The following is a 57,361-nucleotide window of genomic DNA, read 5'->3' as shown; positions in this document are numbered from 1 at the left end:
CCAACGGATAAATCGAGGCAGTTCGGGCAGACGCATGCGGGCCAAGGTCACGGCTACCACTGGTTCACCAAGTTCTAGGTGTTCCGCCCCATCTGGTTCAAGGAGTAGTTCGTGCACTTCACCCCAACGGCGTACAAACTCGAGCCTGACATGCCACCCCTCGTTCAACGTCCGACCAAACGGATGATGGGCCAGAAAGTCTTCGAGCGCTGCCTCGTCCTCCCATTGCGCGAACACTGCGATACGCCGTAGCTGCATCCTGCGTGGGGAGATCACCGCCGCCCCCAACTGCATTCCGGCAAGCACTTCGATGTGGCGTAGGCCAGGAGCTTTCGGCGGACGTAGGAGCCCACCGGCTGCCTTGAGCAGTGGAATATGGGCGAGATGAAACGAGTAGATGCTCATGAAGCAGCCACGCGTGTCCGATTATTCATCTCCTGATCCTCACAGCGGTGAGGTGGATAGGTCAAATGGCACCAGAACATACCAAACACAATGAGACTGGTGTCTCGAAAGTGGGGCTAAATCGAGGGGCAGGGTGGATTTTTGAGGCCAGGGAACACGAGCCATCTCTGACGCGAGCACCAAGAGGTCAATGTACTAGGCGTCCACAGCGGGTCGCGGCAAGCGAGAACACGGCGGTCACGAGCAGCGAAAAGATCACCGGAATGCCAACCTTCGTTTCGTAAGTCCACACCTAAAGATGCTCCTCAGCGAGGTCGTAGGCCTTTCAGCACCATGTCGAGCACGCCGTCAGCGAAGGTTTGGTCAAGTTCGCCCGTTCGCAAGAGCCAACGATGGAAAATCGGCCCGAACAGGAGCTCAACAGCCAGCCCTGCATCCACGGATCCGTCGACTTGACCGGCGCGAATGCCGATCTTGATGCGCTCTGCGCACGCATCGAGTTGCGGGCGGAGCAGTCGACGCACGAGTTCCTCGGCGACCACAGTGTCGGTCTGGATCTCTGCGGTCACTGCACGCTGTAGCCGGTCATTAGCGGGTTCAATCAGCGTCGCTACAGTTCCCCGGAGAACCAGCCGAAGATCGGATTCAAGATCGCCGGTGTCTGGCAGGGCGACCCTACCCTCTTCCTGGGAGTTGACCTCCAGAATCGCATCGAAAAGCACGGCAGCCTTCGAATGCCACCATCGATAGATGGTCTGCTTGCCAACGCCTGCTGCGGAAGCGATTCCTTCGATGGTCAACCGGGTGTAACCCACCTCGGCAACGAGGTCACGTGTGGCAGAAAGGATGGCCCTGCGGGCACGATCACTGCGCCGGGAAGCATCAGGCCCCAGCGCGGCGGAGGGCGCATGGCCCGAATCCAAATAGTTCACGAAAACACTGTACGGGATAGCAAGACGAGACGTACCGTCTTGACCGACCTAAAATGTTCGACTAGCCTGACGAGACGCACCGTATCGCCGAAGGGGAAACTCATCATGATTCATGCATCACGCTCCGCTCGCACCTGGCTCATCACCGGAGCCGGCCGCGGGCTCGGACAGGCATTTGCGCGGGCCGCTCTGGATCAGGGCGATCGCGTCGTCGGAACGGTTCGCCGTCCAGGAGCACTGGCAGATTTACAGGCAAGTCACCCCACCGCGGTACGGGAGATCCTGCTCGATGTCCGTGATGCCTCGGCGGTCACTGCTGCAGTAGATGAAGCGGCGACGGCCTTCGGTGGCATCAACATCGTCGTCAACAACGCGGGCAGCGGGCTCGTTGGAGCCGTCGAAGAGCTCGATGAGCAGCAGGCCCGCGATCTTCTCGATCTCAATCTATTTGGTGCCATGTGGGTTTGTAGGGCAGCAATCCCACATCTTCGTTCCGGTGGTGGTGGCGATATCGTGCAAATTTCGACAGTCGGTGCCATCGGCTCCATGCCGACGTTCGGCCTATACAACGCGAGCAAGTGGGCGCTCGAAGGTTTCAGCGAGGCACTGGCTGCCGAGATTGCACCATTCGACATCCGAGTGACCATCGCGCAACTTGGTGGATTTGCCACCGATTGGGCGGGATCGAGCATGTCGTTTGCAAATCCAAAACCGGAATACGATGATCTCCGCAATACCCTGTTCGGAACCACGGAGATCCCATGGCCGGTAGCCGATCCTCAGGCGCAGTCAACAGATGCCGACCCGCGCACTGCGGCCGAAGCATTGGTTGTACACCTGGCACAGCCCGACCGTCCCCTTCGGATACTGATCGGTGATGACGCGAGGGGGCAGGCAGCTCTGGCCTACACCGCCCGCCGAGATTCCTACGGCGAAGACCGGGACTTCAATTGGCCGTCGTGAACGTCGAGGTTCCGGCACAGGATCTAACGCACGTACGCCCCAGACGGGAAGGCTGCTATCCCGACGAACCAACTTGGAACCTTTTCGCCCCTGCTCACCGAGCCGAGCTGCCTCGGGCAAGACACAACATACGCTGTTCACCGCGCGGATCGTCAAGTATCGGCGCCCAGCTCGGCTCGGAATTCTCGAGCGGATTAAGCCGCAAGTGCATAATGTGGTGTACGAACTTAACCAGATAGGAGATGGGCACCGTCCGATGAAAAAGTACCGAATCAACGGTGCTGAGGTAAACGGCATCTCAGACCTCTACGAGCAGTTCAATCGAGAACTGATGGCAGACCAGCACTGGAGCCTCGGGTCAAGTCTGGATGGGTTTAATGACATTCTCTACCGAGTAGATAGCGAGATCCGCGCGGGGAATCCGGCAACGTTTGTTTGGATTGACCACGCTCACAGCCGTGATGCGCTCGGATTCTATGAGACTCAGCGGTGGCTTCAGAGCAAGTTGTCCCAGCCGAGTTCCTTCAACCAGCAACGAATCCAGGCCGATCTCGACGAGCTGCGGAACGGACTCGGGAAAACGTACTTCGAAATCATTCTCGAGATCTTCGCGGATCACCCGCTCATCGACCTTGAACTGCGATAAACCGCCAACGTCCTCTCTTCGATTCAGTCGATCAGGGCGAAGTCGAGGTATAAACCAGCGAAAAGACTGAGCCTCGAAAATGGCAAAAGTACGAGACCTGTTCGCTGAAGAAAAGAAGAACCGTGCAGTCTTAGAGTGCGCATGATTCTTCGCGCATAACTGGGCGATAGCGCGGATCGCAGAAGAACATGACCGGGACGATGTCGCTGGTAACTCACTCAGCGCCCTCGTTCGCCGATGGTTTAGCATTCCTCTTCAGTCCACGCCTAGGAGTACACGACGCGGGCTAGGGCTCGAATGGGTCCACGGATCGCACGCTATCCAGACGCAGGACGCGCGTGAATGCATGATGCGATCAAGTGGCTACACCCGAACCGATGAGCAGTCATGGGTCATCAGCTCGGTGACACTTGGCTTCTGGACTGGGTTCCTCGTGGTCGGGTGGTTAGGCTGAGTGGATGGCAACAGTTATTCTCGTACGGCACGGACGCACCACAGCCAACGCAACCGGACTACTGGCAGGACGGGCCCTCGGCGTCAGCCTGGATGCGACCGGGCGAGACCAGGCTGCGTTGACCGGACAACGGCTCGCGCGTGTGCCTCTAGTCGCAGTGGTCTCGAGTCCTTTAGAGCGTTGCCGGCAGACCGCCCAGTTCCTCCTCGATCGCCAGAGCGGCTCGCCGGATGCCCCAGTTGACCTCGATCTCACCGAGTGTGATTACGGCCAATGGCAGGGCCGTCTGCTCAGCGATCTCGCGACCGAGGATTTGTGGCCGGTAGTCCAGTCGCAACCGTCCGCCGTCGTTTTTCCCGGAGGCGAATCCATGGCCGCGATGCAGGCTCGGTCGGTGGCCGCCATTCGACGCCACGATGCCGCATTTGAAGCCGAGCACGGTCCCGGGGCTGTGTGGGCGGCAGTGAGTCACGGAGACGTCATTAAGTCGATCCTCGCTGACGCGCTCGGCATGCACCTTGACCTGTTCCAACGTATTAATGTGGGCCCGGCCTCGGTATCAATCGTGCGCTACGGCCCGAGTCGTCCGAGCGTCTACGCGACCAACACCGATGCGGGTGATCTATCGTGGTTGTCGGCCAACATCCCCTCTGGCGATGCGCCGGTGGGCGGCGGTGCGGGTCACCAGACACCGTGATGCTGATGCGCCTAGAATATTGATATGACTACACTTGTTCACGAGTTTTCTTGGCCCGATCGTGTCGTCGTCGGCACCATTGGCCTTCCCGGGGCGCGCACGTTCTACCTTCAGGTGCGCGCCGGGAAGCAAATCGTGAGTATTGCGCTGGAAAAGCAGCAGTCGGCTCTGCTCGCGGAGAAGATCGACGAAATTCTCGACGAGCTCATCACCGTCGACAGCAATCCCTTCAGCATTCCCACGGGCACTCCCCCCGAGCTTGTTGACAATGATCCGCTCGAGGCCGTCGCGGAGCAGTTCCGCACCGGGGCCATGAGTCTGGGGTGGGACCCCGCCATGGCCCAGATCATCCTTGAGGCTCATCCCATCGCCGATGACGATGCCGACGCTGCTGACAACGACGAATCGCTTCATGAGGGCAGGGCTAATGAGCCCGAAATGTTGCGCGTGCGCATGCCGGTCGGCAGCGCCCGAGCATTCGCCAAGCGCACCCGCGAGATCGTGGATGCGGGACGTCCCATGTGCCCACTCTGCGGTTACCCCAAAGACGCGGACGGACACATCTGCAACGTTCCCGAACTCTGATGCCAACCCCAGATCTGGTGGCCGATGAACTGGTGCTCACCGGCCGCATCACAACGGCGTCAAACGCTACTTTTTTGGGCAGCATCGGAGAGGTCACCGTCGTCTATAAGCCAATAGCGGGCGAAAGTCCGCTGTGGGATTTTCCTCAGGGAACGCTGGCCCACCGAGAGGTGGCCGCATACCTTGTCTCGCAGGCCTTCGCCTGGGGCGTCGTGCCCCACACCTGGCTGCGCGATGGTCCACTGGGTCAAGGAATGGTGCAGCTTTGGCAGGAGCAGGATCCCGCCCAAGACGCAGTAACCCTGATCGCGGCCGATAATGTTCCGGCGACGGGGTGGAAAGACGTGCTCCAAGGACAAGATGAGAACGGACGGCTGGTCGCCCTCGTCCACGAAGACACACCAGAGCTGCGACGCATGGCGGTGTTCGACGTCATCGTCAACAACGCGGACCGCAAAGGCGACCATATCCTTGCCTTGACCGACGGACACCGGCACGGCGTGGACCATGGGCTCACCTTTCACCGTGACCACAAGCTGCGCACGGTGCTGTGGGGATGGCGGGGAGAGGCTCTCACCGCCGATGAAGAAGACGGCATAGATCGTGTCAGCGAGGCACTGCATGGTGAGCTCGGCCGAAAGTTGGCGGACTTGCTCAGCGTCGAAGAGATCGCATCGCTTGCCGCACGCTGCGCCCAATTGCGCTTGGCAGGGCGGTTTCCGGCTCCGAGCGGTGATATGCCGGCGGTTCCCTGGCCATTGTTCTAAGGGAATGACGGCCACGTGCTTCGCCGTCGGTGCCACGTTGAATCGTCCTCTGGGGCGCGTCCGCGGTGCGGATACCACGCCAGAAACGAATGGTGCCTCTAAGTTCTGACCGACTTTGATTGCGGCCGCGGTCTGCGTCGCGCCTTCAGTATGCAGCAGAATGTTGGCTGCATCGAGATGGCGGCCGCTGGATAAAAGCGCATGGACTTCACGAGCACCTGTCCTTGGCGGCCATCGCATGAGGTTTCATGCGGGGACGGATCCACACCTTGAAGCGGAACTTCACCACTTTCCCACGTGGCGACATCTCCGGTGACTGAACGGCGCACCCGTCCGCACCTCTGACGATCACCTCAGCGGTGCCGCGTAAATCCTCGTGGCAGGCAATTCGTGCCAAGTGAGCGAGATCGCGCCGGGTGTTGATCTAAGCGCTCCGACAAGCGCATCGGCACCATCTTCTACCGAGTCAAACCCGTCCTCGCCTGCAGATGCCACAACGATGTGCCAAGCTCCGTCGTCAGCTGGCGCAGTGACTGCGACCGCGAAACCACCCCGGTAGTACCGGCTTACGCCGTCCGGGGCATCACCGTTTAGATCATGTTTGAGGGATTTTAAGAATTCCTGCACCGCATTTGCCGCGTCCGGGCCACTGATAGCTGCATGAACCTGAACGGAGGTATCCACACCGTGCGGCCAGTCTCTATACCAGCTATCAGACGGCTGGAATGAAGCAACTACAAAATCATCGCTCATTGCGTATCCTTCCCGAACACCACAGGGATGTGAACGTAGCCCCGCGATCATGGCTAAATACTAGCGCTGCGTTGGTATTCCGTACGTAGTCCGTCCATTCGCGGTGGCCGAAATTTCAGGGCAGAGTGCCAGAACTCCCAACCGCCTTCCCCTAAACACCGTCAGCAAGGTCGGATCGTGGTGAAAGATCCACCTCAGTTACGTGTGTGGTCACGCGCTTTGCTTGCTGATGCACAGATCCCACGCATGTCCGCCGCAGGCAAACTTAATTGGGAAGAACCTAGACGTTCAATCGGAACTCCGCCATATTCCGGCACACAACAACTTCTTGCTGATCATCACTAGCGACCTGCTAGATCAACATCACTCTGGTACTTAGTCAGTTGTTCCACGGGAAGATGACAGGAATCCTCGGGGAAACGTGCCAGCCGATCCTGATGTTCCTCGGCGCTTCGCACATAGTTAGCCAGTGGCAGCACCTCAACGGCGATTCGGTGAGCGTCGTCTCTCTCCGCGATGAAAGCACGCGCCTCTTCGAGGTGGGTCTGCTTGTTGGAGTAAAGACCAGTCCGATACTTCTGACCGAGGTCTGGTCCCTGTTTGTTGAGGCTGTACGGATCAATAATCTCGAAAAGATAGGCCATCAGCTGCTCGACACTCACAACCGACGGATCGAATCGTGTTCGCACGCATTCCGCGTACCCGTCGTAGGCGCTGTCGAGACGCTGGCTGGTTCCGTTGGCTCTTCCGGCCTCGGTGCTCGTCACCCCGGGCAGCGTAGCGATGAAAGCCTGCACGCCCCAGAGACAGCCGCCTGCCAAATAAAGTTCCTCAACCACTCGCTCGGCATCCATCTACCGATCATACTGCCGCCTAAGCGACGATCGTTCCGGAGCGAAGGGAACTCGAGTACAACGGCTGCCTCAAGTTCAGGCAGGATATCCGCGGGCTACTCGATACACGCAAGCGCAGATATGGCCCCGATTGCCAAGCAAACGGGGCCATACCTGAAACGCGCGCGGAGAGGCAAAGCCCAGTAAAGCTAGACGTTGAAGCGGAACTCCACGACGTCGCCGTGGATGAATAACCTCTGCTACACCGGACTATTTCTCTACTATTACCTCGCTGCCGGTCTCCGGCACGCCTTCCGTCTTTGCTTCTCGATTCTTCCGCTTGAACAGCCCTGCGACGTTCCCACCGACCGAGCCCGCCGTACCGGCAATGGTGCCGCCGATGCCCTTGACCTTGGTAAGCGCTGCCGGCTCATCCGGGATCCCGTCCCCGTCGATGTCTACGCTCCGAAACTGGCGAGTCACCGTGCTGGCTGCGTTTGCCATGCCGGCACCCGCTGCGACAGCCCCCGTCGCGACGCCGCCACCAACGGTGCTGGCAGTATCGGAGATCCAGTTTCCCGTCGCCTTTGCTGCGTCTTCCAAGGCAGCGAGAGCTCTGTTCGATTCGTCTTCCCGGTCATCGGTGTCAGGATTCGTCTTGGCCGTGACGGCCAAATGTGCGGGGAACATGTCTGGGGCGTCGGCAAACGCGGCCCGGGCCGCGAGGATGACTTCTCGACCGAATACGAAGCGCGTGACGCCTCCTGCCAAGGCTCCAACTCCGTACTCGATCGTTGCCTGCTGCTTTTGACTCAAGTTCTCGCGCACGGTGTCCAGCTGCCCCGTTTGCATGGTCCGAACCAAGCTCTGAGCTGCTCCCCCAGGGAGCGTGTCCGCGAGCGTGCTCGCCCAATGGGACCAGTCCGTGCGGCCAGCTGCGATCCTGTTGCCGACGCCGACAACACCTCCGGATGAGGCATTCGAGAGGTCCGCAGCCATCGTCGCGATCTGCTGCTGGCTAACGCGTTCGTTCGACAATCCGTAGACAAGGGCATGAGCCTGGTCCTGGTCGAGGTCCATTCCGTGAATGTCGGCTATTGCGAGTCCGAAGATCGCGGTTAGTTCGAACTGCAGCTGCTCATCGCCCGCAGGGAGGAGCGCCGCCGCTCGCAGTGCGCCGTTCTTTGCGGTGCCCAGCGCCACATTCTTAGCAGCTTGCTTGGCGGCTTGTTTCGCAGCAATTTTCACAGCTTCCTTGCCGGTCTTCTTCGCAGCCTGCTGGCCCGCGCTTTTTACGCCGGCTGCTGCGGCCCCGACACCTGGAATCATCGCTATGCCGATATCGGCCGCGATCACGCCTGCGGTGATGAAGGCACCGGCAGTTGTGATAGACGTACCGTAGTGACGCTCGAGCATTTGGATCACTTCAGCAGGGGTGGCTTCCGGATTCCGGCGGCGGATCCTCATGATGTACTTGCGAGCGATCGAATGACGAGCACTGACCGCCTTCGCGATGTCACGTGCTGCGTCCTCGTCGACCAGCTCCGCTTCCATCGTGATGGTCTCGATTGCAGCCATCGTTTGCTCCTCGCTAGTTGAATCTCTCCGGGACATTACGAACCCGGATGTTGAGCTGAGAGTCCGCCAATGCCCGGCGAACCCAACTGCGATTGTATTCGGGGATAAAGCATTGCCAGGCCGGGACACGTTCAGGATCCAGCGACAAAATGGTTGCATCTCAATACGACGACAAAGCCCCCGACTCCATGAAATGGAGCCGGGGGCCGAATGATGCCGCGTCCCTTGCGGGAATGGACCTAGACGTTGAAGCGGAACTCCACGACGTCGCCGTCCTTCATGATGTATTCCTTGCCTTCGATGCGCGCCTTGCCAGCGGACTTAGCCGCCGCGACAGATCCGGCTTCGACCAGTTCATCAAAACCGAAGACCTCGGCCTTGATGAAGCCGCGCTGGAAGTCGGTGTGAATGACGCCGGCGGCCTGCGGGGCGGTGGCGCCCTTCGGGATGGTCCAGGCGCGAGTTTCCTTCGGGCCTGCGGTGAGGTAGGTCTGCAAGCCCAGAGTGTAGAAGCCAACACGAGCCAGCTTGTCCAAGCCCGACTCGTTGTAGCCTGCATCCTCAAGCATCTCGGCTGCGTCTTCTTCGCTCAGCTCGGAGAGTTCGGATTCGAACTGGGCATCCAGGAAGATGGCCTCGGCCGGGGCGACGAGAGCGGAAAGCTCTGCCTGCATCTCCGTGTTGGCCAGACCTTCTTCGTCGGTATTAAAGACGTAGATGAACGGCTTGGTCGTCATCAGCTGCAGCGGAGCCAGCTCGTTGATGTCGATGCCTGCGGCCTTGCCTGCTGCATAAAGCGTCTCGCCCTTTTCCAGCACCTTCTGCGCGGCCTTGATGGTCTCGATGTACGACGCATCAATCTTCTTGGCACGCAGCTCTTTATCAAGGCGCGGCAGCTGGTTTTCGATGGTCTGCAGGTCAGCGAGGATCAGCTCGGTAGCGATCGTCTCGATGTCCGAGGCGGGATCGACCTTGCCGTCGACGTGAATCACGTCGGGGTCCGAGAAGGCACGCGTCACCTGGCAGATGGCCTCGGCTTCGCGGATGTTGGCCAGGAACTTATTGCCCAGACCTTCACCCTCGGAGGCACCCTTAACGATGCCGGCGATGTCCACGAAGGACACCGTTGCCGGAAGGATGCGCTCGGATCCGAAAATCTCGGCCAGCACCTTCAGGCGAGCATCGGGCAACGGCACGACACCCACATTGGGTTCGATGGTTGCGAACGGGTAGTTGGCCGCGAGAACCTGCGCGCGGGTAAGAGCATTGAACATTGTTGACTTGCCGACATTGGGCAGTCCGACGATTCCGATTGTAAGAGCCACGGGAATAGAGTCTACCGTTCAAAACTGTCGGTGGGTGCTGTCATGGTGCTCACATGGATGCTCTTTACTGGGTCACGGCCCTTTGTGCGCTAATTGTTGGGTTTGTTCTAGGCGTGTTCACGTGGTGGTTTATTAACCGTGTGCCGCTATCAGCCGCGCGCGCCGGGGCTTCGCTGGTGAGCAACGAGTTGGCGCTCACTGCACAGCTACTCTCCGGCGCGCAGGCCCAGGTGGCCGAGCTACGCGATCGAATCACGGACGATCGGACGCGTGATGGCCAGGAGCAGTCGGTACTGCTGGCTTTGGCGCCCGTGACAGATCAGCTGCGCCGGGTGGGTGCGCAGGTTGCGACGCTGGAACGTGACCGGGTGCAGCAATTCGGCGCGCTGCGTGAGCAATTGGCGCAGGCTGCACTGAATGATTCCGAACTGTTGCGCACCACCAGTTCCTTGGCTGCGGCGATGGTGAACAATGCGGCTCGCGGTACCTGGGGCGAGCTGCAATTGCGACGTGTGGTTGAGTCCGCAGGCATGCTGGCTCACGTGGACTTTATTGAACAGCTTGGCACGGCCACCGGGCTTCGCCCCGATATGGTGATCAAGTTGCCGGGCAACAAGCTGATCATTGTGGATTCAAAGGTGCCGTTGAGCTCCTATCTAAAGGCGCAGCAGCTCTCCGGCTCAACCCAGAGCGAGTCCATAATCCGGGCCAAGTTGCTCATGAAGGAGCACGCCAAGGCTCTGCGTCACCACGTTGATGCGCTGGCGGCTAAGTCCTATTGGAACTCGGTGGAGGGAACCCCGGAACTGGTGGTGTGCTTCCTGCCCGCCGAGTCCTTCCTGGCGGACGCACTGGAGGCGGACCCCGAGTTGCTGGATCACGCCTTTGGGAAGAACGTCGCACTGGCGTCACCGGCCACCTTGCTGGCCATGCTCAAGGGACTGGGTTTTGCCTGGCGGCAGGAATTGCTCACGGCCAACGCGCGGGACCTTTTCGTTGCCTCTCGGGAGCTGTATGACCGGCTCGGGACCATGGGCGGGCATGTGGCCAAGCTGGGGTCGTCCTTGCGCGGCAGCGTGGAGAAATACAACGCCTTCATCGGCACCCTTGAATCCCGGGTGCTACCCAGTGCCCGGCGCATCCGCGATCTTGATCCGGGGCTTGGCACCGAGCAAGACCCCGCCGCGGCGCTCCACTCTTTACCGCCCATCGAAGCCACCCCCCGAGCACTGAGTGCCGCTGAGATTCTGGGCACGGAATCTCTGGAGTCCCGGAGATAGCGGGGATAGCGGGGGTAACGGGGTTAGCGGGAGGGCGCCGGTCGATCAACTAAGCCGGTCATTAAACGGCAGTGCCGTGATGCCACGCTGGGGCATCACGGCACTGTCTCACCTGGCGGCAGCCGGTGATCGATCGAAATTAGCTGCTGATATCCGAAACGGTGATGCGGCCGCCCGGGCCGCGGGAATCATCGCCGGCCTCCTTGAGCTTGGCGCGGATCTCCTTGGGCAGCGAGAAGAGGATGTCTTCCTGCGCGGTGGTGACTTCCTCAACGGTTCCGTAGCCGTAATCGGCCAGCAGTGCGAGCACTTCGCGCACCAGCACCTCCGGCACCGAAGCTCCGGAGGTCACCCCAACGGTGCCGACGCCAACCAGCCAGGACTCATCAACTTCCGAAGCGTAATCAACGCGGTGAGCGGCCTTGGCACCATGTTCCAGGGCCACCTCAACCAGGCGCACCGAGTTCGACGAGTTCGAGGAACCGACCACGATGACCAGGTCACTCTGCGGGGCGATGGCCTTGATGGCTGCCTGCCGGTTGGTGGTCGCGTAGCAAATGTCATCACTCGGCGGATCCTGCAGGTTGGGGAATCGGGCGCGCAAGCGGCGCACCGTCTCCATGGTCTCGTCCACCGACAGGGTGGTCTGGGAGAGCCAGATGAGCTTGTCCGGGTTGGACACCTCAATGGTGTCGGCTTCGGCCGGATTGTTCACGATCTGGGTGTGTTCCGGTGCCTCGCCGTAGGTTCCCTCGACCTCTTCGTGTCCTTCGTGCCCGATGAGCAGGATCTCGTAGTCGTCCTTGGCGAAGCGCACCGCTTCCTTGTGCACCTTGGTCACCAGCGGGCAGGTCGCATCGATGGTGCGCAGTCCGCGATCAGCGGCCGAGGCAACCACAGCGGGGGAAACGCCGTGGGCTGAGAAGACGACCAGAGCGCCCTCGGGCACCTCGTCGTTTTCTTCAACAAAAATGGCGCCGCGGGCCTCAAGAGTTGAGACCACATGCAGGTTGTGGACGATCTGCTTACGAACGTAGACCGGTGCGCCGTAGTGCTCCAATGCTTTTTCCACGGCAATCACTGCACGGTCAACGCCGGCGCAGTAACCACGCGGGGCGGCCAGCAGCACGCTGCGCTCCCCCGGGACCGGAGCAGCTGCGGCAATTTCTGCCGGCGTTTTGCGCGATCGAGGGATTCTGGGCATCGGAAGGGAGACCTGGACGGTGGAACTGGTAGCCATAAAACTAGTCTACTTCGCCGGTGGAATCGCTGCCGTGACTTTCCGCCGTGGGCCTAGCCCGCCCGCGGTGCGTCAACCACCTTCGAACGCGCCCAGAGCCAGCCGATGGACCCGAGAACCACGACAACACCGCCACCGATCAAGATGGTGGTGATAGATCCTAGTTCAGAGCGCAGCCCGGTGATCAAGGCCGTGGTGACCAAGCTCTCCACGCTTGTGCCCTGCGCGCTAGCATCCTGCGTGCCGGTGCTCAGGCGTGACGTGAAGCTCGCGCGGACGATACCGCCGAGCACCACGGCCGCGGCCCCGGCAATCAACAACGCCGTACGGCGTCCGGCACCAATACCGCTTCGCAACCCCAGGACCGCGGCGAGCACGGCGCCGGCGGCAAACCAACCCCAGCCGCGGGCCAGAGCAAGCCAGGAGTTCAGGGTCTCGGTAGGCAGGTGCGAGGCCTGCGGCCAACCGGTATCCAGCACCGCCGGTGGCACATTCAGCGTGTTGGGCAGAAGTGCTCCCAATCGTGAACCAGCCAGCGAGCTATGCAAGGCCTCATAACCCGACCCAACCAGTGGTGCCACGTCCAGGCGCAGTGACACTTGTTCGGTACCCTCTGGTGCCGCGGCAGCGGCATCAAGCCGACTCACAAAGTCGGCACGCGACGTTTCAACGGTTTGTTCCCACGAGGCAGCAAAACTTGGGGTATCCAACAAGGCACCGGCAGCGATGGTGGTGGCCTTCTCCAACGGGATCAAAAAGATCGAGGGCAGCGAAATCTCCTCGGTGATCTGCGCCGAGAGTGGGGCACTGAGCTCTTGTGGCAGTGCCTGACGCAGCGCCGGGTCCACGGCCAACGGCGCCAGAATGCGTTGGAGCGGCTCGGGGGTGTCGATCAATTCGACGGCCTTGGAACCGACCATCGCTATGGTGCCCAGCAGCACGGATAGCAGCAGGAAAACGCAGGCGACCACGTTGCGGGCCGTACGAGAAATATTCACGATGCTCCTAGACTGGTGCGGACACCGGATGGGCCGGGCGCGCCCGGAAACGGCGTTTTGTCCTACGTTACTGGTATCAATGATGATGGTGGAGGTTCAACACCGCCCACTGCCAGTACCCCAAGGAAGGCGCGCACCCCCACGTGGAGCAAACACCAGACACCCAAGGATCGTTGCCGCGTACCGCCGCGGCCACCACGCCGGAGAATCCCTGGCCGCTGCGGGTGTTGAGCGAAAAGCTCAAGGCGCACATCGAGAATTCCCCCGAGTCCTGGGTGGAGGGGCAGCTGCTGGAGGCGAATATTCGCAACGGGCATGCCTACCTGACACTGCGCGACGTGGATGTTGACTATTCCTTCTCCGTGACGGTGTGGGCATCGGTCATGCGCACCCTTGATATCGCCCCCGAGGTCGGCGCCCGAGTGGTGGCGCGGGTGAAGCCCAGTTTCTACACCAAGACCGGACGACTCTCGCTGAACGCCTTTGATCTGCGCCCCGTTGGCCTCGGTGATCTCTTGGCGCGGCTAGAACGGTTGCGTCGTGCGCTGTTCGACGAGGGCCTTTTTGATCCGGCTCGGAAGCTGCGCCTGCCACTACTGCCCGGTCGCATCGGGCTGATTACCGGACGTAACTCCGATGCCGAGAAGGACGTGATTCGCAACGCCACCCTGCGCTGGCCCGCTGTCGCCTTCGATATCCGCAACACCGCCGTCCAAGGCGTTAATGCGGTCCCCGAGGTCATCGCCGCGCTGCGCGAACTCGATGCGAACCCGCAGATCGAGGTGATCATCATCGCCCGCGGTGGCGGCGCATTGGAGGATCTGTTGCCCTTCAGTTCCGAAGATCTGGTGCGTGCCGTGGCCGCCTGTGGCACCCCGGTGATCTCCGCCATTGGGCACGAGGCCGATCGCCCGATCCTCGATGACGTGGCGGATCTGCGGGCTTCAACACCCACCGATGCTGCCAAGCGGGTGGTGCCAGATCTGGTGGAGGAACTGGCCAACCTGGCACATGCCCGGGCGCGGCTTGACCGCGCGGTACGAACGAATGTTCAACGTGAGGCCCAACGCATCGCCTCACTACGTGCTCGTCCGGTGTTGGCCAATCCACAATCGATCATCCAGGGACGCGGCGAGGACATCGAGCGCCTCTCCCGGCGTGGCACCCTGGCCATGCGCTCCTCGCTCGCTCGCGGGCATGACTCCATCGCTCACCTCCGCGCTCAGGTGCGCGCGTTGTCCCCACAGCAGACCTTGGACCGTGGTTATGCCGTGGTGACGGCCGATGGCGGAGGGATCGTGCGTTCGGCCGGTGATGCTCCGGTGCACAGCCTGATCGGTGTGCGACTGGCGCATGGCCAGCTCAACGCCACCGTGACCTCCAGCAACGTCCCCGCACCTAGTACCAACAGCCCACAGCACACACAGACACTCACCAACAAAGGACAATCCGCATGAGCACGCAAGCAGCTAACACCGACATCGCCGCACTGAGCTACGAGCAGGCGCGCGAGGAACTGGTGGCAGTGGTGGCCCAGCTTGAGGCCGGGGCAGCCACGCTGGAACAATCCCTGGGATTGTGGGAGCGCGGCGAGGCCCTGGCTGCACGCTGCGAGGCCTGGCTGCAGGGTGCCACCGCGCGCTTGGATGCTGCGCGCGCTCCCGAATCCGAATAGTTAGTTCTCCCCCGGGCTCCCCCGGTCTAACCGAGACCGATTATCCGGCCACCCACCGGGTTAGGAAGCGGCTAGCCGACGCTTCTGCTCCTTGACGTCGAAGTCTGCGGCTGGCCACTGCGGATTGATCCCCTTCAGTGCCTGCTGCAGCAAGGTGGCCACGGCCAGGCGGGCGTACCATTTGCGGTCCGCCGGAATGACAAACCACGGGGCAGCGTCGGTGTGAGTGCGTTCGATGGCGCTCTCGTAGGCGCCCATGTATGCCTCCCACAACTCGCGCTCGTCGATATCCCCGGGGTTGAATTTCCAGAACTTGTCTTCACGCTCCAGTCTTTCGGCCAGCCGCGCGCCCTGCTCGTCCTTGGAGATGTGGAGCATCACTTTGATGATGGTGGTGCCCTGCTGAACCAGCTCGGCCTCAAAATCGTTGATGGCGCCGTAACGGCGTTCGATCTCCTCGGCCGGAGAAAGACCCCTGACCTTGTGGATCAGCACGTCCTCATAGTGCGACCGATCAAAAACACCAATCTGGCCGGCACCGGGAAGCTGCTTGTTCACGCGCCACAGGAAGTCGTGGCGCTTTTCGGCCGGCGTGGGTGCCTTAAACGCGTAGTGTTTCACGCCCTGCGGATCAACCGCCCCCACCACATGGCGCACGATGCCGCCCTTGCCGGAGGTGTCCATGCCCTGGAGAATCAGCAGCACCTTCTGCTGCGCACCCGCGCGCGAAGCGGCAAAAAAGCGTTCCTGCAATTCACTGAGTTCGCCCGCTACCACGGCAAGATCCTTGGTGCCACTGGCCTTATCCCCGGTGTAACCGGGAGTGGAGGACGGATCAATTTCTGCCAGCGACACGTCGGAAGTTACCGACAGGGCGGAGCGGGCAACATCGCCAAAGCTTGCCGGTTTTTTCTTCGCTTTTTGCTTCGTGCTCATGTGAGGGCCGACTTTCCGGTTCGAGAATGTTGGACCTAGCGTACGGCATGGGCATTAACGTTTGGGGTGTGCGCCGGCCCCTCCTCGAGTTGCGGAGGGCTGGCGCAGCGCTCCTGTTCGTTTCGCACGGTGGCCAGCAGGGCACAAAAAAGCGCGCTGGTCCCCTGACCGGTGCGCCGATACCTCGGTGCACGGGGAAACCAGCGCGCCTTGACGACGCTGAGTACCGTCAGAACCTGCTAGACGCTGAGCTTGCCCTCACGCAGGTCCTCGAGGAACTCGGCGATGCGGCCGATGGCCTCACGCAAATCGCGTACTGCCGGCAGGGTGACCAAGCGGAAGTGATCCGGTGCTACCCAGTTGAAGGCGGTGCCCTGGGTGATGAGCATCTTCTGCGCCTTGAGCAGTTCCAGGGCGAAGGCCTCGTCGTCGTGGATCGGGTAGACCTCGGGGTCAAGCTTCGGGAAGAGGTACATCGCACCCTTGGCCTGCTGCACCGAGACCCCGGGGATGTCATTGAGCATCGCGAAGGCGATATCGCGCTGTTCCTTCAGCCTTCCGCCGGGCAGGATCAGGTCGTTGATCGACTGGTAGCCGCCCAGCGCCGTCTGGATCGCGTGCTGTCCGGGAACGTTGGCGCACAGGCGCATGTTGGTGAGCAGATTAATGCCCTCGATGTAGTCCTTCGCCAGGTGCTTGGGACCAGAGATGGCCATCCATCCGGAGCGGAAGCCGCAGACCCGGTAGGCCTTGGAGAGTCCGGAGAAGGTCAGCACCAGCACGTCGTCGGCCAACGCGGCGGTGTTGATGTGCACGGCATCGTCGTAGAGGATCTTCTCGTAGATCTCATCGGAAAACACGATCAGCTTGTGTTTGCGTGCCAGCTCCAGGATGCCCTCGAGCGTGTCCTTCGGGTACACGGCGCCGGTGGGGTTATTCGGGTTAATCAGGACGATGCCCTTGGTGCGCGGGGTGATCTTCGCTGCCATGTCTTCGAGGTCCGGCAGCCAGCCTTCTTCCTCGGTGTTCAGGTAGTGCACCGGGGTGCCACCGGCCAGCGATACCGATGCCGTCCATAGCGGGTAGTCCGGGGCAGGGATCAGGACCTCGTCGCCATTGTTCAGCAGCGCATTCAGGGACAAGGTGATCAGTTCGGAGACACCGTTGCCGAGGTACACGTCATCAACACCGATGGTCTGGATACCGCGGGTCTGGTAGTACTGCGAAACGGCGGTGCGCGCGGAGAAGATGCCCCGGGAGTCCGAGTAGCCCTGCGCGTTGGGAAGATTGCGCATCATGTCCACGAGGATCGCGTCCGGCGCCTCGAAGCCGAAGGGTGCCGGGTTACCGATGTTCAGCTTCAGAATGCGCTGGCCTTCGGCCTCCATCCTTTGGGCGTGTTCCAGCAGCGGCCCGCGAATATCGTAGAGAACGTTGTGGAGTTTCGTGGACTGCTTGAATTCTGGCATGCTCTTACTTTCTCATTTTGGGCCGGGTGCACGCTGGCACTGTGAGCAAAACTACAGCGTGTGACGCCGGATGCTACGTGCCGACGCGGTCGCTGGCCCGCTGTCGGGTTACTTCTTCGGGGGCCTCATCCACGTGTTAGCCGCGGGAAGCGAGCTAAGGCGCCACTAACAGCGACCTGTCGGTGAGCCAATCGTGAGCGGCGCTGCGCGCGTCGACCGCGTCGCCTCCGGTGACCATCCGGTTGAGGTCCTGCAGGTCTTCTTGTTTGAGCGCGGCACTGAGCTTATTGATGGCCTTGATCGCGTCCTGGCCCACTCCCTCGGTGGTAATCACCGGGGTCAGAGACTGCGGGGCGAATAGTGCAGCGGTGTCCTCAAGCTGAACCAAGGCGTTGTCGATGATCCCGGCGTTATCCACCGTGGTGGCCTGGATCTGCACCTCGTCACCGATCACCGGCAGCACATCGCTCGCCGCCTCATCATCTAGTTCAGTGACCGACTTGGGTGAACAGGAAACACTCTGGCGCAACAACGCCAGCAGCTCGGCTGAATCCTTGGTGGCGATGCCAAAATCCAGCCGGTGGCAAAGCGCCCCGAGTTCGGTGAGGTTCACCAAGGGACCCGCAGCACTGGTGGCCTGGGTGAGCACTAGGGTTCCGGTGCGTTCGGCGGCGGCGGAATCGAGTACCGCAAAACCCTTCGGTGCCAGGGCGTGCAGTGCCTTGATGGTTGCGCCGGTGTCCAGTACTCCCGGGGCACCGGGCAACACGGGCGATGAGTTCGCAGCTGTGCCGCTTGTTGTAGTTTCGGCCGTCGCATTGGCCTGGGGCACCGCACTGAGCGCACCGAGCATCGCGCTGGAGCCGCCGATCGCGACGTCGGCCTTGCCCGCGAGCACCGCGGCGATCGGATCTGCGGTGGGATCGGCGAGCTTCGTCTGGACCCCGGCGTCGGAAAGCATCTGCTGGTAGGCGGCGCTCAGCGCCTGCGCCGTGGCGTCTGGACCTTGGGCCAGGATAAGCTCTCGCTCCGTGGTGGCCTGAGCCGTGTGCACCGGCGAGTCGGACGTACAGGCACCCAGCACGAGCCCCAGCACCATCAGGCCAGCGGCACCGATGATCGTGCGGCCGCGCGGCAACGAGTGCCGAGGTTGGGCACGCTGTGACTCACCGTTTCCGGTGTAGCGCCTCACGAGGCACTGACCTGGTGACGGTGTGCGAGCAAAGATTCGATGGCCGTATCGACGCGGGCCACGCGCGGCAGTGCGGCTACCTCGGTGAGCGGGAACCAGGCCGCCTGGCTGGTGGTGCCGGCTTCTTCATGGCGCAGTTCGCCCCCGGTCACGGTGGCCGAGTAGATGACAGCAACCGTCTGCATGGGGCGATCCTTGCCGCTGTAACGCTGGTGTGCGGGGATGATCCCGGATTCCACGCTGAGCAGGTCATCAATTTGCACGCTGTAGCCCGTTTCCTCGGTGACCTCACGCGCCGCTCCGGCATCAATGGCCTCACCGAGCTCAACACCCCCGCCGGGCAGGGTCCAGCGCGGCACAAAGCTGGGTTCCTGCGCGCGCATGTCCCAGAAGGCCAGCAGGATCGATCCGTCGCGGATCACCACACAATAGGCTGCGAGGCGGGTGTCGAAGCCCGTGGGGGCAGAGGGTTGTGGGTTGGTCATGATTCCATTTTAGGCCGTGCCGAGGCTTTCCCTCGGCTCCAAAGCACCACAAGACGCGACAACTGTGATGGAATATCAGCATGGCACCTTCAACTTTTCCGCAACAACCGGTTGATCTTGACGCTGTTGACCGTCGAATTATTCAGGAATTGGTCGCCGATGCGCGCTTAAGCAACGCTTCGCTGGCGCAGCGCACCGGCATCGCTCCATCCACCGCACTGCTGCGTACCCGCGCGCTGATTGAGCGCGGTGTACTCACCGGCTATCACGCCGAGGTGAGCCTGCCGACCGTGGGGCGCAGCGTTCAGGCGTTGATTTCGGTTCGGCTGCGCGTGCATGACCGAGTGCAGATCGATCGCTTCACTCAGAAAATGCCGACGTTGCCCGAGGTCCTCTCGATGTTCCACATCTCCGGGGCCAATGACTACCTGCTGCACATCGCTGTCAGTTCCACCGAGGCCCTGCGCGATTGGGTGCTTGATAATCTGGCGACCGATGAATCCGTCGGGCATACCGAGACGACCCTGGTCTTCGGCCACCACAAGGGCCTTGGCGGACCGATCCCCGAGGACCTTCCAGAACTTTAGGTTCCGGCTTGTCACGGGGCCGTTGATAGTTCACGTGGATCTGCTGGGCGGTGCCACCTTAGGCGCAAGCGTCGGCGCGCCAGAGTAATTTGCGCACCGTTTTCAGTCGTTCTTCGGCCACGTCTTCCCAGATATCCGCACCGAGGTTCCGGGATCCGGCGATCAGCGTTAACGCCACCGCCGCCGCCCGTGCCCAGAGGCTGCGGGGATCAACGGCCGTTTCAAACACGGAGCCAAAGCGTTCCATGGTCCCCGTTGCCGCCCGGTTTTTCTCGCCCAGCGACGGCAGAATGGCCAGATGACCCAGGAGGCATCCGAGGTCATCAACGCGGTAGCCCGGTCCCAACGAATCCAGATCGAGCAGACTAGTGATTCTTCCGTTGCGCAGCAAGATGTTTGCATCGTAAAAATCGCCATGAGTCGGGACCAACTCACCGCGCTCCGAGCGCTGAAGATGCACCTCGATCTTGCTTACCAACAACTCAATCTCCCGCTCACGATGCGGCAGCGTCAGTGTTGCTGCCCCCTGATAACGGCGCAGTGAATCGCTCCAGGCAGGTCGCCGAGGCAGTTCCATGACGGTTTCGGGCAACGCATCAAGGCAGGAGATGAAGTCCTGCGGATCCAGATCCGTGCCCGCATGTTGCCGGATGGATTCACTCAGAGAAACACCGCTTCCGGCTTCCAGCGCGATGATACCCCGATGGCTTGGCTCGATGAGCGCGGGCGAGGGAATATCGCTGGCCTCCATGAGCCGATGCCGGCGCGCCAGTGCGGCAATCGCTGTGGGGTGCCCGACCTTGAGGAAGATCTTGCGCACGATCTTCAGCGGCCCCAGCGTGGTGAACGTCGCTTCGATCACGGCACGGCGCAGGGGCCTGTAGGCCATCATCCGCAGCCCGGTCAGCAGCTCCGCATGCCCCCACACTTCGAGCACACGTGTCCTATCGGTGGCCATGGCCAGCGCCGGTAGCTTCGGGTCGTGCGGGTGAATCCAGCCGCTGACCCGCACCACCGAGCCGGAGGGATCCTGCTCGTCGCCCGGAATCTGCACATCAATTCCGGCAAGCCCGCTGGAGATAGAGGTACTTTTCATCCCGGCACTAGGCAACACTCGGGTTGCGGCAGGTTGAGCGGCGGGGAGTTTTTCGGTGCTCAGACCCAGTTCGTTGAACCCCGTGCCGGCGGGCATCCGATAGATGGCACTGATGCCGGCGCCGGGGCGATGCCCGAAGCGGAGCCGGTTAGCCTCGTAGTCCCATGTTCCGGTGGGCGGATGACCGCCCAGCTGGGCAATCATCGCGGGGATCGCCGAGCTCAGGGCGCTGAGCTGTGCTTGCCCGGAACGCGCGACGGCGGCGGAGAACCTCGGCGCGGAAGGATCAATCATGCCGAGCTCTGCGGAAACGTCTAGGCGCGGCGACGCTGCATGACGTCGTCAAGGTTGATCCGGTCCGCTGCCGAGTCAGTGCGTGGTGCCCGAGCGGTGTTGGCTGCCTCGGTTTCCGGGCTCTGCTCAACGGCTGCGCTGGCGGCGGGGGAAGTCGTAGTCGCTGCAGTTATCGCGGCAGGGGCGGCCGGTTCGCCGTCGATGGAACCGGCGGTAGCTGGCACCGCTGCGGGAGCATCGGGGGCCGGGGTAATCTTCGGCAATGCTGTCTCAACCTCGGTGGTGCCCAGTGCCTCGGCAAGACGAGCAGCGGCTTCCTGGGAGCGCAGGCTGGCGTTGCTTGATGCCTTGGGTGCCTCGGCGGGCTGCAGCGGGGCGGGACTCGGGCGCTTGGTGACTGCGGCGGCATTGGCAACGACGTACTGCGGCAGCGGAACCTCAATGAGTTCCCAGCCCTCGGGGCGCTGTAGTGCCGCACCATTGTTTGCGATGCGCAGGGCCTCGGCCCGCAGTTCCTGAACCGTGAGGCGGGGAGCCTGCTTATTCGAGTTCGGCTGAGCGTCGAAGACCACTGCCTGCTTTTTGCGCGGTTCCACGTGTTCGGTGGTACGTACTTCCAACGCCAGTTCACGGGTTTTTGCCATCCGGGCCAGCAGCTTGGCACGTCGGTCACGTACCGCCAGGGCACGCAGGGTGGAGAAGCTGGCAAGGCTAAGCAGCAGCCCGATCAGCGGAATAACACCGGAGAACACACCGGCCATGGCCAACGGTCCGCCAATGAGAAAGGCCAGCACTGCCAGGCATCCGAGCACGGCAACGGCCAGGCGGTCATAGAAGATCCGCAGGGGTGCCTGCGGGATCTCATCGGACGCGGCTGAAGCGTGGGGTGCTAGCTGTGCCATGTTGCTCCTTCGTCGGCTGGCGACTACGTTCATCTGCGGATCTGCCCGGCGCTGCAAGTCTGTTGCCGGTGTGCTCCGCTATTGGTGCTTGTTGTGCCGCGACTCCGACGGGCCTCTTCCAAGGCAACAGCCGGAAAATAGCGTCATTGTGAAACGTCCACGTCAACCACATTAAGCATGCTTGCACGTTGGACGCGGCATTCGGCCCGGTGTGTCCGGTAATACTGCGGACAAAGTTGATTATTTCCGTGTATTGGACGATAGCCGGCCAGATCTTGCGCCGGTGCTACCGCGCCAGCCAGCGCGCCAGAAGTCCCTGCGGGATTTCTGGCGCGGTCAGGGCGAAGCTCTGGTGATCTGCCCAGGCCCCGTTGATGTGCAGAAAATCCTTGCGCAGGCCCTCATCGCGGAAGCCAAGTTTTTCCACCAACCGCAGGCTTGGCGCATTCTGCGGCCGGATGTTGATTTCGATGCGGTGCAGCCCCATGGTCAAAAAACAGTGGTCCACCGCCACGGCCACAGCCTCCGGGGTCAAACCCGCCCCGGCGTGCCGCGCATCAATCCAGTAGCCGATCGATCCGCTGCGTGCTGCTCCCCACGCGATGGTGGAAACGGTGAGCTGCCCAATGATCGGCGCCGAGCGCACGTGTAGCGACGGCAGGGTGATGGCCCAGGGCAAACACTGTCCCAGCCGTGCAGCCCGGTTCTGCGTTGAGACCATCGCCGAGAAGTTGGCCGGGTAGCCGTCGCCATCGGGAAGCGTCGCGTCCCAGGGGGTGAGCCAATCTGCGTTAGCTCGGCGCAAGGCCGTCCATTCGGCCTTGTCACGACGGCGCATGGGGCGCAGGAGCACTCGTGGTCCCTGCAGACTCACGGGCCACTGGCGATCAAATTCGGACATGCACCAATCCTATCGAGGCGTGGGCTCAGCTCCGTGCATAGACTGTGGTGCGTGAGTGAGCCGAACAAGGAAACCATCCGCCAACAGTTTCGTGCCAAACGGCGCGCCCTGGGTGCGGCGGGTCGTGAAGAGCAGATGTCCCGGATCACCGAGGAGCTGTTGGCGTGGCTTGAAGATCACGCGCCGCGGCGCTCCGTGACGTGTTTTCTGTCCTACGGCGCCGAGCCACCCACCGCCGCACTGCTGGAGCGACTGGATGAGGCCGGGTATCTGGTTCATGTTCCGATTTGTGAACCGGCCCGGCGCTTGTCATGGACACGCTGGTATCCGGGAGTCGCGATGAACCGCAGCGCCGTGGGGCCGATAGATGAACCGGTGGGTGAGCGCCGGGGTGCGGAGATGATGGCGGACGTCGATGTCATCATGGTGCCGGCACAAGCGGTTGATGAACATGGCGATCGGCTGGGTCAAGGCGGAGGCTACTACGACCGGTTTATCGCCGAATTGCCGGGCCCGCCTCTGCGTCCACAGCTGATCAGCATCGTCTTTGACCACGAGTTCCTGGCACCCGGGAGCTTCCCCGTCGAACTCTTTGATCAGCGGGTTGATGCGGTGGTGACACCCGCCGGGGTGCGGAACCTCACCACGTAGCGCGGGCTCGGTACGTTAGAATTGGTGTAAGCGGTCGCCCTCGGGTGCCCGCATCCCCATATTATTCATCGCTTGCCCGGGGTCCCGAGCGCGGCACATTACCGCCGCCAAGGATCCCGCGGACCGGCACGCACCTCGTGCGAAAGGATCGTAATGCCTACCTATGTTTACGCCTGCAAGGATTGTGGCCACGCCATGGAGGTTGTCCAGTCGTTCTCCGACGAGGCACTGACCATCTGCCCCGAGTGCCAGGGTGCACTGCGCAAAAAGTTCAACAGCGTCGGTGTGGTCTTTAAGGGATCCGGCTTCTACAGCAACGATTCTCGATCAACCACCAGCTCCAGCACCCCGGCCTCCGCCAGCGTCAGCTAGGTAGCAGCCAACCGCTGCTAGGCGGTAGGGCGGGCATTGCCCGTCCCCTCCCCGCCCTTGAACTCAGCATCATGATTCGGCACACTCCTGCCCGGATCGGCCGTGACTCTGCACTTGCCCGCACAATGGCGGCAGGGGCAGAACGCGGCTTGTTAGCTCCTCGTCATGGGTCCACACCTTCCGGTGGTGGGCCCATGACTTGCTTAACGCATGCTACTTTTTCGCTCCACCCCCAAATCCCCACCGCATCTTCGCCGCCCGGAGCCACGCCGGTCGGCTGGCGAACTCTTCGCCAAATACCGCAGACACCTCACCGCGGCACTGGCCATGGTGGCTCTGGCACTCTCCCTGACGGTGCTGGCTCCCGCCACGGAGGAACACGTTAGCGTACTGGTGGCCGCCCGCGATCTACCCGTGGGCAGTGAACTGCACACCGAGGACCTGCGTACTGCCTCGATCCCCCGGGCCCTGATCCCTAGTGGCGGCTACGGACTAGGTCCACCTGCCGCAGGTTCCCGTCTAGCCATTCCGGTGCTGGCCGGGTCGCCAGTGTTACAGACCATGGTGATCGGTCCCGGGCTGCTTGCGGGTCTGGCTCCGGGCAGCGTCGCGGTACCGCTTCGATTAGATGATGAACAGACGGCGTCGTTGGTGCGTGCCGGGCAACGGGTGGACGTGGTCCTCACGGAGGGCAACGGGTTTGAAACGAAGCTGAATTCGCGAGTGCTGGCCCGCGCCGTGCCGATCCTCTGGACCGGAGCACAATTAGCCACCGATGGGCAAAGCCCGTGGGGAGTCTCTTCATCCACCGCGGAAGGCGGTTTGATCGTTGTGGGTGCGGGAGCCGAAGGTGCCGAAGAGCTCTCCACCGCGGCGCAGCGCGGAAGGGTTTCGGTGGTTCTGGTCAATCCCGCAGTTGGTGATTAGAGCCGGTTGGCCCGGCGAGGGTGGGAACTGCCGGCTAGCGAGCGGCTAAACCCACGTTATGGATGCGCGGCTCACGCTGTGCGTGGGATGCAAAAAGTGAGGCGTCGCTCGCTTAGGACCAGTGAGGCGGACGCTGCGACTTCATCCAGTCACCCAGATCGTCCTCCGCATCACCCCAGCGCCGGGGGTCATCTTCCGCCGCCGTCTGCTCAAACACCGGATCAGCTGTGGGAACGGGGGTACGGGGGTGCGTTGCTGCGCCGGGTCCCACGTCGGTCCCGGCTTCGGTTCCGGAATCGGTCCCCGATGGGGCCTTGGCCGTGCCGAGGGGCTCTGCTTCCGGACGCCCGGCGCCGTGGGGCAACACAAAGGTGCCCACCAGCTTTGATTCACTGACGCGCTGCGGTTCGGCGGTGTAGCGCCGCGACTTCTTTTCTCGCGGCGCTACGGCGTCATCGTCCATCATGTTCTTCACCAGATCCGGCTATACATCTGCCAGATCGGAGTGGGTCGAACCCGGCGCGGAGTTCTCCTCGGATTGCGCACCCGAGGAATTCGTCGCGGAGTCAGCATCGCTGTGCCCCAGGCCCAGGAAGCCGGCCAGATCCTCGGCAACACGATCGGGATCGGCGAACACATCGATGGTCCACAGTGGCACATAGCGCCAGCCCAGGGACTCAAAGAGCTGCGGTCGCAGGCGGCTGCGCTCACGTACCGTCAACTCGCGATAGCCCTGGGTTCCGTCGTACACCACGGCCAACGGCACCGCGGCACCGGTTCCGCTGACATCCAGGGCATGTGCGGCAATATCCAAGACACCGCGGTAATGCTGGGTGACGATGGCACCACGTTCGGCCAAGCGCGACATCAGATCGGTGACCAGCGCGTCCTTCAAAGGCGTGGTGGTGGCCAACATGCCCGAATCCCCGCCCAGCACCCGGCCGAGCAACTCCAGGAAGCGGTGGGCCCCAAAGCGCAGGCGGGAGAGGTCCATGTCCTGGGGCCGCAGGGCAGCAACCAGAGTCATCGACTCGCGAGCACGGGTGACGGCGTTGACGTAGAGCTCATCTCCCCCGGGCTGCGAGAGGGCACCGAAGTCGTGAACGATTTTTCCGTGTGTGGTGCGTCCATAACCCAGCGACAGGATGATGGCATCACGCTGCAATCCGGCTAGGCGATCCACGCTGGTGACCAGGAAGCGTTCCTTCTTCGCCCTGAAGTGCTTGGCAGCCCAGGGGTGGTTGGGCAACTGGACTCGGATGGCCTCGGCGATCGCCGCGGCGTGCTGACGGTTGCCGGCGATGACGGCCAGGGACTTCTCCCCGTCGCGTGCCAGTTTGGTGAAGACCAGATCCACCACACGGCGGACCTCGGCCACGTTGCTCTGCACCGATTCTCCGTCGGCACCCAGCGGGCCGGTGCCATCGGGGACATACTCGGCCATCAGTGCCGGGCTTCCGGCACCGAGGGAACGAGCCGCCGGCAAGCGAGAGAGCGAATCAGCGTAGAAGTCGTGGGAAAGCGACTCGGTCAGACCCTCGTCAATCCCCCGGTACACGGTGGAGAGTCGACGCATCGGCAACACCTGCGAGAGTGCCTCCATCGCGGAGATCGGGGCCACCACCGGACGGGTGTGTGCCGTGGGATCCACGGAAACCTCAAACGGGCGAGGTGCGCCCATCATGACGTCACCGAAGGCGATCACCTGGCTCGAACGGGAGATGGAGCCGAGCACCGAACGCAGCGACAGTGAGTCGGCATCCAGCAGGATCAGCGCGTCAAAGTCCATCGAGGCCGGAACCGCGGCGGGCACCAGCAGCGGTGAACCCACCCAGATGGGGCACAGCGAGTTGATCAGCGAGTCACCCATGGTGACGAGGTCAGCCGCGGTAGGGTCCCCCTCCTTGAGCATGGCCCGCAGTTCGCGCGAAGCGGCGCGATGATCGGCCAACGCACCCTTCCACGCCTTGGCGAGAGCCCAGCGCAACCGCGAAGCACCCGAGGCTACGTGCGCGGAGTCGGCCAAGCGGTACTCGGCCTCGAGCCGGCGCAGTTTTTCCCCATCGTTCATCGCCAGGAAGTCATCCCCGGAGATCATCGCCTCCAACGCCGACTGCCACCACGCCAAATCCAGTTCCGCCGACACCGCGTCGGGCGTGACGTTGCGTGATCGGAAATCATCCATCAGCTCACCCAGGCCGTGCTCGGCCAATTGCTCGGTGATCAGGGTGCGTTCGGGCAGCTGCTCCAGCTCGCTCTTGAATTCCAGGAGCTGGTCCATGCGCCGCAGCAACGAGCCGATGGACTCATCTCGCAGGTGACTTGCTGCGGGTTCCGGCAACATCGTTGCCAGCTTGTCCAGGCGCGCACCGGCATCCTGATAACCGGCGTTGACGTCCAACAAACCGGCCGGCACCATCGGGTGGCGTTGGCTGGTGGCGTGGTGGTGCCAAGCCATGTGCTGTTCCTGGACAGCTTCCAAGGCCGTCTGCAGATCAGCGACGTGAACACCGGGGCGCACGTAGTCCTTGGCGACCTTACGCAGGCGTGAGCGCGTCATCGAGCTCATCTCGATGCCACGTTCCCGCCGCCATGAGGAGGAAGCGGTGGCGGAGATCAAGTCTTCGACCGACTTGTCGAAAATGTCGGATTCGAACTTATCCAGCGACGAACGCACCGCGACCAGCAGATCCAGCTGTTCGCCCCACTTGTTGTAGGAGTCGGCGAGCCGGATCTCCGAGTGTGCTGCCACCTTGAGCATGTGATCGCGCAGGATCGGGAGGTCGCGGTGCAGACCGGTAACCAGATCCAGGGCGGTGTCGGTGTCGCGCTTGTTCCGCAACCGAGCCCCATACCAGGGACTGTCGGCGGAGGCGCTGATGAATGAGCCCAATTCGGCGGCGCGCTTGAGCTGTTCTGCGGTGGAGGCACGGTTGGGGATGGAGTCCAGCACCGAACGCTTGAGCCGCACCGTGGTGGCGGGCGCCGGGCTCAGCGAACTGAGTCGGGCGAGTTCCTGCATCGCCTTATAGGGCGAGCATCCCCAGCGGGCTCGGGTTGAATGCAACGAGCGCACGTGGTCAAGGAGCGTGTGGCGGTGCTCGCGCAGCGTGGTGTGCAACGAGCTCAGTGCGGGCTCGGTGGCCCGTTCATTGCGCAGGATGGCCCGGGTGAGCAACTCGCGCAGCGGCTCCGGGTCTTCCTCGGGTGAGAGCAGCAGGGCCGTGCCCGCGAGGTCCAGTGCGGCGAAACGCTCAACAAATTCTTCGGCGCTGGCGCGGCGTTCGGCGATGACCAGCACTCGTTTGCCGGCTGCTGCCAAAACTGCGGCGGCGTTCAGCGCGGTTTGTGTCTGGCCACTTCCGGCCGGTGCGCTGACTGCCACCGACTCGCCGGATTCAACGAGGTCAAGGACCGCCTGCTGAGATTCATCGGCATCCAACAACAGCAATTCTTCGGCCGGGTCACGGTGATCGCTGGTCCGCGTTGAGCCGCCGGAGCTGTGTGCGCCGGCGGTGTTGGTGGACCGCTTCGTCGCAGCTGCAGTGCCGCTGCCCTGAGTAGTGGCCGGGCCCGTGCTGGCGGCAGCTTCGGTGCGCTTGGTTTCGGCTTCAAGGAGCGATGCCAGCACCGGGTGCTTGAGGTTCAGTGTGCCAGGATCCGCCGGGTCCGCGAGATCGGCAAAGGTGGAAATGAGCAGTCGGTGGGCAATGACCATGCCCGATACGTCGGCCACCTGCGAACGCAGGGCGTCCATTGCACGGGTCGGGTCAAAGCGTGCGATCGAATAGGCAGCGGCGTTCAGTGCTTCAACGTCGATCTCAACGTGGTGCTGGCGCTTGAAGTAGCGCATGAGGGCCGGCGAGCATTCTGCCCTGCCCATCAGCTGAAGTTCAAAGTCGTCCTGGTCTTCGCGCACCGAGAGCACGATGCGACCAAGCATGATGGGGGCGTTAAACTGCTCGCTGCGCCCCTCGTGGACCGCACGCCAGTTGGCTTGTCCGGCGGAGAGGTATCCAACGTCGATGCCGCGCTCGTCCCAGAGCTCACGGATCTTGCCGCGTAGCGCCTCTGCTGTGCGCCGTGCGGAATCGTATTGGTCCGAGTCGCGCAGCAGCGTTGAGAGCCGAGTGCGTCGTCCGGCCAAGAACTGAGCCAACCCCGAGGGATGTGCGTGGGTGATGTCGATGCTGTTGGACACCGAGGGCGCGAACCGCAACAACGTGTCGGTTCCCACCCCTGGACCCAGGGAGTCAACCCACGTGGAGACCAATTCATCTGCGTGTTGCTGGTGCTCTGCCACCATACCGTCCCTTCGCCTTTGCCTGAATGCTGCCGATCCCGTATCGCGCATTGCCATGCGGGTACATTCAGCCTTTACCAACCTAATGCAAGATCGCACCGTGGCGCCGAACCGAAACACGTTGACGGCACCACTGTTCTGTCTCATGAGTCCGAACCGGCCCCACGACACCCTTGGCTGCCCCACCCGGCGCACTCCACCGAGTGCGTCGAAAGCTGGGCCGCTAATAAAAAGAGCAGGGGAAAGCCCGCTTAGGCTTCCCCCTGCTCCGTGCCGTCGGCGTGATTACGCCGTCGGGCTTACTCCCATTCGATGGTTCCTGGTGGCTTGGACGTTACGTCCAGCACCACGCGGTTGACCCCGTCGACTTCGTTGGTGATTCGGTTGGAGATTTTCGCCAACAAATCGTACGGCAGGCGTGACCAGTCTGCGGTCATGGCGTCCTCGCTGGACACCGGACGCAGGACGATCGGGTGACCGTAGGTACGGTGGTCACCCTGCACGCCCACTGAACGCACGTCGGCCAGAAGAACGACCGGCATCTGCCAGACTTCCTCATCCAGACCTGCTGCGGTCAGTTCGGCGCGAGCAATCGCGTCGGCCTTGCGCAGCAGTGTCAGTCGTTCCTCGTTGACCGCACCGATGATGCGGATACCTAGGCCGGGGCCCGGGAACGGCTGGCGCATGACGATCTCGGCCGGAAGACCAAGCTGCTTACCCACGGCACGGACCTCGTCCTTGAAGAGCGCACGAAGCGGCTCAACAAGTTCGAAGTCCAGGTCCTCGGGCAGGCCACCGACGTTGTGGTGGCTCTTGATGTTGCTGGCCCCCTCGCCGCCGCCGGATTCAACGACGTCCGGGTACAAGGTTCCCTGAACCAGGAACTTCACCGGCTGGCCGGAGTCGGCTGCCTCGGCAAGGATCGCGGTTTCGGCTGCCTCGAAGGCGCGAATGAATTCGCGACCGATGATCTTGCGCTTGGTTTCCGGATCCGTCACGCCGTCCAGGGCGGTTAGGAAGCGTTCGCGCTCGTCGGCGATGTAAAGCTTTGCGCCGGTAGCTGCAACGAAGTCCATTTCGACCTGTTCTGCTTCGCCTTCGCGCAGCAGACCGTGGTTGACGAACACGCAGGTGAGCTGGTTGCCGATGGCTCGCTGCACGAGGGCAGCTGCCACGGCAGAGTCAACTCCGCCGGAAAGACCACAGATGGCCCGGCCGTCGCCGACCTGGGCGCGAATCTTGTCGACCTGCTCATCAAGGATGTTTGCAGGAGTCCAGGTGGGGGTTAGCCCGGCACCGTTGTACAGGAAGTTCTCCAGAACTTGCTGGCCGTGGGCCGAGTGCTTGACCTCCGGGTGCCACTGCACGCCGTAGAGGCGCTTGGCCTCGTTGGCGAATGCGGCAACAGGTGCACCTGCGGTGGTGGCCAGAACTTCGAAGCCCTCGGGGGCCTTCGAAACGGAATCGCCGTGGCTCATCCATACGTTCTGGTTTTCGGGCATGCCGGCCAGGATGGAGCGTGCTGCTCCGGAGGCGGTGGCATCGGTTGCACCGTATTCGCGCAATCCGGTTTCGGCGACGACTCCGCCGAGGGCATTGGCCATGGCTTGGAAGCCATAGCAGATGCCCAGGACCGGTACACCTGCCTCAAACAGGTCGGCACCGACGCTCGGGGCACCGTCGGCGTAAACGCTCGAGGGGCCTCCGGAGAGGATGATTGCCGCCGGGTTCTTGGCGAGAATCTGTTCGGTGGTGAAGGTATGCGGGACGATCTCCGAATACACGTTGGCTTCGCGTACACGCCGAGCAATCAGCTGTGCGTACTGGGCCCCGTAATCGACGACCAGAACCGGCTGTTGCTCTGGGGTGCTGGGAGTGTTAGTCACGCGCCTAAGCTTAGCCGCCCGAAGAGCCCGCTTGCATCCCGAACACCCGCAGGGTGACGCAAACTACTTTGTTGGGCGACTTGGGCGCTTCATCTGCCACACGCTCGCATGAAAAAGTCACTGAGCATTGGGGCGAGTACCGCTCATTGGATGGAACTAAGCCTGCTCCAAAACGGCAGTCGTTCGTTGCCGGTGGAGGTCGCCGGCCCACACACCGCCGGACTGGGCCAGAGGTGCGAGACGGCTAGCAGTGTTGGACGCACGGCCATTGGGAGTCATCGCGTGTTAGTCGGTGAATAGTGGTGGGATAAACCCCACCGTCCGCAACTCCGGATGCCACCACAAATTACGTTCCGGATCACCACGCGGCTGACCCGCCCGAGCAACCACATACGGAATCCCGTCGATCATCCTCAGCGTGATCAACCCCGCATGAATCTGCAAATGATGATAACCACACGTCAAGGCCCCATTATCAACACTTGTCACCCCGCCATCTAGCCAAGACTTCACATGATGAGCCTCGGTGGTGGACGCCGGACGATGACATCCCGGGATGCAACACCCTCGATCACGTATCGCTAGGGCTTTGCGCTGGGCCGGGGAGAAGCCGCGCACCTCACGACCCAAATCCAGAATCTCACCCTTACTGCCCAGCACCGCGGGCAAAATCCCAGCATCACAAGCCAGTCGACGAATATTCTCCGCCGAAATGACCCGGCCGTGCCCGGTGATGCCCGCAGTTTCGCACTGGCCCAGGAGAGATTGATAGTCGATCAGCACCCCGACCCTGACCGGTAGGCCACCGGATTCACTCAGGGCGGTACCGGTGAGCGATCCGTTGATCGAGGCAATGATGCCATCGAGTAAGAGTTGCGGGGTAGTGCGTGTATCCACCAAACCCAGCATCTCACCGGTGCTGGTGTTGGTGTAGTTGGTGTTATCTGTGCCGTTGCTGGTCGGTACCCCATCGACCCACGAACTCAGCGGAACCTGATCCGGGGCCGTCCCCGGGGCAATCGCCCACGCCGGAGCCGGAATCCCGGCAGGTGCCACGGGGCGGGTCACGGGCTTGCGAGCGTCGCGATGCTCAGTACTGTCCGATCCGCCGCGACTGAGACGATCAGTGCTCGGGCCGGCGGTGGAAGCGGAAACCGGTGGGACTTTGTTCGAGCGTGGGTTGGACCAGGCTTCACCAAACGACTCAATCGATTCGGCATCGATCGGGTCACACCTCAGCAGATACTCAGCGAAGCCTTCGCGCACGCCGCGGTAGAACATGCCCCGCTTGGCCCGAATCTCTTCATCGGTCATCGGTGCCCCGTTCGTTTCCAGGTAGGCACCCCAATCGCTCAGGGCCTTGTGCGCGTTTCGAGGTTCGGCGGTGCGCGCCTCGTGGGCCAGGGATTCTTCGATGGCGGTGTTCAGCTGCGAAGCGTCTTCGCGTTGGTGGATGCGCGGCTGCATGCCTTCCAGCCGTCCGGCCAGTTGGGCGAGGTTGCCAACATCCGCGGTTCCATCGGCTGCTGCCTGCGCCAACACCGGAAAGAGCGGAGGAGCCAGGATCGACTCCGTACCCACGGTGCCAAAGGTGGTGGAGGGGGCATTGGCTGGTCCCGAGAGCACGGTAGCAAGTCCCGGTGTTGGGGCGGGGGCGACCAACAGGCGTGCACCGGTGAGTCGGCGGCGGGCCTCGGAGGCGCAGATGTGGAGGTGGGCTTGGAGGTAGGCGGCGGTATTGCGGTGCTGTGCCATGCCCGTGCACATCCGCTCCGCTGGTACGTCGGTGGTGCCATCTACGAGGGCTTGTGGGGTGGCGGCGAGGGCATCAAGATGAGCGGCGGTCTCGGGGTCCAGGCGGTAGATCTGGTTGACCTCGGCGTGGAAGGTGGCGTGGAGTTGGCCGTAGGCGATGGTGCGTTGGGTGTTCTCGAGCAGGCCCAGGATTAGGGCGCTGGAGGCCGCGTCGGGGTTCAGGGTGGTGAGTTCTTCCAGGGTCGAGCGCGCGTGAAGGAGGACCGCGGCCAGGTTCCTGACCGTGGTACTGATGCGTGCTTGCCTCCCTGAGGCGCTGGGTGCGGCGGAAGAATTCATGGACCCAGTCTGCGCCGCGGCTAATGGGTGAACTATGGAGACGCCGGCGGCTGGGGAGAAGGGCCCGGGTAAAGCCGGAGGTCGGGATCAACCGGTGCGGGGAAGTGAATCAGGTGACCCGTGAGCTAGGGTTCGGTTCGGTAGACACCGGGCATGAAAATGGGCGGTCGGCGCCGCAGTTAGCTGCGTCGTCGACCGCCCACAAAAGTGAGGTGCAGGATTAGTACCGCTTGGCGGCCTGCGGGTGCGAGGCCAATTCGCGCTCAACTTCGCCGTGCACCTTCTTCTCCATGAAGAAGGAGAGCAGTGGCACCACGCCGCCCAGGGCGATGGTGATGAAACGGCTGAATGGCCAGCGCATCAGGGACCACAGACGGAAATCGGCTAGCAGGTAAACCACGTACATCCAGCCGTGGACGATCAGGATCATCAACGAGATGTTGACGCCTCCACTGATGTCTCCGCGGTTGACTAGGCCCAAGGCGTTAGAGGTGCCATCAATCATGGTTCCACCAACAAAGAGCTCCAGCTCCCAGATGTACTTCACGATCATTTCTGCGCAGAGCAGCAGCAACATCACACCGGTGGCGTAGGCCAGCACCTTGTAGAAGTTCGAAGCGCTGCGGATCTGGGAAGGAGTTCCGGCAAAGCGGCGCAGTTTGGGAGCGGATTTTTCTTCGGTCACGACTGGTCCTTGGGTGAGGTGTGAGGTGCTTCGGTCAGTGGCATCTGAGTCGGAGATTCCACGGTGTGAGAGTCTTCGGTCTGAGACTCTGCGGTGTGAGGCTTTGCCGTTTCAGGTTCTGCAACCTGCGGCTCTTCGGTTTGTGCTGAGGCAGCATCGGATGAGCCGGCGCGGGTATCCCGCGCCACGGCGCGACCGTAGACCGTGGCGGGATCAATACCCGCCGCAAGTGCTGCGGCATCGGCAATGTCTTCCCGCACACGACGGTAATCATCTGCCACCAACCGGTACCAGAGGAACACCGCGAAGCCGGCGAAGACCACCCACTCGATGCCGTAGAAGATGTTCAGCCAGTTCAGCTGGGTTTCCTGCGGCTGCGGGCCAACATCGACCTGAGTCAGACCCGTCGCGGCGGCCGAAACATCAACACCATTCGCCCCGGTCATGGGCCCGGCCACGATGAATGCGCTGTAGGCCGGCACGTCCCAGATGTTGATGAGTTCGGCGACGGAGAGCGATTCGTAAGAGATCTGCCCGAGATCACGAGCCAGCGGGGCTTCGGTGGGCAATAGTCGACCGGTGAGTTTGATGGTGCCGCTCGGCGCGGGGGCCGGGGCACTTTCATCGGGCTGCCAACCGCGCACCACGGCAATGGTGTTTGAGTCCGGGGCACCATCAACCAAGAAGGAGCCAACAACCCAGTAGCCGGATTTGTCGTCCTGGATTCGAGAGCTGATCAATACCTGTTTGCCCGGCAGGAAGGACCCGGTGGCGGTGACCATTTGGTCGGCGCTGGAGGCCATCATGTCCGTGGCCGGGGTGATGTGGCTGGTGAGCGCCACGACCTGCTCGGTGGTGCTCGCCGGGGGCGGCGGTGCGGTTTCGGAGCGGTTGAACTGCCATTGACTCAGCAGGACAAAGCCCGTGGCAACTACGAGGGCGCCAATCAGGGCAAGGATCCAGCGGGGTTTAAGGGCAGTTTTCAGCACACTACCACCGTACTTCGATTGTGTGTAGAAGAGCCAATGGAACTATTTCCCGCGCAGCTTCGTTCACGGCAGGATCCGGGCCGGCACGCCGGGGCTGCGGCCGCGGGATCTGGCTCCCAAGCAGTGCTGCATCTTGCCCATCATGCTGGGCCGCTCCTGCGCCATCGGTGATGCGGATTACATCTGCGCAGCACTATGGTTGCGCAGGTGGCGCAACAGGGAGGTGAATTAGACCGCTGAGAAGTCGACCGTCGAATTGACCAGTTCGGCGATGACCTCGGGGTCATGCGATCGGCGCAACGACTCCCGGAAGCTGTCCTTGGCCAAGGACCTGGCCAGTGCGGCGAGCATCGTGAGATGCTCGGAATAGCTGGTGGCGGGGGTGGCCAGCAGCAACACCACGTGCGCATCGCCGTCCCGGGCACCGAAGTCCAGCGAGTTGCCGAAGGCCAGAACTCCCACGGCAATGCTGGGCAGCACCACGTGCGAACTTCGGGCGTGAGCGACCCCGACTCCCCCGGGCAGTGCGGTGGCCAGCTGATGCTCATAACTACGCACATCGCTCAGGAACCCGTCCAGATCCAGCACCCGAGAAGTCTCAACCAGGGTCGCGGCCAGCGCGGCGACGGCATCGTTGCGTGAGGGCGCCGCGAATTCGAGCACCACCATCTCGGCGGTGGTGATGGCCTGGGAATCGGCGTCGTCCGCCGGGGACAAAGTGGGGGTCATGGCATCGATTCGGGAGCAGTGGGTGTGGTGGGCGTGGCGGCGCGAGGGTCGCTGGGGCCCGGCACGCCGTTGCTGTGTAGCGTACACGCCGCCGCAGCGCGTACGTGGCACAAAGAGGCCGCGCGTGGGAAGAATCACCGACAGCCAGCTGCCTTGCTTCGTCGAACACAAAGGCCGGGCATCGAGTCGAACGTCCTCGTTATCTGGAGGTTGTTCGGCTGGCTGCCCGGCCGTGGTGGTCTCGAAATGACCCGGAGGTACTAGTCGGCCTCGTAGGGGGAAATGACCACGTCGACGCGCTGGAATTCCTTCAAATCCGAGTAGCCGGTGGTGGCCATCGAACGGCGCAGTGCACCAACGATGTTTGAGGTGCCATTGGTGTGGTTCGAGGGCCCAAAGAGCAGCTGCTCAAGTGGTGCCACGGTACCGACCTTGACCCGGTCCCCACGTGGGTTGTTCTCGTGCGTGGCCTCCATGCCCCAGTGCCAGCCGGCTCCCGGTGCTTCCTCGGCGCGAGCCAGGGCGGTGCCGAGCATCACTGCGTCGGCGCCCATGGCGATGGCCTTGACGATGTCACCGCTGGTGCCCAGACCGCCATCGGCGATCACGTGCACGTAGCGTCCACCGGATTCATCCATGTAGTCACGGCGTGCCGCGGCCACGTTGGAGATGGCGGTGGCCATCGGTGCGTGGATGCCCAACGCGCGGCGAGTGGTGCCCGAGGCTCCGCCACCGAAGCCGACCAAAACGCCGGCCGCGCCGGTACGCATCAGGTGCAGTGCCGGGGTGTAACCGGCGGCGCCGCCCACGATGACCGGGACGTCGAGCTCGTAGATGAACTGCTTGAGGTTCAGCGGTTCGTGGGTCTTGGACACGTGCTCCGCTGAGACGGTGGTGCCGCGGATGACAAAGATGTCAACACCGGCAGCGAGAACGGTCTTGTAATGTTCCTGGGTGCGCTGCGGGGTCAGGGACCCGGCAACCGTCACTCCGGCGTCGCGGATCTGCGCCAAGCGGGCGGTGATCAGCTCCGGAACGATGGGAGCGGAGTACAGCTCCTGCAGGCGCTTGGTGATGGCCGGATCAAAGTGTCCGCCGTTGGCGGACTTCAGTGCGGCAATTTCTTCAAGCACCTTGGTCGGATCCTCGTAGCGGGTCCACAGACCCTCGAGGTTCAGCACCCCCAGTCCGCCGAGCTTGCCCAGGGCGATGGCGGTGTCCGGGGACATGACCGAGTCCATGGGTGCGCCAAGGATCGGGGTCTCGAATTTGTAGGCGTCGATCTGCCAGGCCACCGAGACATCGTGCGGGTCACGGGTGCGGCGGTTGGGAACAATCGCCACATCGTCGAGGGAATACGCCTGGGCAGCGCGCTTGGAGCGGCCGATTTCAATCTCGTAAGTCACCGCACCACCCTATCAGCACGCAGGGCGGGGACCGCGCTCGCACCGAGCCCGATCCCCGCCATGACGATGATTAGCATCCGGGATCCGGTCCCCGATGCTCGTGAGGACTTATTCGCGCGGTGCTCCCAGGGTGGCCACGGTGGCCGCCAGGGCGGTGGCGGCGCGAGTCTCCGCCGCGGCGATGATCTCCAGCTGGTCGGCGAGCACAGCGAAGTGTCCCGAGCGCTGTTCCGGATCGATATCCGGGTCAATCAGATCGGTGAAGACGATCCAGTCCTGGGCCAGATGCGCATAATCTGCCGCGTGCGCGCCCAGTGCTTCAAGGCCCGGGAGCTTTGCGGCCTCGGTGAGGAAGTCTGCATACTGCCCACGCAACGCACCCACCCCGCCAAAACGGGTATCGGTGAGGAAACCCAGCACCTGGCTCAAGCCGGAGGACAGGCGAACGGGTTCGGCAAAGATCCGCGTCCAGCCCTTGGCGGTGGTGGTATCGCGCAGCTTCTCCGCCCAGTTGCTCATGCCCAGCACACCAAAGTTCTTCGCGAAGTGTGCCGGGATGCCCTCCAGCTCGCTGGTACCCAGCAGGCGTGCGGTTGTCTGTGTGATGGCCTCACGCACATTGTTCACCAGCGTGATGGTGTCCGGCCCGGTGCTTTCAGGGACCCAGGCTTGCCAGTGCTTATCCTTCTTCCGCTTGGACCGGGCGAAGGCCAGGTCCGCGGGTGAGATCGGGGTTAGTGAGCCGGATCCGTCATCGATCAGCAGGTCATCCTCGTGTTCCCCGACCACGACCAGGTCGATGGAATCGGATTCCTCCACGGCGTCGCCATCAATCCAGGGCAGGGCGGCAACGGAGGCGCGCACCACCACGGCACGGCCGGCATCCAGCCCCACATCCAGGTAATCAGCGGCCAGTCGGGCACTGCCGGTGGTGCGTTCGCTGATGGTCGCTCCGCAGCGCGCCAAAAGGTTAGCGGTGTAGGGCTCGGGGTGCGCCCGGGTTACGACCGTTGCGGTGGTCATTTCCTCGTAAACGAAGGTGAAGGCCATGAAGCCGATGCCGCCGGCCAGTCCGGCCAGCAGTGCCTCCGAGAGCGGCTCGCCGCTGATCGGGTGGGTGACCCCGGCCTGGGTGAGCACGCGGTGCCAGAGTCCGGCATCGTACTGGAGAACGTTCTGCGGTGCCGGGTACTCGGGCAATTCCGCCTCTTGGGCGGCCGCAGCGGCTGCCGCCGCGTCCTCGGCACTTGCCGGACGGTTGGGCTTGGCGGCGAGGATCGCCTTGCGTGCGGTGGTGTAACTCTCACCGGTACGATCCATGCGCGTACGGGTGAGCTTTTTCAGGTTCTTCGGCTGGGCCACGGTGTGCTCCTTAGATATTGCGTGCGCGCAGGCGCGGGACTTCCCGCACGCCGGTCGCTCAGCGCCAAGGAACCATTCTATCTGTGGTGACACCCCGCCCACGTCAGTGCCGCGGCCGGGGCCCGCGCTAGCGCACCGCGTGGATCAGTCGCGGATCTAGCTCGCCGGCCTCGATGGCGCCGAGCACGTTGGCGATGCGGTGCATCGGATCGGTGCCCAACAGGATCGGGGAACCCAGCGGTGTGGGGTTCGCACGCTGGGCGCTCTGCGCCGCTGCCATCTGCTGGCGCACGGCCTGACTCATCGAGGTATCGGAGCTCACGCTGAAGCCCGCGGTGTGCAGATATTTGCGGTACGACGCATCACTCTCAACATGGGAGGACGCTGCGGCATCGGCCCACGGCATGGGGAAGGCGAGCTGGTTGGTACCCATCAGATCGAACACGCCAAAAACGCCGCCGGGGCGCAGCAGGCGATAAACCTCGTTAAAGACCGCTTGTTTGTCCGCCAGGTTCATCCCCACATGCAGCAAGGTCGCGGCGTCAAAGGAGGAGGCCGGCAGCCCGGTATCGGCCCCGGAGGCCTCCAACATCGTGATCGAGCCGCCGAGCCCACTGGCCAGGTTCAGTTCACGGGCCAGGATGACAAACTCGTGTGTGACATCCACGCCCGTGACCACCGCACCACGTTGCGCAAATAGCCGCGCCGGCCCTCCAATGCCGCTACCCACGTCCAGGACCCGGGTGCCCAGGCCTATGCCCAGGGCACGAGCCACCTCGGTGGTGGAGGCCAGGCCACCGGAATGGAAGTGATCGGCCTCCCCCAGATCCCCGGGCAGCAGTACCGCCGGTTCCCTCCCCGCCGCGCGCAGCGCCTCATGCAGTCGTTCGCGCAGGTCCCCGCTGGTGTAGCGCTTGATGGATTCCTCGGTGTCGCTCATCACTGACTCCTCGCTGCGCGGAGGCTACTTCCCGGCACTGGCCGGGCGTGCGCTGCCCCCTGGTGTGCCCCATGATAGGCCTCACCGGGGACCGCGTCACGGGTGTGATCATTGCACCGATCTGCATCGGCTGCGCGAGGCTCCCCATGTCCGTTGACCATGGCTGCGCGAAGGCGCATACTGACGCCGTGGCCACCCGAATTTCTCACCTATTAGCTGCTTCTTTTCCCGCTCTGAGGTACGAACCCACCGCGAAGCGGGTGCGTGCCAGTTGCGCCGGTGACCTCGTGGTGGATACGCGCGGTGCCGTCTTGGTCTGGGAACCGCAACGCATCGTGCCGATCTATGCCGTGCCGGAATCGGCTCTCGTGGTTCCTCTCACCACCTCGGGCGTGGCACCACAACCCGTCCCGGCAAGCGCGAGGATGTTAACTCCCGATGATGCCTTTGCGCTGCACACCACCGCGGGCACGCCCCTGGACCTTGAGCTCCCCGGGCGTCTGCTTGAAGCCGCAGCCTTCCGGCCAGCGGATCCGGATCTGGCTCACCTCGTGTTGCTGGATTTTGCGGCCTTCGACTGGAGGGAGGAGGACGCTGCCATTCACACACATCCACGTGATCCCTTCCACCGAGTGGACATCCTGGCTAGCAGCAGCCACGTACGGGTGGAGCTTGAGGGCATGGTGCTGGCCGATTCCACCCGACCGCTTTTACTTTTTGAGACGCACCTGCCTCCACGGTATTACCTGCCGCGGGCGGATGTGAGATTTGATGCATTGGTCGCCACGCAGACCTCGAGCAGCTGCCCCTATAAGGGAACGGCCAACTACTGGGCACCGGGCAGCGGAGGCAAGAACGTGGCGTGGTCCTATGCCCATCCGTTGCCCGAATCGGCCGCCATCGCCGCCCACGTTGCCTTTTATAACGAACGCATCGACATCATCGTTGATGGGCAGCGTTTGCCCCGCCCAATCACCCCCTTCGGCTAAGTGCCGCCACGAGTGCTGGGTGAGACCGGATGGTGGATTGAGGACCGAATTGGATCAAACCGGATGGTGGATTGAGGCCGGAGGTGACCGACAGCTCTCCAGTGTTGCGGAGAACGCGCCTTAGCTCAGCGTGATCGCATAACAGTGCTCTAACAGCGGTGGGGTGAATCTGGGATCCGTTTTGGTCATCGCTGTATCGTGCCAGCCATGGCGCAGGTAGAGGTCGATGGCACGCTGGTTTCCATCGGCCACCCACAGATAGGCCCGCCGATAGCCCAATGCCAGCAATTGCTCACTGGCAGCAGACAAGAGTGCGCTGCCCAGCCCGCGACCCCAGGCATCGGGGTGCAGGTTCAACGCGAAAAGCTCGCCGGTATCGGGCTGAGGCATATCTCGGGGTTCACCCACCTGGCAGAAGCCCACCACATGGTCGGCGGAAATGATGACCAGCGGCGGGACCCCGGCACCGCGCACTAGCGTTTCTCTCCAGCTGTCGCCGATCCGCTGCTCATCCATCGCGTCTAGGAAGTCCTGCCCAATGATCCCTCGGTAGGCGGCACGCCATGCCGCGACTAGGGCTCGAGCCATGGGTGCCGCATCCGTCACGGTGGCTTCGCGCACGATGACCGAGGATGAGCCGAGTTCGGGTTCAGGATCCATGGGGTTGAGCGTATCGCAGGGAGCGTCTTGGACGGCTGGCCCATGGGCAGGAATAGTTAACGCTAAAGTCTGTGGAGTAAACTGGCTAGACGCCGGATGATGCTAGCTCAGGATCACTTTTGGCTCACTTCGCCGCAACCGAGAACGCCGAACCGACTGGGCACGATGAACAAAACGCAGCTTCGTATCGCGCTGGTCCTCGCCGTCCCCTACGTGCTGGCACTGTTGCTGATCGCCTTTTGGCCAACGCCGGTGGATCGGCCGGCCAGCGGAACCATCACGCAGGCGATTCGGTGGCTCCATGCCCACGGTATGCCCCAGTACATCGGTTACAACAAGATCGAGTTCGCCGCGAACATCGCCCTTTTTATGCCCTTTGGTTACATCGCCAGCATCTGGGGCCGCAAGTGGTGGCACCCGATGTTGGCGGGTTTTGCCACATCATTCCTGATTGAACTGGGCCAGGAAATTTTGCTGCCCGAACGCGTCTCCTCGCTGCTTGATGTGGTGGCCAACGCGATGGGCGCCGCCCTGGGCTCTCTCTGTTTCTGGCTGGTGCGGATCCTTCACGAACGACGTACCGCTCGCTCCGATCCCGAAGAACACCGCATGGGTATCACCGAGTTGCTGCAGCACCAGCCCAACAGCACACCCGAAGATCCGGCGCTGCGCTAACCCCGTCACCGGTGGCCACCCGGGGAGAAACGACACGGGCCCCGGTCACCGAGCTCAAGGAGCTGGCGGCCGGGGCCCGTTAGTGGTGCTGCGTGCTTAGCGCGAACGGTAGTTCGGTGCCTCGACGGTCATCATGATGTCGTGCGGGTGTGATTCCTTCAGGCCCGCGGCGGTGATGCGCACGAACTTTCCACGGTTCTTCAGCTCGGGGATGGTGCGTCCGCCGACGTAGAACATGGTCTGGCGCAGGCCGCCCACCAACTGGTGTGACACGGCCGAGAGTGGGCCACGGTACGGGACCTGACCTTCGATACCCTCGGGGATCAGCTTCTCGTTGGAGGGCACATCCGACTGGAAGTAGCGGTCCTTGGAGTAGGAGGTGTTTTTGCCGCGCGTTTCCATGGCGCCAATCGAGCCCATGCCACGGTAAGCCTTAAACTGCTTACCGTTCATGAACACCAAGTCGCCCGGGGATTCCGCGGTGCCGGCCAGCAGGGAACCGAGCATGACCGAATCGGCGCCGGCAACCAGTGCCTTGCCGATGTCGCCCGAGTGCTGCAGACCGCCGTCGGCGATCACCGGAACGCCGGCCGGGATGGCGGCCTTGGCTGCCTCGTAGATGGCGGTGACCTGCGGTACGCCAACACCGGCGACGATGCGGGTGGTGCAGATGGAGCCCGGGCCCACGCCGACCTTGATGGCGTCGGCGCCGGCATCGATCAATGCCTGGGCGCCCTCACGGGTGGCTGCCTGGCCGCCGATGACGTCCACGTGAGCCGCCGCCGGATCCTTCTTCAGGCGAGCGATCATGTCCAGCACACCCTGGGAGTGGCCGTTGGCGGTGTCAACCACCAGAACGTCGACTCCGGCGTCAATCAGCGCCATGGCACGGTCGTAACCCTCGCCGAAGAAACCAACGGCAGCGCCAACCCGCAGGCGACCCTCGTCGTCCTTGGTGGCCAGCGGGTACTGCTCGGCCTTGTCGAAGTCCTTGACGGTGATCAAGCCCTGCAGCACGCCGTGGTCATCAACCAATGGCAGCTTCTCGATGCGGTGCTTGCCCAGGAGGTTGATCACTTCCTCGCGGGGCACCCCTACCTTGGCGGTAATCAACGGCATGGCCGTCATGACCTCGTAGACCTTGGTGGTCATGTAGGTTTCGCGCGGAACAAAGCGGGTGTCGCGGTTGGTGATGATGCCCAGCAACTTGCGGTTCTCATCAACCACCGGCAGGCCCGAGACGCGGTAGTGCGCGCAGAGGTCGTCCCATTCGGCGAGCGTCGCGCCCGGGTTAACCGTCACCGGGTTGGTGATCATGCCCGATTCGCTGCGCTTAACCTGGTCCACCTGGTTGGCCTGATCCTCGATGGACAGGTTGCGGTGGATGATGCCGATGCCACCCTGGCGGGCCAGAGCGATAGCCATCGGAGCTTCCGTCACGGTGTCCATGGCCGCGGAAAGCAGCGGGATGTTGATGTTGATCCGCTTGGTCAGGCGCGTGGTGGTATCAGCCTCCGAGGGGATCACATCCGTCGGGCCGGGAAGCAGCAGGACGTCATCGTAGGTGAGGCCTTCAAAGGCAAATGGATTGAATTCAGTCACGGGGGACCTTTCACGCCGGTGCGGGGATTGATTACATCCTAGAACGCTTCACCCGTTATCAGCATTCCCGCATCCGTGGGTGTGGTGAACGCAACGTTTGAATCTCGGTGTCTGGGCCTCGACGCGGGATCACAAGGCGTCCACCGTGCGGGCACCGCGAGCCGAGGTGAGGAGGCCTTCGGGAAGAGAGCTCCCCGATTTCCTCGGCGAGCGCCGTGACTCCGCTAGCTGCTTACGGGCTTAGGCCTTGATGAAGATCGCTGTGGCATTTGTTGAGTCGATCCCGGTCTGGCTGATCGACTGGATCATGTACCAATAGGAGTGCCCGAGCACTACCCCGGTGTCCAGCCACGACTGATTTGCGGTGGTGCGCCGGCGCACCGAACGCAGGTAGGTCGCCGTGGACTGGATGTAGGGGATAACGGAGCCCGTGGATTCCCAGCGCCAGATCGCGATCTGCTTGATCGGCTCCCCGTTTGAACTGGAGATCCAGCTTAAGCGCACCGCTGATCCCTCGCGCACGGCCTGGGTGATGACCGGGGTATAGGGGCGAGTAGCGACCAGCTGAGGGTAGGCGACCGGCAGGGCGGCCCGCGCGTAGTGGGCAGCTTTGAGGATCCCGATGGAGTTGAGTTTGTTGGCTCGCACCGCGGTGGTGTTGTAGTAGATCTGGCCACGCACTGCCGGGACTCCACGGCATTTGCTGACGTGGTCGCGCAGCTCGTTGGGATCTGCCCATGCGGGCGTGGCCGGGTCCCCCACCTTGTAGGCGGCCTCCCCTGTGTAGAGCTTGACGTTGGTTCCGGCCACCTGTTTGGCCCACCAGTCGACCAGCACGTTGTAGTTGGCCGGCGCATAGCCTTGGTACCAATACAGCTGTGGAGCGATGTAGTCCACCCAGTCATACTTCACCCAGCCCCGAGTGTTGGCGTAGAGGGCCGAGTAGCTTTCCAGTCCGCTGGTGGCCGAGCCCAGGGAGCTGGAGGAGCTGTTGCGCCAGATACCGAACGGGCCGATGCCGAACACCACCCGTGGTTTGGCTGACTTGATAGCGGTGTGGGTGTCGCGAACAAACACGTTGATGTTGTTGCGTCGCCAGCTGGAAATGTCGGTGAAGGACCCCTGGTAGGTGGCGTAGGTCGACGAATCCGGGATCGAGGACCCTGATACCGGGTATGGGTAGAAATAGTCATCAAAGTGGACCCCGTCGACATCGTAGCGTTTGACCATATCGATGACCACATTGCGGATGAAGGTACGGACCGCGGGGATACCGGGGTTGTAGTAGCGGCGATTGCCGTAGGCGAAGGACCAGCTCGGATTCAAGCGTGCCGGGTGGCTAGCCACCAGGGAACTGAGCGAGGTATCCATGGACACGCGGAAAGGATTGATCCAGGCGTGCAGCGCGATACCCCGCTGGTGCGCTTGAGCGATCGCGTAGGCCAGCGGATCGTAGCCCGGGTCTTTGCCCTGGGTACCGGTGAGGTATTTGGACCATGGCTCGCCGAGCGTGGCCTTCCACATGCGGTCGGCGGCCGGGCGGACCTGCAGCAGTACCGCATTGAGGTTCCGGGAGAGCGCAAGGTCAAGGATCGAGCGTAGTTCTGCCTGTTGGGTTGCCACGCTCAGCCCTGAGCGTGAGGGCCAGTCAATGTTCACCACACTGGCGGTCCACAGAGCCCGGAACTCGGTGCGCGGGTAGGTGGTCGAGGCGAAGGTATTGCGTGAGGAGATGGTGTAGACGTGGTTACGGATGACCGCTGCCGCCGCGGGAGCCGCCAATAATCCTGGACCGAGCGCGGCAGTGGTCAGGGTGATCACCGCCGCCGATAGCACCGCCCTCCTGCTGATGGGATATTGCAGGGACAGGGACTCAGGTGCAGTTTCCGCCTTCATGGCGTAGCCTCCGTTGGTGCTCATGGGGCACGACCCTATGTACGCCACAGGACCGCTTGAAGGCCAGAATACTCCGCTTCCCTTTGTCCCCGGAACCCTTGCTACATCACGCTTGCGCGACACTTCGGCCACCGGATGGCGCTCCCCGAGCTGTATCGCGGCGCTGACCGATGCGTTCGAAGCCGCGGCTTGTCAGCCAGCGAATGCGGCGAGGAACCGCTTTTCAAATTCCGCACCAGCACTCCGGGCATAGGTGCTGGTGAGGTGGGACTGATCCAGATAGACCAGCACGTTGCCGATCACCGGCCGGCAGAGAGCATCGGGACACAACACCTCACTCATGTCCATGGTGGAAAAGTGCTTCCCCAACTCCCCACTGGCGGCCAATTCCTCCAAGGGATTCACCGCCGCCAACAGTTCAGAGGCGGGGCTGGCGCATCGATCTGCCCCCGCCCCGTATCTATCCACACATTCCGGCGGTGAACTGGGCAAGCGTGGGGTGTCACGCAGGGAAACCACCGGGATGCCGGCATCTAGCAGGGGGCGGATGCCTGCCACGTAATCGGGGACCACCACTTCCTGCTCGGCGGCGCTTCGGCCAGCTTCATCTTCACCGGCCGCGGTGAAGGTACCCAGGGTAATCACGGCATCGGGCTGATGGTCAAGTACATACTTTCCCGCCGCCCGATTAAAGGCACCACATTCCTCGCCACGGGTTTCGGACTCCCCGCCAAAGCGGCACGACGGTTTCGTCAGGAGAATCCAACGCCAGCCCTGGTCTTGTGCCATCACATCGAGCGCACCGCTCCAGTGTTGGGCGTGGGAGTCCCCCATCAGCACGATGGTCTTGCTCGCGTCGGGGTTCCCGCCCTGCTGACAGTATTCGATCTGTTCTGCCGTCGGTGCCCACTCCCCCGTGCAATCGGCACCAAAGTTAGACCACTGCTCATCGAGTTTGCTGGTCAGCGGGATCACCACGGCACCGGCCTCGGGTTCGGACTCGAATCCCGGGTCAAGGCTGCGCGCCCCGGGGTTATCCATCGCCGGTTGCGCGGCGGCCCGAAGTTCCTCGGCCGCCACCTTGTGTTCCCAGCCGCCCAGCGGAAGCAGCACCACCGAGAGTAGGACGGCGATGCTCAGGCCCACTCGGCGGCGCTTGGCGGAGAGCCACGTCCACGAGCGCAGCGGCGATTCAACGATGCGCGTGGTGCCCCAGGCCAACAGCAGCGATACCAGCATCAGGCATAAGCCGGTGCCCACGGAGATTCTTTCGGCGCCGGATTCGGACAGGAAGAAGATCATCACCGGCCAGTGCCAGAGGTATAGCGCGTAGGAGATGTTCCCCAGCCAGCCCAGGACGGGTAACGCCAACACGCTCTGCACGCCTCGTCGGTTCGGCGGTGCAGCGATGATGAAGGCCGCGGCGAGTGTTGGCCACAGGGCCAAGTAACCGGGGAATTCGTGCTCCACCTGCAGCACCATCCCGCAGCTGAGAATCGCGGCCAGGCCCAACCAACCCAGCGGCACACCGATGATGGCTGGAATCTTTTCGATCAGTGGCAGGAAGATGGCCAGTAGGGAGCCGAGGGCAAATTCCCATAATCTGGCCCCGGTGTCGAAGTAGGCCCACTCTTGTGCCGCATCGGTGATGTAGATCGAGTAGGTGAGCGAAGCGATGAACACCAGAGAGAACATCACCCCCAGCACCATCCGGTAGCTCAGGGCCGGGAAACGAGCGCGCAACGACGTGAATATCAGCAGTCCCGCGGCCAGCAGCAGGGGCCACAGAATGAAGATCTGCCCCTGAATGGATAAGGACCAGAAATGTTGCAGCGGGCTGGCCGTTGCGTGATCGGCGGCATAGTAGTCAACGGACTCGCGAGCCAGCTGCCAGTTTTGCTGGTAAAAAAGACTGGCGGTGATCTGCTCCATGATCGAGCTCCACCTGGCCTTGGGCAACAAGCTCACGCTGGCGACGATGATCGCCAGGAAAACCACAACGGCAGCGGGCAGGAGCCGACGAAAAACGTTAAGCCAGTAACTCAGCAGGTTCAGGGGCCGGCCGTTTTCAATCTTTCGGATGAAGGTGCCGGTGAGGAAAAACGCTGAGAGCAACAAAAACACGTCCACGCCGCCGGAGACCCGGCCAAGCCAAACGTGGTAAACCATCACGAGGACCACGGCCAGGGCTCGAAGCCCCTGGAGTTCGGGCCGGAAGCGGTTGACGGTGAGTGGGGAAGCTATTGGACTCCGCCCTGCCACGCTGGGCGCAGGAAAGGAATTCGACATCAGTACATCCTGATAGTTTGGTCAGTGTCCACCCCCGGAACGGTGGGTGTGGGTCTCCCACGCTATCAAACTTCGTTATTGGTTCGTTACATGTAATTCCCAGCTTTGGTGCCCTCACGACAAAACGCCGCCGGTCCGACCTCATGACCGCGTTGGCGCGCCGTCACGGCGTATCAACAAAGCATGGAGGGGAACCGGCGGCGCTAGGTGCACCACCTACATAGGTGTCAGGTGCTTAGTGCTGGTGTGCTGCTTCCGCATCGGCGGCAGGCTTTTCGGCGACCAAGGTTTCGGTCGTCAGCACCAGGGCAGCGATCGATGCCGCGTTGCGCAGCGCCGAACGAGTGACCTTGACCGGGTCGATGACGCCGGCGTTGATCAGGTTCTCGTACACGCCGCTCAGAGCGTTGAAGCCCTCGTTGGCGGGAGATTCGGAAACCTTGGCAACAACAACGTAACCGTCGAAGCCTGCGTTCTGAGCAATCCAACGCAGCGGCTGAACCAGTGCGCGGCGCACGATGCCGACACCTGCTGCTGCATCGCCGGTGAGGGCGAGCACGGCAGGATCGGTATCCAGGACGGCAAGGGCGTCAACCAATGCGGTACCGCCGCCGGCAACAATTCCCTCTTCGAGGGCTGCGCGGGTGGAAGAAACGGCATCTTCGATGCGTGCCTTGCGTTCCTTCAGCTCGACCTCGGTGGCTGCGCCAACCTTGATCACGCCAATGCCGCCCGAGAGCTTAGCAAGACGCTCGGAGAGCTTCTCGCGGTCCCACTCGGAATCGGTGCGGGTCAGTTCGGCCTTGAGCTGCGAGACACGGTCTGCAACATCCTCGGCCGTTCCGGCACCGTCAACGATGGTGGTCGAATCCTTGGTGATGGTGATGCGGCGAGCCGATCCCAATACCTCGAGGCCAACCTGATCCAGCTGGAGACCCAGATCCGGGGAGACTACCTGCGCGCCGGTGAGGATCGCAATGTCCTGCAGCATCGCCTTGCGGCGGTCGCCGAAGCCCGGAGCCTTGACGGCCACGGCGTTCAGAGTGCCACGGATCTTGTTCACCACGAGGGTCGAAAGGGCTTCGCCCTCGGTGTCCTCGGAAACGATGAACAGCGGCTTGCCAGCGGCAAGCACCTTCTCCAGCAACGGCAAGAATTCTGCCACGGTGGAGATTTTTCCGGAGTTGACCAAGATCAGCGCGTCTTCGAGGACTGCTTCCTGACGCTCCGGGTCGGTGACGAACTGCGGGGACAAGTAGCCCTTGTCGAACTGCATGCCCTCGGTGACAACCAGTTCGGTGGCGGTCGTGGAGGATTCTTCGATCGTGATGACACCATCGGTGCCCACGGTCTCGAAAGCCTTGGCCAACAGCTCGCCAATTTCTTCGTTCTGTGCGGAGATCGCGGCAACGTTAGCTACCTGCTGACCTTCAACCGGCACGGCGTTTTCGATCAGGCGTGCTGCAACTGCCTCGACGGAAACTTCAATGCCGCGCTTGATTTCGCCCGGTGCTGCACCCGCGGCAACATTGCGCAGGCCCTCCTTGACGAATGCCTGTGCGAGCACGGTGGCGGTGGTGGTGCCGTCGCCGGCAACATCGTTGGTCTTGGTGGCTACTTCCTTGGCCAGCTGCGCGCCAAGGTTTTCGTAGGGATCCTCAAGCTCAACTTCACGAGCGATGGTCACACCATCGTTGGTGATCGTCGGTGCGCCCCAGGCCTTTGCCAGCACCACATTGCGGCCGCGTGGGCCCAAGGTGACCTTGACGGTGTTTGCGAGCTTATCGATGCCCGCTTCGAGTGCGCGTCGCGCCTCTTCGTTAAAAGCTAGCTGCTTTGCCATGTCTTGCTCCTTATAAGCTGCATAAAGCCCCGGCCAGTGGCCGGGGCTTTATCAGGAAAACTACTTTACGACGATGGCCAGAACGTCGCGTGCCGAGAGCACCAGGTACTCTGCACCGCCGACCTTGACTTCGGTTCCGCCGTACTTGGAGTAGAGCACAACATCGCCTTCGGCTACGTCAACCGGGACGCGGTTGCCGTTGTCATCGACGCGGCCGGGGCCTACGGCCACAACCTTGCCCTCCTGGGGCTTTTCCTTGGCGGAATCGGGGATGACCAGACCGGAAGCAGTGGTGGTTTCTGCTTCGAGCGGCTGGACGACAATGCGGTCCTCGAGAGGCTTAATGGAGACGGACATCGTCTCTCCTTTGCGTGAGTTACCAATGGTTTACGGGCCGTTCGGGTGGTACCAACCGTCGTCGCGGTGCCAGCTGGTGAATTACCTCAGGCTTTCAGCGTTTGTTGGGACAACAAACGCCACCACTGACTCTAGGCAACCATTAGCACTCGGTCAAGGCGAGTGCTAATTACGTCATCTTTTACGCGCTCGGCGCACAGCACCTCCCGAGCATCAAACCCCGTGAAACGCCAGCCGAATCTCCAACCTCATGCTTGGATCCGCACGCGAAGGTGCCACCGGCACTGGGCCAGATCGCTTCGACTTCATGCGGTCCACCCCTATTGTGTGAGCGTCCCTGGTCCTAGGATGGGCTGTACGTGCGGAACGGCATCATCTGCTCTCACCGCGTGGCGCACCGGATGCCCTCGCCAGAGGTCCCCCGGATGTGGTTTCCACCTTGGGGTTCAAATCACTGGCACCGACCGACAAGGTTGAGGTGCCCTTCCCGGCCACCCGACCAATCGGGCAATAGGCGGAACACACATTTCGTCCCGCCACCGTGAAAGCAGGGGATCTTTCTCATGACTCGTTCCGCGCCGTCTCGACGTTTAGCCCTACTGGCGGCCAGCGCCGCCGCCATCGTTCTTACACTCACCGGCATGACACCGGCGAGCGCAGCGGCCCCACCCACCGCAGCAGATTCATCGCAGGTGGTGAACTACGTGAATCTGGGTGATTCCTATTCCGCGGGATTCGGTTCCGGTTCACTGGTAGCCGGTCCGTTCTTCGGCTGCCTGCAGGGCAGCGGCCCCTCACATGTCACGCAGATTGCCAGCACAGAAAACGTTAATCTGCTGGCCAATGCCGCTTGTGCGGGTTTGCGGACCGGGGAGATAGCCGGAGTCATCGGAGCCATTGGGGGTCAGTTGGGCGCGGCAGATTTGGTCACGCTGAGCCTGGGTGCCAACGATCTGGATATTCGTGGGCTGCTGAGTGTCTGCAGTACGGCGGGCCTGGATATGGCCTGCGATCAGGCTCTTGCTGCTGGCGCGCAGCTGATTCCTACCGTCGGTGCCTCGGCCCACCAAACGTTGGCCCTGCTGGATGCATCAACCAGTGGGCAGATTCTGGTGTTGGATTACCCCAGACTGTTTACCGCCTCCGCAGGGGATCAGCCTCTGCTGACCGCCGCTCGAGCCCGGGACTTGAACGCGCTCGGTGATTCGCTGAACAAGGCGATTAGAAACGCAACTCGGGGAACAAGCGCCAGCTTCATTTCCGTCCAGGGGCGATTCAACAATCACGGTCTGGGATCTACCGATCCGTGGATCTACTTCAACGCGGGCAATCTGAATGATCCGTTTAATCTGCACCCCACGACCACCGGTTACCTTCAGGGTTACTATCCGGCGGTTCGCAGTTACCTGAACCGACTGCTGCCTTAGCGGATAAGTGACGGCAGGGGGCGCTGCAGTCTGTGGAGAGCACCCAGCGCCCCCTGAACCGCGCCACGGCGAGAGAGTCATCCGTACTAGGCTGGATCCCATGGCAAATCAAAACTCCGAGGCCGCAGCATCACAGCTGGCAATCCTGCTAACGCCCCCGGGATGGGAACTCTTAAACTCGATCGACCCCTCATCCGCCGGAACCAAAGAGGCAGCGCTGAACCTCAACTTGACGTTGCGCAAGGCCGGGCACCCGGTGGAGCTGGTCACCGCCGTGGTGCAGCAGGCGCAATTGCGCTCCAAGGCCCGGGTGAAGTTTGGCCCGTTTGCCGACCGCATGGTGTTTACCCCTGCCGGCCTAGAACAAGCCACCCGGCTTAAGCTCGCCGGGCTACACGCTCAGCGTTATACCCGTGCAGGTATCACGAAGGTTGCCGATTTGGGGTGCGGCATTGGTGCCGACTCACTCGCACTAGCCAGTGCGGAGATTGACGTTACAGCCGTGGAACTTGATGAGACGACCGCGGCTGCCGCCACACTGAACCTCATGCCGTGGCCCAGCGCCACGGTGGTGAACGCCGACGCCATGGACTTCGATCTCACCGGATTCACCGGGGTATGGCTAGATCCAGCCCGGCGCACCACGGACACCTCGGGCACCTCACGAATTTTTGATCCCGAAGCCTTCAGCCCTCCCCTGTCCTTCGTCGAATCGCTGGCCGATCGGGGGCTCGCAGTCGGTGTGAAAATGGGACCGGGTCTTCCGCATGCCGCAGTGCCAAAGACCTGTGAGGTTCAGTGGGTGTCGATCAATGGCGACGTCACCGAGGCAGCCCTCTGGTTCGGTCCGTTGGCCCGCCCCGGTGTCCGCCGAGCGGCCCTAGTCATCGGCGAGAACGGAGCCACCGAACTGACAAGCAGCACGGATTTTGATCCGGATGCCGCCCTGCGCGGCGACGTTCCCGTCGGAGAGATTGATGCCTTCATTCACGAACCCGATGGCGCGGTGATTCGCGCCGGTTTGATCGATGAGTTGCTGAAGCAAACCGGTGGGCACCTCATTGATGGGCACATCGCCTACTTCAGCACCGCCGAATCGATCTCCACCCCGATGGCTAAGAGCTACCGAGTCCTGGCCATCCGCCCGTACCACGTGAAAAACCTTAGGGCTTGGGTGAAGAGTGAAAAAATTGGTGTGCTGGATATCAAGAAGCGCGGCATGGATGTGACCCCGGAGGAATTGCGCAAGATTCTGCTGGCCGGCACCGGGAAAGATGCGAAAAACAAGGCAACCTTGATCCTGACCCGCGTGGGAGATACGCGTCTGGCCATCGAGGTCGAGCCAGTCTCCTAGCAACGTGAGCACAATTACTCGGTCATGAATCGACAAAACCGTGCCATGGCGCACCAGCGGCGCACAGTGCTCGCTTTCGCTCGATAGACTTACGATAACAATGCGGCGGTTTTCGCCGTTATCGACATGGAGGTTCGGTGCAGATAGATTTCGCGTCATCACGCCAGTCCACACTTGGTGTGGAGTGGGAAGTGGCTTTGGTGGACCGCAATACCTCCGATCTGCGTTCGGTCGCCGAGGAAGTGTTAGCCGAATTGCACCGCCTTCATGGTTCCCTCGGTGCTGACGAGGAACATCCGCATGTTAAGCAGGAACTCCTGCTTAACACCGTGGAAATTGTCACCGGCGTCTGTGAGACGGTGGCTGAAGCCAAGACCGAATTGCACGACAACTTGGCTGCCATCCGCGAGGTCACCGACCCCATGGATATCGACCTTTACTGCGCAGGCTCCCACCCCTTCGCCCCACCGAAGCTGCAGCCCGTCACCGACAAGGACCGCTACGCCAAGATGATTGACCGCACCCAATGGTGGGGTCAACAAATGGTCATCTACGGGGTACACGTTCATGTGGGCCTCGACTCACGAGCCAAGGCCTTACCGGTGGTCGATGGGCTGATCAACTATCAGGCGCATTTCCAAGCGCTCAGTGCCTCCAGCCCTTTCTGGGGTGGGGAAGACACTGGGTACGCCTCGCACCGCGCTCTGATGTTCCAGCAGCTACCCACCGCCGGCATCCCGTACCACTTCCCCGAGTGGGAACAGTATGAGGCCTATGTCGCGGATATGCTGCACACCGGAGTCATCGACGACATTTCAGAGATCCGCTGGGATGTGCGCCCGGTCCCGCGCTTCGGGACCGTGGAGATGCGCATCTCCGATGGGCTGTCCTCATTGCAGGATATCGGTGCCATCGCCGCACTGACCCAGTGCCTGGTACACGACATGTCCACCACCATCGACAACGGCGGAACCATACCGGTCATGCCACCGTGGTACCGCGTGGAAAACAAGTGGCGGGCCGCCCGCTACGGCATGGAAGCCATCATCATCCTCAACGCCGCCGGCGACGAAATGTTGGTCACCGAGCACCTGCGCCAGGAATTGAAGCGGTTGGCCCCGGTCGCGGCGGAACTAGGCTGCAGCGCCGAACTCGCCGATGTGGAGCGCATCATCAAGGGCGGCGCCGGTTACCAATGGCAGCACAAGGTTGCGGCTGCTCACGGCGGCAACCTCCGCGAGGTCGTCAAGGACAACGTCCGACGCATGCATCTGGCCTAGCCCAGAACGCACAGTAACGGGCATGATCAAGGGCGGCAGTTCATCGAACTGCCGCCCTTGATCATGCCCAATCGTCGTAGCTGACCAAACCCGCTCAGGCAGCCAGGGAAATCAAGCTCACCGGTTGTCCCGAATCGGTGGAGAAGCCCAGCCCCGTGGGCGTGATGCCGGCTGCCACCAATTGGGCACCCAGCGCTGCAACCATGGCCCCGTTATCCGTGCAGAGCTCTCGCGGCGGAACCCGCAGCGTGATGCCGGCCGAGGCGCAGCGGGCAGCGAGTAGCGCGCGCAGCCGAGAGTTGGCGGCAACACCGCCGCCCAGCAACAGGTTTTCTATCCCGTGTTCCTTGCAGGCGCGCACCGCCTTGGAGGTAATCACGTCGACAACTGCTTCTTGGAAGGAGGCGGCAATGTCCGCGACGGGGACCTCTTCGCCACGCTTCTGGTACTGCTCAACACAGCGCGCCACGGCGGTTTTCAATCCGGAGAAGGAGAAGTCGTGACGGTGCTTGCCCGGTTCCTCAGCAGAACCCACAAACTTGGGTAGGGTCAGACCGCGCGGGAAACGGATGGCCTTGGGGTCACCCTCCTTGGCCAACGCATCGATGACCGGTCCGCCCGGGTATCCCAATCCCAAGAGGCGGGCCACCTTGTCATAGGCTTCACCCGCGGCGTCATCAATCGTTGCCCCGAGCAGACGCACATCGTCGGTGAGCGAATTGACCTGCAGAATTTCGGTGTGTCCGCCGGAGACCAAAAGTGCGCCGAGCTTTTCGGGCAGCTGTCCACCGTCTAGGACCCCCACCCCCACATGGGCCACCAGGTGGTTGATCGCGTACAGCGGCTTGCCCGTGGCCAGCGCCAAGGACTTGGCTGCCGCGACGCCCACCATCAGAGCGCCGGAGAGCCCCGGTCCGCTGGTTACGGCAATCGCATCGATGTCCGCAAGCTTGACCCCGGCCTCTTCAAGCGCCGCCTCAAGGGTTGGGACAAAAGCATCCAGATGGGCGCGGGAAGCAATCTCGGGGATGACACCGCCGAAGCGGACGTGCTCCTCCATCGAGGAGGCCACGGCGTTTACGAGTAGGTCGGTGCCTCGCACAATACCCACTCCCGTTTCGTCGCAGGAGGATTCAATGCCAAGAACGAGTGGTGCAGAAAGGGACATGTCACCAATTTTAGGTCCGCCACCCCGATTTTCACGAAGCGGGCACCGCGGTGGTGGCAGCGATCACGTCGCGGTGATAAGCACCTTGCGCATGATGATGGCATCCACGCCCTCGCGGTAGTACCCCTTGCGACGATGGATGGCCTCAAACCCGTGACGTGCGTACAGCCCCTGGGCCCGGGGATTATCCTCGCGGACCTCCAGCAAAAGATCGGTGGCGTTGGCGCTGGTGGCTCCGGTGATCATAAGGCGCAGCAGGTGGCTGCCGATGCCCTGCCCTTCAGCCTCGGGGCGCACGGCGATGGTCTGGATATCGGCCAGCGGCAGCACACACATCATCCCGGCATAGGCGATGATTCGCGTTCCGTCGCTGACCACCCAATAGGTCCGGGTGTCGTGCTCCGCCAGTTCGTCGTAAAACATCTGAAGCGGCCAGGCATCACCGGGGAACAGTTCTTTTTCCAGCTCCCAGACCTCTGGCACATCGGCGGGCACCATGGCCCGAGTCTCCAGTCCTGGCACGGCCAAGGAATCGCTTGAGACGTTCACAGCAGCTTGCCCTTCATCACGGCCGGGACCTTGGCATCGGACTCGCGCAGGTACAGCGGTTCGGTGCTCAGCAGCTCACGGCCCGCGGCCAGCGAACGGGCGGCGCTGGTGCCCAATGACACGGCGCTGGGATGCGCCTGGTCGAATCCTGGCACCACCGTCGCCCCGATGGCGGCTAGGCGTTCGGAGTACAGGCCCGCACCGGCTCCAAAGGTCGGCAGCGGCGGCAATTCTTCGGCGAGGCTCACGTGCGGTCCATCGGCCAACAGTCCATCGTGGTGGTACCTGGCCCAGTAGAGTTCCTTGCGCCGCGCATCAATGGCGACGGTGAAATCACCCGTTGGTTCGGTGGCTACCGCTTCCAGCGCAATGGCATCAAGGCTCATCACCCCATGCAGGGCAACGTCCCAGACGAAGGCCAGTGTTTTGGCGCTGGCTAGGCCAACACGCAGCCCGGTGAAGGGTCCGGGGCCAACACCCACCACGACGGCGTCGGGCCGCACGGCCCCGGCGTCCTGCAGCAGCGCTTCGATGGCCGGGGCCAAGACCTCGGCATGATCATTACCCACAAGCGAAGTGAAGGATCCGAGCACCGCAACGCCAGCGCCGGTAGTTTCCAGTAACGCGGCGGAGGCATTGGCAGAGGTATCGATGGCCAGTAACAGCATGTGTGTAGTTTTCCCTTAGCTTCTGAAGTGTGTGAGTAATGCGGCAAGCTGCGGATCATTGTCCCAGCGTGGTCCCACCGCTCTGATGCTGATGGTGCGCTGTTCGTCCTCATCACCCTCGGAGAAGTCGAAGACCAATTCTTCGCCGATCTCTGCCGATCCGGGACGTTGCAGCACGATCTCCAAACGTGAGTCGCTGAGTTGTTCGACCTTGTCCGCGCCCCATTCCACGACCGTGACGGAGGTGCTGAGACTGGATTCGAGATCAAGGTCATCAATTTCAGCGGCGGTGGCAAGCCGATAGGCATCCACGTGCACCAGGTCCGGTCCCTCCCGAAGTGTGGGATGGATACGCGAGATCACGAAGGTCGGGGAAATGATACCCTCGCGCACTCCGATGCCCAGCCCCAGTCCTTGGGTGAAGGTAGTTTTCCCCGCGCCCAGTTCACCGGTCAGCACCAGTAGGTCCCCGGCACGAAGAATGGCCCCCAGGGATCGAGCAAAGTGATGGGTTTCTTCAACTCCGTTGACGATAAGCTCCGACGATGTGCCATTCTCACTCACCGGATTCACCCCAGGTTCCCTCCACCAGACGGCGGGGCACACGCGGGGAAATGCGCGTGACAATCTCGTAATTAACGCTTCCTGCGGCATCCGCCCATTCGGTCACCGACGGTCCACCCTCACCAAAGAGGATGGCCGTGGCACCGAGTATGGCTGCCACGTCAATGTCCGGTCCAAGATCAACCACAAATTGGTCCATGGCAATGGTTCCACGCACCAGGTACGTTTTACCCAGAATGGACACCGGAGCATTATTCGCCGTACGCGGCAATCCGTCGGCGTAGCCCATCGGGATCAGGCCCAGGTAGGTCTCTTCACTGGTGTGATAATGAAGGCCGTAGCTCACGCCCTGTCCCGCTGGCACCTTTTTTACGTTGGCGATGCGGCTTTCCAGCGTCATGGCAGGACGCAGCCCGTAGCGTGCGGGGTCTTCTCCGGCGAAGGGGCTCAAACCGTAAAGGCCAAGTCCGAGCCTGACCATGTCGTAGTGAGCATCGGGGCGCGAGAGGATCGCGGGAGTGTTCGCGATGTGACGTACTTCGAGGTCGAATCCAGCGTCTTCGGCCAAGGCAACGGCTTCGTTGAAGGCCTTCAGTTGCTCGTCAGTTTCGGGGCGTTCGGGTTCATCGGCAACAGCAAGGTGGGAGAAAACGCCCACCACCCGCATCAGCCCTTCGTCTTGGTAGCTGGCCGCGCGCCCCAG

Annotated in this window: 53 protein-coding genes (2 of these 53 running past the window's edge); 17 read left to right on the top strand and 36 right to left on the bottom strand. The window is 62.4% G+C overall.

Annotated elements, in window-relative coordinates:
• Both HED64_RS06535 and HED64_RS06530 read right to left on the bottom strand, forming a co-directional pair.
• Positions 1-405, bottom strand: partial view of a hypothetical protein gene (locus HED64_RS06535; RefSeq protein WP_168151277.1) — the 5' portion only. 291 nt of this gene lie to the left of the window's left edge; only the first 405 of its 696 coding nucleotides appear in the window; the start codon lies at positions 403-405; its stop codon lies off the left edge, out of view.
• 305 nt (positions 406-710) lie between these two features.
• On the bottom strand, positions 711-1,337 hold the full coding sequence (locus HED64_RS06530; protein WP_342590662.1) for a TetR/AcrR family transcriptional regulator: 627 nt from the start codon (positions 1,335-1,337) through the stop codon (positions 711-713).
• Between the two features lie 105 nt (positions 1,338-1,442).
• On the opposite strand from HED64_RS06530, the gene HED64_RS06525 reads away from it, so the two are divergent.
• From HED64_RS06525 to HED64_RS06505, 5 genes are all read left to right on the top strand, one after another.
• Complete coding sequence (locus HED64_RS06525; RefSeq protein WP_168151276.1) at positions 1,443-2,300, top strand: SDR family NAD(P)-dependent oxidoreductase; 858 nt, start codon at positions 1,443-1,445, stop codon at positions 2,298-2,300.
• Positions 2,301-2,556: 256 nt separating this feature from the next.
• A complete protein-coding gene (locus HED64_RS06520; protein ID WP_168151275.1) occupies positions 2,557-2,946 on the top strand; it encodes a barstar family protein in 390 nt (129 codons plus the stop codon).
• A 458-nt stretch (positions 2,947-3,404) separates the two neighbouring features.
• Positions 3,405-4,097 (top strand): histidine phosphatase family protein, encoded by a 693-nt coding sequence (locus tag HED64_RS06515; protein ID WP_168151274.1) that lies wholly within the window; start codon positions 3,405-3,407, stop codon positions 4,095-4,097.
• Between the two features lie 24 nt (positions 4,098-4,121).
• Positions 4,122-4,682, top strand: coding sequence for a DUF3090 domain-containing protein (locus HED64_RS06510; RefSeq protein ID WP_168151273.1), 561 nt, complete (start codon positions 4,122-4,124; stop codon positions 4,680-4,682).
• Complete coding sequence (locus HED64_RS06505; protein ID WP_168151272.1) at positions 4,682-5,449, top strand: SCO1664 family protein; 768 nt, start codon at positions 4,682-4,684, stop codon at positions 5,447-5,449. Before HED64_RS06510 ends, HED64_RS06505 begins: the two co-directional genes overlap by 1 nt.
• 348 nt (positions 5,450-5,797) lie before the next feature.
• On the opposite strand, the gene HED64_RS06500 is transcribed toward HED64_RS06505, so the two are convergent.
• The 4 genes from HED64_RS06500 to ychF form a co-directional block, all read right to left on the bottom strand.
• The gene (locus HED64_RS06500) at positions 5,798-6,202 is read right to left on the bottom strand and encodes a hypothetical protein (RefSeq protein WP_210149336.1); all 405 of its coding nucleotides are present in this window, start codon (positions 6,200-6,202) and stop codon (positions 5,798-5,800) included.
• Between the two features lie 341 nt (positions 6,203-6,543).
• A complete protein-coding gene (locus HED64_RS06495) occupies positions 6,544-7,056 on the bottom strand; it encodes a peptide-methionine (S)-S-oxide reductase (protein WP_168151271.1) in 513 nt (170 codons plus the stop codon).
• 249 nt (positions 7,057-7,305) lie between these two features.
• Positions 7,306-8,613 carry a hypothetical protein gene (locus HED64_RS06490; protein ID WP_168151270.1) on the bottom strand — a complete coding sequence of 436 codons (1,308 nt, stop codon included), beginning with the start codon at positions 8,611-8,613 and terminating at the stop codon, positions 7,306-7,308.
• A 239-nt stretch (positions 8,614-8,852) separates the two neighbouring features.
• Positions 8,853-9,938, bottom strand: coding sequence for a redox-regulated ATPase YchF (gene ychF / locus HED64_RS06485; RefSeq protein WP_168151269.1), 1,086 nt, complete (start codon positions 9,936-9,938; stop codon positions 8,853-8,855).
• A 53-nt stretch (positions 9,939-9,991) separates the two neighbouring features.
• Here ychF and HED64_RS06480 point away from each other — a divergent pair, with 53 nt between their 5' ends.
• Entirely contained in the window at positions 9,992-11,218 is a 1,227-nt protein-coding gene (locus HED64_RS06480; protein ID WP_168151268.1) for a DNA recombination protein RmuC, read from the top strand.
• A 139-nt stretch (positions 11,219-11,357) separates the two neighbouring features.
• Here HED64_RS06480 and HED64_RS06475 read toward each other — a convergent pair whose 3' ends face one another.
• Positions 11,358-12,458, bottom strand: coding sequence for a 4-hydroxy-3-methylbut-2-enyl diphosphate reductase (locus HED64_RS06475; RefSeq protein WP_168151267.1), 1,101 nt, complete (start codon positions 12,456-12,458; stop codon positions 11,358-11,360).
• Positions 12,459-12,511: 53 nt separating this feature from the next.
• Entirely contained in the window at positions 12,512-13,456 is a 945-nt protein-coding gene (locus HED64_RS06470; RefSeq protein WP_168151266.1) for a hypothetical protein, read from the bottom strand.
• Positions 13,457-13,599: 143 nt separating this feature from the next.
• On the opposite strand from HED64_RS06470, the gene xseA reads away from it, so the two are divergent.
• On the top strand, positions 13,600-14,913 hold the full coding sequence (gene xseA, locus HED64_RS06465) for an exodeoxyribonuclease VII large subunit (RefSeq protein WP_168151265.1): 1,314 nt from the start codon (positions 13,600-13,602) through the stop codon (positions 14,911-14,913).
• Positions 14,910-15,131 (top strand): exodeoxyribonuclease VII small subunit, encoded by a 222-nt coding sequence (locus HED64_RS06460; RefSeq protein WP_168151264.1) that lies wholly within the window; start codon positions 14,910-14,912, stop codon positions 15,129-15,131. The genes xseA and HED64_RS06460 overlap by 4 nt, the downstream gene beginning before the upstream one ends.
• Before the next feature lie 60 nt (positions 15,132-15,191).
• On the opposite strand, the gene HED64_RS06455 is transcribed toward HED64_RS06460, so the two are convergent.
• The 4 genes from HED64_RS06455 to HED64_RS06440 form a co-directional block, all read right to left on the bottom strand.
• Entirely contained in the window at positions 15,192-16,067 is an 876-nt protein-coding gene (locus HED64_RS06455) for a PPK2 family polyphosphate kinase (RefSeq protein WP_168151263.1), read from the bottom strand.
• Between the two features lie 239 nt (positions 16,068-16,306).
• The gene (locus HED64_RS06450; protein WP_132358546.1) at positions 16,307-17,536 is read right to left on the bottom strand and encodes a pyridoxal phosphate-dependent aminotransferase; all 1,230 of its coding nucleotides are present in this window, start codon (positions 17,534-17,536) and stop codon (positions 16,307-16,309) included.
• A gap of 154 nt (positions 17,537-17,690) precedes the next feature.
• A complete protein-coding gene (locus HED64_RS06445) occupies positions 17,691-18,728 on the bottom strand; it encodes a type 2 periplasmic-binding domain-containing protein (protein WP_168151262.1) in 1,038 nt (345 codons plus the stop codon).
• Complete coding sequence (locus HED64_RS06440) at positions 18,725-19,213, bottom strand: NUDIX hydrolase (RefSeq protein WP_168151261.1); 489 nt, start codon at positions 19,211-19,213, stop codon at positions 18,725-18,727. Before HED64_RS06440 ends, HED64_RS06445 begins: the two co-directional genes overlap by 4 nt.
• Before the next feature lie 80 nt (positions 19,214-19,293).
• Between HED64_RS06440 and HED64_RS06435 the strand changes: the two genes are divergently transcribed.
• Positions 19,294-19,800 carry an Lrp/AsnC family transcriptional regulator gene (locus tag HED64_RS06435; RefSeq protein WP_168151260.1) on the top strand — a complete coding sequence of 169 codons (507 nt, stop codon included), beginning with the start codon at positions 19,294-19,296 and terminating at the stop codon, positions 19,798-19,800.
• Positions 19,801-19,858: 58 nt separating this feature from the next.
• Here HED64_RS06435 and HED64_RS06430 read toward each other — a convergent pair whose 3' ends face one another.
• The 3 genes from HED64_RS06430 to HED64_RS06420 all read right to left on the bottom strand — a co-directional run bounded on the left by HED64_RS06430 (position 19,859) and on the right by HED64_RS06420 (position 22,993).
• Positions 19,859-21,190 (bottom strand): phosphotransferase, encoded by a 1,332-nt coding sequence (locus HED64_RS06430; protein WP_168151259.1) that lies wholly within the window; start codon positions 21,188-21,190, stop codon positions 19,859-19,861.
• A 20-nt stretch (positions 21,191-21,210) separates the two neighbouring features.
• Positions 21,211-22,092, bottom strand: a complete 882-nt coding sequence (locus HED64_RS06425; protein ID WP_168151258.1) for a hypothetical protein — start codon at positions 22,090-22,092, stop codon at positions 21,211-21,213.
• 286 nt (positions 22,093-22,378) lie between these two features.
• Positions 22,379-22,993 carry a GNAT family N-acetyltransferase gene (locus HED64_RS06420; RefSeq protein WP_168151257.1) on the bottom strand — a complete coding sequence of 205 codons (615 nt, stop codon included), beginning with the start codon at positions 22,991-22,993 and terminating at the stop codon, positions 22,379-22,381.
• Between the two features lie 51 nt (positions 22,994-23,044).
• Here HED64_RS06420 and HED64_RS06415 point away from each other — a divergent pair, with 51 nt between their 5' ends.
• From HED64_RS06415 to cpaB, 3 genes are all read left to right on the top strand, one after another.
• Positions 23,045-23,644, top strand: coding sequence for a 5-formyltetrahydrofolate cyclo-ligase (locus HED64_RS06415; protein ID WP_168151256.1), 600 nt, complete (start codon positions 23,045-23,047; stop codon positions 23,642-23,644).
• A gap of 153 nt (positions 23,645-23,797) precedes the next feature.
• Positions 23,798-24,016 (top strand): FmdB family zinc ribbon protein, encoded by a 219-nt coding sequence (locus tag HED64_RS06410; RefSeq protein WP_168151255.1) that lies wholly within the window; start codon positions 23,798-23,800, stop codon positions 24,014-24,016.
• Positions 24,017-24,226: 210 nt separating this feature from the next.
• Positions 24,227-24,943 carry a Flp pilus assembly protein CpaB gene (gene cpaB / locus HED64_RS06405; protein WP_168151254.1) on the top strand — a complete coding sequence of 239 codons (717 nt, stop codon included), beginning with the start codon at positions 24,227-24,229 and terminating at the stop codon, positions 24,941-24,943.
• Positions 24,944-25,055: 112 nt separating this feature from the next.
• On the opposite strand, the gene HED64_RS06400 is transcribed toward cpaB, so the two are convergent.
• From HED64_RS06400 to HED64_RS06355, 10 genes are all read right to left on the bottom strand, one after another.
• Positions 25,056-25,409, bottom strand: a complete 354-nt coding sequence (locus tag HED64_RS06400; RefSeq protein WP_168151253.1) for a hypothetical protein — start codon at positions 25,407-25,409, stop codon at positions 25,056-25,058.
• Between the two features lie 18 nt (positions 25,410-25,427).
• Positions 25,428-29,249, bottom strand: coding sequence for a DNA helicase (locus HED64_RS06395; protein WP_210149334.1), 3,822 nt, complete (start codon positions 29,247-29,249; stop codon positions 25,428-25,430).
• A 296-nt stretch (positions 29,250-29,545) separates the two neighbouring features.
• Entirely contained in the window at positions 29,546-31,132 is a 1,587-nt protein-coding gene (gene guaA / locus HED64_RS06390; protein WP_168151252.1) for a glutamine-hydrolyzing GMP synthase, read from the bottom strand.
• A 285-nt stretch (positions 31,133-31,417) separates the two neighbouring features.
• Positions 31,418-33,226: an HNH endonuclease signature motif containing protein gene (locus tag HED64_RS06385; protein ID WP_168151251.1), complete on the bottom strand. Its 1,809-nt coding sequence runs from the start codon at positions 33,224-33,226 to the stop codon at positions 31,418-31,420.
• A gap of 220 nt (positions 33,227-33,446) precedes the next feature.
• On the bottom strand, positions 33,447-33,911 hold the full coding sequence (locus HED64_RS06380; RefSeq protein ID WP_168151250.1) for a DUF3817 domain-containing protein: 465 nt from the start codon (positions 33,909-33,911) through the stop codon (positions 33,447-33,449).
• On the bottom strand, positions 33,908-34,900 hold the full coding sequence (locus HED64_RS06375; RefSeq protein ID WP_168151249.1) for an SURF1 family cytochrome oxidase biogenesis protein: 993 nt from the start codon (positions 34,898-34,900) through the stop codon (positions 33,908-33,910). Before HED64_RS06375 ends, HED64_RS06380 begins: the two co-directional genes overlap by 4 nt.
• Before the next feature lie 228 nt (positions 34,901-35,128).
• Positions 35,129-35,629 (bottom strand): PTS sugar transporter subunit IIA, encoded by a 501-nt coding sequence (locus tag HED64_RS06370; protein ID WP_168151248.1) that lies wholly within the window; start codon positions 35,627-35,629, stop codon positions 35,129-35,131.
• Positions 35,630-35,889: 260 nt separating this feature from the next.
• A complete protein-coding gene (locus HED64_RS06365; RefSeq protein WP_168151247.1) occupies positions 35,890-37,035 on the bottom strand; it encodes a GuaB3 family IMP dehydrogenase-related protein in 1,146 nt (381 codons plus the stop codon).
• Positions 37,036-37,143: 108 nt separating this feature from the next.
• Entirely contained in the window at positions 37,144-38,397 is a 1,254-nt protein-coding gene (locus HED64_RS06360) for a BtrH N-terminal domain-containing protein (protein ID WP_168151246.1), read from the bottom strand.
• Between the two features lie 127 nt (positions 38,398-38,524).
• A complete protein-coding gene (locus HED64_RS06355) occupies positions 38,525-39,337 on the bottom strand; it encodes a class I SAM-dependent methyltransferase (RefSeq protein WP_168151245.1) in 813 nt (270 codons plus the stop codon).
• 146 nt (positions 39,338-39,483) lie between these two features.
• Here HED64_RS06355 and HED64_RS06350 point away from each other — a divergent pair, with 146 nt between their 5' ends.
• Positions 39,484-40,326, top strand: coding sequence for a DUF427 domain-containing protein (locus tag HED64_RS06350; RefSeq protein ID WP_168151244.1), 843 nt, complete (start codon positions 39,484-39,486; stop codon positions 40,324-40,326).
• A gap of 120 nt (positions 40,327-40,446) precedes the next feature.
• On the opposite strand, the gene HED64_RS06345 is transcribed toward HED64_RS06350, so the two are convergent.
• Complete coding sequence (locus HED64_RS06345) at positions 40,447-40,986, bottom strand: GNAT family N-acetyltransferase (RefSeq protein WP_168151243.1); 540 nt, start codon at positions 40,984-40,986, stop codon at positions 40,447-40,449.
• A 165-nt stretch (positions 40,987-41,151) separates the two neighbouring features.
• On the opposite strand from HED64_RS06345, the gene HED64_RS06340 reads away from it, so the two are divergent.
• Positions 41,152-41,661: a VanZ family protein gene (locus HED64_RS06340; protein ID WP_168151242.1), complete on the top strand. Its 510-nt coding sequence runs from the start codon at positions 41,152-41,154 to the stop codon at positions 41,659-41,661.
• Positions 41,662-41,757: 96 nt separating this feature from the next.
• Here the strand turns inward: HED64_RS06340 and guaB are convergent, their stop codons facing one another.
• From guaB to groES, 5 genes are all read right to left on the bottom strand, one after another.
• The gene (gene guaB / locus HED64_RS06335; protein WP_168151241.1) at positions 41,758-43,263 is read right to left on the bottom strand and encodes an IMP dehydrogenase; all 1,506 of its coding nucleotides are present in this window, start codon (positions 43,261-43,263) and stop codon (positions 41,758-41,760) included.
• Positions 43,264-43,503: 240 nt separating this feature from the next.
• Positions 43,504-45,183, bottom strand: a complete 1,680-nt coding sequence (locus HED64_RS06330) for a glycoside hydrolase family 10-like protein (protein WP_168151240.1) — start codon at positions 45,181-45,183, stop codon at positions 43,504-43,506.
• A gap of 168 nt (positions 45,184-45,351) precedes the next feature.
• On the bottom strand, positions 45,352-47,448 hold the full coding sequence (locus HED64_RS06325; RefSeq protein ID WP_168151239.1) for an acyltransferase family protein: 2,097 nt from the start codon (positions 47,446-47,448) through the stop codon (positions 45,352-45,354).
• A gap of 235 nt (positions 47,449-47,683) precedes the next feature.
• Positions 47,684-49,291 (bottom strand): chaperonin GroEL, encoded by a 1,608-nt coding sequence (groL, locus tag HED64_RS06320; RefSeq protein WP_132358597.1) that lies wholly within the window; start codon positions 49,289-49,291, stop codon positions 47,684-47,686.
• Between the two features lie 60 nt (positions 49,292-49,351).
• Positions 49,352-49,648: a co-chaperone GroES gene (gene groES, locus HED64_RS06315; protein WP_132358598.1), complete on the bottom strand. Its 297-nt coding sequence runs from the start codon at positions 49,646-49,648 to the stop codon at positions 49,352-49,354.
• A gap of 563 nt (positions 49,649-50,211) precedes the next feature.
• Here groES and HED64_RS06310 point away from each other — a divergent pair.
• The 3 genes from HED64_RS06310 (at position 50,212) to HED64_RS06300 (ending at position 53,709) form a co-directional block, all read left to right on the top strand.
• A complete protein-coding gene (locus HED64_RS06310) occupies positions 50,212-51,075 on the top strand; it encodes a GDSL-type esterase/lipase family protein (protein WP_168151238.1) in 864 nt (287 codons plus the stop codon).
• Positions 51,076-51,175: 100 nt separating this feature from the next.
• Positions 51,176-52,429, top strand: coding sequence for a class I SAM-dependent methyltransferase (locus HED64_RS06305; protein WP_168151237.1), 1,254 nt, complete (start codon positions 51,176-51,178; stop codon positions 52,427-52,429).
• A gap of 137 nt (positions 52,430-52,566) precedes the next feature.
• Entirely contained in the window at positions 52,567-53,709 is a 1,143-nt protein-coding gene (locus tag HED64_RS06300; protein WP_168151236.1) for a glutamate--cysteine ligase, read from the top strand.
• A 94-nt stretch (positions 53,710-53,803) separates the two neighbouring features.
• Here HED64_RS06300 and tsaD read toward each other — a convergent pair whose 3' ends face one another.
• From tsaD to alr, 5 genes are all read right to left on the bottom strand, one after another.
• The gene (gene tsaD, locus HED64_RS06295) at positions 53,804-54,877 is read right to left on the bottom strand and encodes a tRNA (adenosine(37)-N6)-threonylcarbamoyltransferase complex transferase subunit TsaD (RefSeq protein ID WP_168151235.1); all 1,074 of its coding nucleotides are present in this window, start codon (positions 54,875-54,877) and stop codon (positions 53,804-53,806) included.
• A 63-nt stretch (positions 54,878-54,940) separates the two neighbouring features.
• A complete protein-coding gene (gene rimI / locus HED64_RS06290; protein ID WP_425351785.1) occupies positions 54,941-55,426 on the bottom strand; it encodes a ribosomal protein S18-alanine N-acetyltransferase in 486 nt (161 codons plus the stop codon).
• Entirely contained in the window at positions 55,423-56,094 is a 672-nt protein-coding gene (tsaB, locus tag HED64_RS06285) for a tRNA (adenosine(37)-N6)-threonylcarbamoyltransferase complex dimerization subunit type 1 TsaB (protein ID WP_168151234.1), read from the bottom strand. Before tsaB ends, rimI begins: the two co-directional genes overlap by 4 nt.
• Before the next feature lie 15 nt (positions 56,095-56,109).
• Positions 56,110-56,658: a tRNA (adenosine(37)-N6)-threonylcarbamoyltransferase complex ATPase subunit type 1 TsaE gene (gene tsaE, locus HED64_RS06280; RefSeq protein ID WP_425351784.1), complete on the bottom strand. Its 549-nt coding sequence runs from the start codon at positions 56,656-56,658 to the stop codon at positions 56,110-56,112.
• On the bottom strand, positions 56,651-57,361 hold the 3' portion of the coding sequence (gene alr, locus HED64_RS06275; protein WP_342590676.1) for an alanine racemase. Its footprint extends 405 nt past the window's final position; 711 of the gene's 1,116 nt are visible here — the last part of the coding sequence; its start codon lies beyond the right edge, outside the window; the stop codon is at positions 56,651-56,653. Before alr ends, tsaE begins: the two co-directional genes overlap by 8 nt.

The sequence above is a fragment of the Paeniglutamicibacter terrestris genome, assembly GCF_012271785.1.
In the GTDB taxonomy this organism is placed as follows: Bacteria; Actinomycetota; Actinomycetes; order Actinomycetales; family Micrococcaceae; genus Paeniglutamicibacter; species Paeniglutamicibacter terrestris.
Note: the sequence above shows the minus strand (reverse complement) of the source record. Positions and strands in the feature narration are given on the sequence as shown.

Bases quoted from the DNA above. Each gene is read 5' to 3' on its own strand.
- HED64_RS06475 (WP_168151267.1), bottom strand. From the start codon at position 12,458: ATGGCTACCAGTTCCACCGTCCAGGTCTCCCTTCCGATGCCCAGAATC.
- tsaD (WP_168151235.1), bottom strand. From the start codon at position 54,877: ATGTCCCTTTCTGCACCACTCGTTCTTGGCATTGAATCCTCCTGCGAC.
- HED64_RS06420 (WP_168151257.1), bottom strand. From the start codon at position 22,993: ATGTCCGAATTTGATCGCCAGTGGCCCGTGAGTCTGCAGGGACCACGA.
- HED64_RS06435 (WP_168151260.1), top strand. From the start codon at position 19,294: ATGGCACCTTCAACTTTTCCGCAACAACCGGTTGATCTTGACGCTGTT.
- HED64_RS06520 (WP_168151275.1), top strand. From the start codon at position 2,557: ATGAAAAAGTACCGAATCAACGGTGCTGAGGTAAACGGCATCTCAGAC.
- HED64_RS06500 (WP_210149336.1), bottom strand. From the start codon at position 6,202: ATGAGCGATGATTTTGTAGTTGCTTCATTCCAGCCGTCTGATAGCTGG.
- HED64_RS06395 (WP_210149334.1), bottom strand. From the start codon at position 29,249: ATGGTGGCAGAGCACCAGCAACACGCAGATGAATTGGTCTCCACGTGG.
- HED64_RS06460 (WP_168151264.1), top strand. From the start codon at position 14,910: ATGAGCACGCAAGCAGCTAACACCGACATCGCCGCACTGAGCTACGAG.
- HED64_RS06385 (WP_168151251.1), bottom strand. From the start codon at position 33,226: ATGAATTCTTCCGCCGCACCCAGCGCCTCAGGGAGGCAAGCACGCATC.
- HED64_RS06340 (WP_168151242.1), top strand. From the start codon at position 41,152: ATGAACAAAACGCAGCTTCGTATCGCGCTGGTCCTCGCCGTCCCCTAC.
- HED64_RS06305 (WP_168151237.1), top strand. From the start codon at position 51,176: ATGGCAAATCAAAACTCCGAGGCCGCAGCATCACAGCTGGCAATCCTG.
- cpaB (WP_168151254.1), top strand. From the start codon at position 24,227: ATGCTACTTTTTCGCTCCACCCCCAAATCCCCACCGCATCTTCGCCGC.
- HED64_RS06495 (WP_168151271.1), bottom strand. From the start codon at position 7,056: ATGGATGCCGAGCGAGTGGTTGAGGAACTTTATTTGGCAGGCGGCTGT.
- HED64_RS06450 (WP_132358546.1), bottom strand. From the start codon at position 17,536: ATGCCAGAATTCAAGCAGTCCACGAAACTCCACAACGTTCTCTACGAT.
- HED64_RS06480 (WP_168151268.1), top strand. From the start codon at position 9,992: ATGGATGCTCTTTACTGGGTCACGGCCCTTTGTGCGCTAATTGTTGGG.
- HED64_RS06400 (WP_168151253.1), bottom strand. From the start codon at position 25,409: ATGATGGACGATGACGCCGTAGCGCCGCGAGAAAAGAAGTCGCGGCGC.
- HED64_RS06510 (WP_168151273.1), top strand. From the start codon at position 4,122: ATGACTACACTTGTTCACGAGTTTTCTTGGCCCGATCGTGTCGTCGTC.
- HED64_RS06345 (WP_168151243.1), bottom strand. From the start codon at position 40,986: ATGGATCCTGAACCCGAACTCGGCTCATCCTCGGTCATCGTGCGCGAA.
- HED64_RS06355 (WP_168151245.1), bottom strand. From the start codon at position 39,337: ATGAGCGACACCGAGGAATCCATCAAGCGCTACACCAGCGGGGACCTG.
- HED64_RS06330 (WP_168151240.1), bottom strand. From the start codon at position 45,183: ATGAGCACCAACGGAGGCTACGCCATGAAGGCGGAAACTGCACCTGAG.
- HED64_RS06430 (WP_168151259.1), bottom strand. From the start codon at position 21,190: ATGATTGATCCTTCCGCGCCGAGGTTCTCCGCCGCCGTCGCGCGTTCC.
- HED64_RS06410 (WP_168151255.1), top strand. From the start codon at position 23,798: ATGCCTACCTATGTTTACGCCTGCAAGGATTGTGGCCACGCCATGGAG.
- HED64_RS06370 (WP_168151248.1), bottom strand. From the start codon at position 35,629: ATGACCCCCACTTTGTCCCCGGCGGACGACGCCGATTCCCAGGCCATC.
- groL (WP_132358597.1), bottom strand. From the start codon at position 49,291: ATGGCAAAGCAGCTAGCTTTTAACGAAGAGGCGCGACGCGCACTCGAA.
- HED64_RS06515 (WP_168151274.1), top strand. From the start codon at position 3,405: ATGGCAACAGTTATTCTCGTACGGCACGGACGCACCACAGCCAACGCA.
- tsaB (WP_168151234.1), bottom strand. From the start codon at position 56,094: ATGCTGTTACTGGCCATCGATACCTCTGCCAATGCCTCCGCCGCGTTA.
- HED64_RS06505 (WP_168151272.1), top strand. From the start codon at position 4,682: ATGCCAACCCCAGATCTGGTGGCCGATGAACTGGTGCTCACCGGCCGC.
- groES (WP_132358598.1), bottom strand. From the start codon at position 49,648: ATGTCCGTCTCCATTAAGCCTCTCGAGGACCGCATTGTCGTCCAGCCG.
- HED64_RS06325 (WP_168151239.1), bottom strand. From the start codon at position 47,448: ATGTCGAATTCCTTTCCTGCGCCCAGCGTGGCAGGGCGGAGTCCAATA.
- HED64_RS06490 (WP_168151270.1), bottom strand. From the start codon at position 8,613: ATGGCTGCAATCGAGACCATCACGATGGAAGCGGAGCTGGTCGACGAG.
- HED64_RS06310 (WP_168151238.1), top strand. From the start codon at position 50,212: ATGACTCGTTCCGCGCCGTCTCGACGTTTAGCCCTACTGGCGGCCAGC.
- HED64_RS06455 (WP_168151263.1), bottom strand. From the start codon at position 16,067: ATGAGCACGAAGCAAAAAGCGAAGAAAAAACCGGCAAGCTTTGGCGAT.
- HED64_RS06425 (WP_168151258.1), bottom strand. From the start codon at position 22,092: ATGGCACAGCTAGCACCCCACGCTTCAGCCGCGTCCGATGAGATCCCG.
- HED64_RS06440 (WP_168151261.1), bottom strand. From the start codon at position 19,213: ATGACCAACCCACAACCCTCTGCCCCCACGGGCTTCGACACCCGCCTC.
- HED64_RS06350 (WP_168151244.1), top strand. From the start codon at position 39,484: ATGTCCGTTGACCATGGCTGCGCGAAGGCGCATACTGACGCCGTGGCC.
- HED64_RS06525 (WP_168151276.1), top strand. From the start codon at position 1,443: ATGATTCATGCATCACGCTCCGCTCGCACCTGGCTCATCACCGGAGCC.